Here is a 57671-nt window from a genome sequence, read left to right on the forward strand (position 1 = left end):
CATCAGATACTTTTCCTGACACACTCCGGCCTTGGGCATGTACATACTGTATGCTAAGGCATATAGTAAATACCAGCAACATTTTTTGTAGTAATTGTTTCATACAAAATTTATAAGGTTAATATAAAATTAGGCTTCCGCTAAAAATATGAAAATTTATTATTGGAATAGTTACAAAACTACAAATCAGTATAGGCTTTTACCACTAAAATTTAGTCATTTTCTAATATTTTTTTGACCTTTAATGCAAACATTTAAGCCATGGAACATCAGGTTAACAGATTTTGATACTATATTTACATGTTTTTTAAAAATTGCTATAAAAAGACTTAGAGCGTAGACTGAACCGGCATTAATAGCGACCAAATAATGAAGCCCCAATTACTGAAAATATCTAATCCTGCTGACTATTCTTTTAACCTGTATGTGCAGGAGTGTCCGTTCTTTCCAACCCCCTGGCACTATCATCCCGAATACGAAATCGTATTGATTCTTGAAAGCACCGGCAAGAAATTTATAGGCAGCAGTATCACTGACTACGGCCCCGGAGACCTGTGCATGATTGGCTCGTACCTGCCGCACTATTACAGAAATGATGATGAGTTTTATGCCAAAAACTCCGGCCTGAAGGCGAGGTCACTGGTGATTCATTTTCTGGAAGATTTTCTTGGCGAAAAGTTTCTGGAGATACCTGAAAGCCAGGCCATAAAGGCATTGCTTGAGCGCTCTAAAAGAGGGCTAACATTTGGGGCTAAAACTGTTCAGAAGGTAGAACCCAGGTTCAAGAATCTGCCGAATCTGAGTGGTATGAGCCGACTGCTGGAAATGATTGCCATACTGATTATTCTGAGCGAGAGTGAAGACAAACAGGATTTAACAACAAACCCGATATCGCTTAGAAATGAAGTAGATTCGGCCAGAATGAACAAGGTATTTGAATATGTAATGCTGAAATACCAGGAAGAGATTCAATTGAGTGACGTAGCTGAACTGGCCAACATGAGCGAGTCTGCCTTCAGCAGATATTTTAAGAAAAGAACCAGACGTACGTTCTCTCAGTTTCTTGCCGAAATACGCATTGAACATGCCTGCAAATTATTGATGGCCGACAAAATGAGTGTGGCCGAAATATCTTTTGAAAGCGGGTTTAACAACTTGTCTAACTTTAACAGGCAGTTTAAAGCTATAAAGAAGATAACACCGCTCAACTACCGCACCAAGTTTCTGGAGTAGCCTAGTGCCTGGGGCAGTCGCATTGGTTTTTGCTTTTAAACAAGCCCCACATAAAACCCTTTTTCTTTTTGTAGCGTCCACTTTTTTTTCTGCGGCCTTTGCCGAGTTCTTCTTTTACGTTCGCTGTGCTTGGGGTGGCTGCACTAGCGGCTTGCGAAAACTCAGGAGTTACGGTTAAAACCCCGGCAATAAATAGTATTATCAGTTTTTTCATTGATTGAGTCTGTTTCAATTGGAACGAACCGATTCCGGCAAAATTACACTACCATTACACTTTCAACAGAAAAAGCCAGCGGGCTATCGGCAAAAAGTGCTTTTGTATGGGCCCATACGGTTTTAAAGAGCGCCGTCTGCCTGTAATTATTCAGGGCTTCTTCACACTCCCAATGGCTGTGGGTCATAAAAATGTTAGGCTGGTTCAGGTCTTGCATCAGTTCAAGATAACTACACCCGGGCATTGCTCTAATCTGCTCTTTTGAGCCATTGAAAATATGCAGGAACTCCGGCACTTTTTCTTCCTGGAAAGTCATTCTTACGTATCTTACAAGCATTGGGTAGTTTTTCACAAAAATATAAAAATTAAACATTCCTGCTTGTTAATCAGCCTATATTCTGTAATAATAAACGCCAGTGATAGTACTTTTTTACTAAGCAGAGTAATGTTTATACCAGGTAAGTGCAGCAGGTCATTAATTTTTAAAATGTTTTGCGATTTTCTGATATTATTGGGTTAAAATTAACTGTTTTTGCAATTTGCAAGGTTCGTTAACGTATTGGTATAAAATAGCCGAAAGAATATTTTTACTCTACATACGTTTTCTGGATAGCAATACCGCAAAAACTTTAAACCTGATTTTATTAACCTATGAAAAACGCCATTCAGACCCAGCTCATTTTCTTTGTGCTTGCTTTTTTAACCTTGAACGCTTTCAGCCAGGGGCCAAAAGTATTGATAGTAACGGCACATCCGGACGACGAAACCATGTTTCCGGTTACGGTTTTCAAAATAACCCATGAAATGAAAGGCACCGCCGACCTGGCATTGATAACCGATGGCTCAGGTGGTTATAACGGGCTGGTGGCATCGAGCTATTATGGCAAAAACATGACCGACTCGGCAACCGGACGCACCTACCTGCCGCTCATCCGGAAAAAAGAACTTATGTGTTCAGGCGAGGTGATGGGCATCCGGAATTTTTATTTCTTCGACCAGATTGATGATTTTTATCAACTGAACCCCGAACCGTTTTTATCGGGCGAGCGCTGGGAGATAGCATTTATTGAAAGAAAACTGGATAAGATTCTGGAACAGGGCCAGTACGATTACATTTTTTGTCTGGTTCCTGATGCGGGCCAGCATGCGCACCACAAATCGGCCACAATTATGGCATTGCGTGCAGCCCAACGCATGAAAGGCGGAAAAAAACCGATTGTTCTGGGTGGCCTGGCAACCACGCGTGACTACACGTTTAAGTTCAGCGGCTTAGATAATTATCCTGAAACAAAGATTCTGGAATCGGCGCCGGTGTTTTATTTTGACAGGGCATACGGCTTTGGTGAAAACAACAAACACAGCTACATGATAGTGGCCGATTGGGTGAAAGCCTGCCATAAGTCGCAAAGCGGAGACATGAACTCGGCCATGCATAAGGGCGAACTGGAAACTTTCTGGTATTTTGCCATTAATAGTGAGCAGAATTTAGAGAAGACCCGCCTGTTTTTTGACCAGCTGAAGAGCAGTGGTTTCCCTACTAAATAAACCAGCTCTATGTTCAGAAAATCAGATTCCTAAATTAAGTGTGTGTTTTACATTTTTAAAAAAATTTAAAAATTAGTTTTTTTGAACAACAAAAAAATACTTTGGTAATAAGAAAAGCCTTAAATTTGCCGAATCTTACTACATGCTATTGCCTCTAATAACAAAACTACATTATAATGGAACAGCAGATTATAACGAATGAACCTATTGCTTACGAGAAGATTCCTACCAAGATTTTTAAAGACTCAAAAGATGCCTCAAAAGCAGTTGCTCAGGAAATTGCTGATTTGATTCGCGAAAAACAAAAACAAGGAAAACCATGTATACTAGGCCTGGCTACGGGTTCATCGCCCAAATCAGTTTACGCAGAGCTGGTACGCATGCACAATGAAGAAGGCCTCAGTTTTAAAAACGTGGTTTCTTTCAACCTTGATGAGTATTACCCAATGGAGCCTGACTCGCTGCAAAGTTATGTTTTGTTTATGAAGGAGCAGCTTTTTGACAGGGTAGATATGCCAAAGGAAAACTATTTTATTCCGGACGGCACCATTCCTGCCAACAGGATAAAAGAATTCTGCGAAGAGTATGAAAGAAAAATAGATGCCATGGGCGGCCTTGACTTTCAGTTGCTGGGTATTGGCGCCAATGGGCATATTGGTTTCAACGAGCCCGGCTCGCTGGTTAATTCAAGAACCCGACTGATGATGCTTGACCACTCTACACGCGTAGCGGCAGCTTCTGACTTCGGTGGCAGTCTGGTGAATGTTCCTAAAAAAGCCATTACGCTGGGTGTTTCAAAAATACTAAATGCCAAAAGAGTAGTTTTGCTGGCATGGGGCGAAAGAAAAGCTCCGGTAATAGCCGAGGCGGTAGAAGGACGCGTAACAGAGTCGGTTCCGGCTTCTTATTTACAAACGCATGCCAACACGCTTTTTGTAATTGACGAAAGAGCGGCTTCTGACCTTACCCGCATGAAAACCCCTTGGTTGGTTGAAGACGTGGAGTGGACCAGCAAAATGGTGAAAAAGGCGGTTACAACGCTTTCACTTTCTTTGAGCAAGCCTATCCTGAAGCTAACCAATAAAGACTATAACGACAACGGTTTGAGCGACCTGTTGGCGCGTCACGGGCAGGCTTATGAGATCAACATTGATGTTTTCAATCAATTACAACATACTATTTCTGGCTGGCCGGGTGGCAAACCTAATGCCGACGACACCAACCGCCCAGAAAGAGCATTGCCTGCAAAAAAACGTGTGATTATTTTCAGCCCTCACCCGGATGACGATATTATTTCAATGGGTGGTACTTTCCAACGCCTGGTTGACCAGGGACACGATGTACACGTGGGGTATCAGACATCGGGCAACATTGCGGTAGCAGATGATGAAGCCATTCGTTTCATTGATTTCGTGGTAGATTTCAACCACAAATTCGGTATTGAAAACAAAGAGACCCGGGCTCTTTTCAGTGAAGCCAAAGAGTTTTTGAAAAACAAAAAAGGCAGCGATATCGACAGCCCGGCTGTAAGATACGTAAAAGGTCTGATTCGCCGCGGAGAGGCCAAAGCTACCTGCCGATTTGTAGGTATACCTGAAGAAAACGTCCATTTTCTTGATATGCCTTTCTATGAAACCGGCCGTATAGAGAAAAAACCATTAGGGCCGGACGATGTAAAGGTGGTGGCCGATTTGATAGAAGAAATAAAACCGCATCAGATATATGCCGCCGGCGACCTGGCCGACCCACATGGCACACACAAAGTTTGTCTGGATGCTATCTTTGCTGCCATTGAAAACATCAAGCATAAAAACTTTATGAAAGACTGCTGGTTGTGGCTGTATCGTGGTGCATGGGCAGAGTGGGATATCCACGAAATTGAAATGGCCGTACCTATGTCGCCAGACCAGGTGTTGCAGAAACGTATGGGTATCTTTAAGCACCAGTCTCAGAAAGACGGCGTGGTGTTTCAGGGTAGCGATGCGCGCGAGTTCTGGCAACGTGCTGAAGAGCGTAACAGAGGTACTGCAGGTTTGTATAACAAGCTCGGCCTGGCAGAATATGAGGCAATGGAAGCTTTTGTACGTTGGAAGTTCTGATAAATTCAACCAGATCTATAAACAAAAAAGCGGTCTGATAACTCAAACCGCTTTTTTGTTGCCTTATGTTCAATAAAACCTTAAATAGTTTTTACCTCAAACTTAAATTTATCTTTGCCGGGTATGCACTTACCATCTTTGTTGGTGCAGGTCTGGCTTTCTATTTTGCCTTCAATCACCGGATTCGCCTTTGTGATTTTCACTTTCTGAATAAATTTGGCTTCATGCTCAAAGTAATGTACTTTGCCTCCCCATATATCGTCATACTTTTCTTTTGGTTTTACTGGCACCAGCTTGCCTACTAATGCGTAAGTGTCATTTTTGGTAAAATTGGCAGTGGTGGGCAGTGGGCCTTCTACTTTCAGTTCAGACGAATACATATACCAGTTGTCATCAATTTTAGCTGTAAAAACCAGATCAATGGTTTCACCTACCTTGGCCGAAGTTTTAGACGGAGTAAACGTCCACTTGGCTGGTTTAAGAATCTGGGCAGATGCTGCCAGAGAAGAAGCAAATAATACGATAAAAAGGATTTTTCTCATGTTGCTATTGATTACTACTTTAATAATACTTCTATATTGTTTTCATTAATTAACGCCCAATCATTCATTTTCATATAAAGCTGGGTTAAAAGAATAACGTCGTCGGCGCAATATCGGGCAATCTTCAATAAATTTTTTTCTTTGTAATAAAGCTCGTTTATCTGGTCGCCGCTTATTCCTGTTTCACCATCCGGAATACCAAAAATTGTGATAAGCAACTCTAATGAAACATAGTGCTTATGGTCTCCGAATTTCCAGAGGTCCAGCGTGTCAATATGCTTTATTTCCCAGGGCTTTTTGCCGGAAATCTGCAATACTGCCGGCAGCGAAATACCATTTACAAGCATCCGGCGACAGATATATGGAAAGTCGAACTCCTTTCCGTTATGCGCACAAAGCAGCAGGTTTTTACCTGCCTTATGTTTTTCAACAATACTCTTAAACTGCTTAAGTATTTCGGCTTCCGACTCCCCGCTTATCATCTTAACGCGAAGCGAAGGCTCAAGGTTCTCATCAAACACAATACCACCTACACCAATGCAGATTATTTTGCCAAATTCTGAATAAATAGATGCGCGGTTTAAATAGAAGAGATGGTCTGGCAATTCTTCCTTTTCTTTGCTTTGCAGATACCCGGCCTTTTTTAGCCAAAGGCTTTTGAGCGGTTCATTTAGCAAATCGAAGTCAGGCTCCTGAGAAACCGTTTCAATATCAATAAAAAGAATGTTCTTAAGACTCTTTACATCGTTTTCAGTCATCAGCCTTGATTAAATAGTTTATAACAAAGTTAGGCAAATCAGACGACAAAATAAACCAACAGCGCCAGTAAAAGCCAGTAAACGGGCATCAGTACGATAAAAATGCCAAGGGCGATAGAGTCAAAAAACACACTGCCCCTGGTAACTTTTCTTGACAAGGTTACGCTAAGCCAGTTGACAGGAAAATTAACCAGCGACCCGATATAATAAAACGGATTTTTAAAGAAACCGGTAGCAGGCAACCCCCTGTTCAGCAGGTCTTTCAGTTTGTCGGTTAAAGAGCGGTTAAACTCTTTCAGAAACAAGCCCTCTGAGGTATCCTGAGGCAGGTCGTTGCGGTAAGTAGGTTCGCCAATCTGTATATTCACTACTTTGCCGAATTTATCAAAATTATTATAGCTGATACCCACCGGCACTATAATTACCTCTATGCCATCGTTCCAGGCTTTTTGCGCCAGGCGACCAGTACCCTTCTTTAAAGGAAGTAGCTCTTTCTGGTGTATGCAAAGGCCCTCTGAGAAAATCAACACTATTTCTCCTTCTCTGAAAAGCTCAATACATTTTCTAAAAGTTTCATCATTTTCTCCCAGATACTCTTTACCCTCAGATAACCGGTACATGGGCATCATAAAAAGGCTGTTCAGCGCTTTTTTTGCCGCCGGTTTTTTAAAAACATCGCCTCGTGCCAATGACCATATCCGGCGATCGAAATGCGTACATAATAATACGGCATCAAGAAAAGAATTGGAATGATTTGACGCCAGCAACACAGCACCCGTTTTAGGGATGTTTTCTAGGCCACTTATATGAATGCGCTTGGTAAAAAATTTTAAAAGAAACCAGACGAAAGGTCTTAAAACGTAATATAGCAAAGTATGATAAGTTTAGGTAGTACAAAAATAACCATGCACCCGGATTCAGCTAATATTTTTTGATTGATGATTAAAAAAAAGGCTCAAAAAGACCAAAAACAATGCTAAATACCGCGGTTTAACCCTCAAAATTCAGAAGAAATACGTTTATCTGCAAATAATTGGGTCAATTAGTATTTGTTTAACATTTTGTTGTAGTTTTTTGCTCAATATATTATAAAAAACTAATTCTCTTTGGTTTTCATACAGGTGTAAGTAATTTGGCACCGTATTTACAACAAAACGCCACCGGAGCTGGTTTAAACAGCGTTTTTCTTATTGCTGTAAGATACGGCTCCATGAATCGTCCTAAGCCAAAGAAACAATTATGAGCAATCTAAAAGAGAAAATCACGGCCATTTTTCCAAGTGCCGACCAAATTCCCGAAGCTTATCAGATTCCGCCCCTGCATCAGCGTGAATACCTGGTAGGAGGAGAAATGCGCCAGTGGAGCGGCGCCACGCAGGACGTCTACTCGCCGGTTTATGTAAAAGATGAAAACGGCAAGTTTGTCAGCAAGCACATAGGCAGTTTCCCGATTACTGATGTACCCCAAGCCATGGAGGCGCTTGATGCCGCCCTGAAAGCCTTTGACAACGGCCGCGGCGAATGGCCCACCATGAGTGTAAGCGAACGCATTGCGTGCATGGAGAACTTCATTAAGAAGATGCTGGAAAAGAAAACAGAGATTGTAAATCTGCTGATGTTTGAGATTGGCAAGTCTCTGGCTGATTCAATTAAAGAATTTGACCGTACTGTAGAATACATATATGATACCATTGACTGCCTGAAAGACATTGACCGTGCGTCGTCGCGCTTTAAGATTGAGCAGGGCATTATCGGGCAAATTCGCCGTTCGCCCTTTGGTGTGGTACTTTGTATGGGGCCATTTAATTATCCCCTTAACGAAACCTATACCACGTTGATACCGGCCATTCTAATGGGTAATACTATTCTTTTCAAGCCACCTAAGCATGGCACGCTTTTGCATTACCCCATGCTTGAGGCCTTTAAAGAGTGTTTCCCGAAAGGGGTTGTCAATACCATATATGGCCGTGGCGCCAATGTGATACCGCCTATTATGCAAAGCGGCAAAATCAATATTCTCACCCTGATTGGGTCTAGTAAAGTAGCCAACGACCTGAAAAAAATGCACCCCAAGCTTAACCGCTTAAGAGCAGTTTTGGGGCTTGATGCCAAAAATGCTGGTATTGTGTTGAAAAATGCTGATGTTGAACTATCAGTGAAAGAGTGTATTCTGGGCTCGTTATCTTTTAACGGGCAACGCTGCACCGCCATCAAGATTATTTGGGTACACCGTTCTATTGCCAAGAAATTCCTGAACAGATTTACCGAAGAACTTGAAAAGCTGAAATACGGTATGCCCTGGGAGGCCGGCGTTAATCTTACTCCGCTGCCGGAGCCTAACAAACCAGCCTACCTGACCGAGTGTATTGAAGATGCCAAAGCACACGGCGCCGAGGTAATGAACGAAGGCGGTGGCACAACGGTGCATTCTTTCTTTTACCCGGCAGTGTTGTATCCGGTAAATGAAAAAATGAAAGTGTACTCAGAAGAGCAGTTCGGGCCGCTGATTCCGATTGTACCATTTGACGACGTAGAAGAGCCTATACAATATCTGCTCAACTCGTCGCACGGGCAGCAGGTAAGTATCTTTGGTACTAACCCTGATCAGATAGCCAATCTGATTGACCCGCTCGTGAACCAGGTAAGCCGCGTGAACATTAACGCCCAATGCCAGAGAGGCCCGGATACCTTCCCGTTCACAGGTAGAAAGGATTCGGCGGAAGGGACACTTTCGGTTGAAGATGCACTGAGAGCTTTTTCAATCAGAACCGTGGTAGCTACCAAAGAAACCCCCGAAAACAAGAAGATTTTCAATGAAATTGTGGAAGAACACAGTTCACATTTTCTTTCAACCAAGTATATTTTCTAAAGAAATGCCCCGTTACGGCGGGGCATTTTTCTCTTTTTATTTCCTGCCTTTGTTTGCCTTAAGCCCCCTGATAAAATATAATCTCTTGAACGCCGTTTCTTCTGTAATCCAAATAAGTTTAACCGGGTTTTAGAATATTTTTATAATTTTGACAAAAATTTCATTAGAAGAAATCCCCAGCAATAACAAAAAACCTATGAAGATTTTAACCAAAATAGTATTTTGTCTTCTTCTGACGGGAGTTTTTTATTCGTGCAAACGATCTTCCATACCTTCAAAGGGTTCGGTAATTGGTGAGTACGACGAAGATTTGTCTTCTGTGCGGCTGAAGTATGAAAAAAAGCCTGATTTTGACAGCCGCGACAATAAGACCGTGCGAGACAACCCCACTACTGCAACTAAAGATGAGATTCCGCTGAATGTTAACAATCAGGTAGATAAGGCTCTTGATGCCATGTCAGACCTGAACAAGAACATCCGTTATTCGGCAGGGTATCGGATACAGGTATATGTAGGCAACGAGCGCAGAGAAGTAGACGAGGCCAAATCATTTATATATTCGAATTTTCCTGACTTAAATACTTATCTTTCATTCAGCCAGCCTACGTATCGGCTTAAAGCAGGTGATTTTCTGAGCCGCATGGAGGCCGAAAAATACTATAACACCATTCGCCAGCGCTATTCGGCAGCCATGATTGTGCCTGAAAGAATAGATGTACGTAAAAGCATGCAGCAGAACCGATAGGCGAGCCTGATTATCTAACAACAAACCATTTTCATTATTTATGACAGCTTACGTTTTCCCCGGGCAGGGGGCTCAGTTCAGTGGCATGGGCAAAGACCTGAACGAGAATTTTCCCCAGGCCAAAACGCTTTTTGACAAAGCCAATGAAATTCTGGGTTTCGATATCACCAAAATTATGTTTGAGGGCACAGATGAAGACCTGAAACAAACAAATGTTACCCAACCTGCTGTCTTTCTTCACTCGGTAATTCTGGCTTTAAATATTCCCGATTTTAAACCTGATATGGTAGCCGGACACTCGCTGGGTGAGTTCTCGGCACTGGTTGCTGCCGGAGCCTTGTCTTTTGAAGACGGCCTGAGACTGGTGGCCCAAAGAGCCACGGCCATGCAACGTGCCTGCGAGCTGAACCCCTCAACTATGGCCGCTATTCTGAACCTGGATGATAAAAAAGTTGAAGATATTTGTGCTGATATATCGGCACGCCGCCCTGAAAACATCGTGGTGGCAGCCAATTATAACTGCCCCGGCCAGCTGGTTATTTCTGGTAGCATTGAGGGCATCAACATAGCCTGCGAAGAACTGAAAGCTGCCGGAGCCAAAAGAGCACTGGTGCTGCAGGTAGGTGGTGCGTTCCACTCGCCACTGATGGAACCCGCACGCGAAGAGCTGGCCAAGGCCATTGAAAATACTACTTTCTCAACGCCAAGCTGCCCGATTTACCAGAACGTAAATGCCCAACCATCAACCGATATTGAAACTATCAAGGCCAATCTGATTGCACAATTAACGGCACCCGTACGCTGGACACAGTCTGTACAGAATATGGTAGCCGATGGCGCCACTAAATTTATTGAATGTGGCCCGGGTAAAGTGTTGCAAGGCCTGGTGAAGAAAATATCACCCGAGGCTGAAACTGCCGGTGCCAGTTTGTAATAAAACTTAAACCCAATTAACGAAGAAGAGACGCAGGCCAAGGCCTGCGTCTCTTCTTCGTTTTATACAATTATTTTTACTTGCCTGCATTTAAAACCTGTGCTATGGCTTCTCTGGCTTGCTCGGCAATTTCGGTGGTGGTTTTGCCTTTGGGTTCTATGGCTTTCAGGGCTGTCCATGATAGCTTTGAAAAAGAGGTGAGCGGAAACATGCCATTGGTAGGGTTGAACCTTCTTGTACCCTGTATGGCTACCGGCACTACCAATGCATTGGGCGCTCTTTTAAGAAGAGCTGATATACCGCCTTCGGCAAAGGGCTTCATTTCGTCTGTTCTAGAGCGGGTGCCTTCCGGAAATATAACAGCAGAAAAATTGTTTTCGTGGATATATTTACTCAATTTCAGAATTTCAGACACCGCCTGCTTGCCATCTTTGCGGTCTATGAGCGCGGCACCGCTTTTTCTGAGGTTATATGATATGCTGGGTATGCCCTTTGCGAGTTCTATTTTTGAAACAAAAATGGGTTGGTGTTTTCTTAAAAACCAGATAATTGCCGGGATATCAAAAGTACTCTGGTGGTTGGCTATAAAAACAATGGGGCGGTCGGTTGGATATGCTTCCTGTTGTTCAAAATGCACCGTAGTGCCGGTAATATAATAACTGGTTGTAAGCATCAGATTGAAGAAATCAACCGACTTCTTGTGCGCCTTTTTGCCGAAAACATTAAAAGCCACAACCTGTACTACATGAAAAATAACTAATAATAGTCCAAAATAGAGCAAATAAATAATACTGAGTATGTAATCAAGAACTTTTTTCATGAAGTTTTTTTTTGTACAAAACTAGTCAGAAAATGGGCTTTTTCATAAATTAAGCCAATATTTTACTGTTTTCAGATAAAATAAACGTACCTTGCGGCGTTTTATAAAATAAAAGAGCTTTAAAAGACATTATCATGGAATTATCCAATTTAAGACTAGAGGTGATGAAATTTGTAGGACAAAAAATTGACTTTTTTGTTGAAGAATTTTTGAAACCCATCGAAACAAATTGGCAACCATCAGACTTTCTCCCAGACGCTACAAAAGAAGATTTTTTTCAGGAAGTAAAGCTTCTGCAAGAGAACGCCAGAGAATTGCCTTACGACTATATAGCTGTATTAATTGGTGACACCATTACAGAAGAAGCCCTGCCCACGTATGAGTCCTGGCTGATTGATGTAGTAGGTGTTGACCAGGTAAACGAACCCAACGGATGGGCCAAATGGGTACGCCACTGGACAGCCGAAGAGAACCGCCACGGAGACCTGCTCAATAAGTTTTTGTATTTGTCGGGTCGTGTAAATATGCGTGCAATGGAAACATCAACGCAATTTCTGATTGCCGATGGTTTTGATATTGGCACCGGCCGTGACCCTTACCGTAACTTTGTGTACACATCGTTTCAGGAGCTGGCCACCAATATTTCGCACCGCCGCACAGCCACCCTGGCCAAGAAATATAACAACAACACGTTGTCTAAAATGTGTGGAGTGATTGCCTCTGACGAGATGCGCCATGCCAAAGCTTACAAAACCTTTATCAGCAATATTTTTGAAGTGGACCCGTCTGAAATGATGCTGGCCTTTGAAGATATGATGAAGAAGAAAATTGTTATGCCTGCCCACTTTTTAAGGGAAACAGGTGTTAAAATCGGCCAGACTTTCTCGCATTTTTCAGATGCAGCGCAACGCTTGGGGGTATATACTACCGTAGACTACATTGAGATTATGGAATCTTTGCTTGATGAATGGAAAATTGCCGGCATAACCAATCTGAATGATGCAGGTGAACGCGCCCGCGATTACCTGATGGCATTACCTGCCAGGTTACGCCGTGTTGCCGAGCGTACGAAAGTACCGAATCTGGAATACGAATTTAGCTGGATTGCTTCTTAAAAGCCATTTTGATTGAAATAACCTGATGAATCCTGTTCTTTTACATAAAGGAGCAGGATTTATTTTTTATCCCCATTGCTATTTGTGCAGAACTTCTCCCATAGCTGCGTGCCTCTGGCTTGTTGCAGGTTTTTTAGTTGCAGCAGGTCTTCGCACATTCTTTTGGTGTCTTTTTTAATTGCATAAGCGCTGGCTCTGCCATAGTACGCATCTACGTTTAAAGGGTTTTTCTCAAGGCTCCAGGTAAAGTTTCTGATGGCCTCGTTATAATTTCGTACAGAGAGATTGTATTTTCCTTCAGACAGAAACTCGTTCGACTCCGCCAAATCTGCCTCTGCTGCATCAGGGTCTGCTGATGAATTTTTCATTGCCTCGCGTTCTGACCAGCCTATATCAAAGCCCATTTTTACTTCTACGTTTACGGGTTTGCCTTCCCAAATGGCGGGTTTCCATTTGCCCTCTGTTTTTTTAATGGCAGCAATCAGTTTATTATTAAACCTTTCGCTGGTACTTCTCAAAATTTCAATGCCTTTTACCTCGCCTTTACTGGTTATAATAAACCGCGTATAAAAATCTGCAGCCCTGTACTCCGGGAAATCAAAATTATCTGAAATATAGGCACTGGCCGACATCTCAGCGTCCATAAAGAATGGCTCCAGGTAGTTGGGTTTCAGCACATAAATGGTATCACCACCACGGGTACGGTACTTTTCGGGCAAATAGCCAATGTTATATAAATGCGCCGGGGTAAAGATAATTTTCAAAGCATTGGCAGACGAGTCGGCAGTAATTTGCTGCAACACCAGTTTGATGTCGCTCAACTGTTCAATTTTATAGAAAGTATCGCCACCGATAATCAGCGTATCATTTTTAATCTTGTAGGACCTGTCGCCGGATCTCCCCTCATAAACCGCCCTTACCGTGCCGTCTGTATTAAAAATATAACGTAACTGTAAATTATTGATAGTTTTATCCAAAATAGGGCTGCCATCTTTTAACCGGATATCTTCTTTTATCCAGTCGCCCACTACACTGCTCATTAATTGCTGAGCCAATGCCCCTGTTGAAACACAAATCAAAAACAACGTCTTAAACATATTCCTATTCAATATTTGTGTACGAAGTTAATAAAAACCCTCACATTGCCCCATGAGGCATCACATATTTTTGAGTGGTTTTGGGTCTTACCTGGCCATCAGTTTATCATAAACCGGTTTCAGTTGCGCGTCTCCAAAGCCATAAATACCTTGTTGCTCAGTAAATAGCCTGAACACGTTATGGAAATCGGTTTCTCCGTTTTCTATAATTTCAGCCAGTACGCGCTCATGTCTGGGCGTTTGTCCTTCCGCCGGAAAACGGTCTAAATGCGCCTGAATTACCTGCTTTAAATACGGAAAACAGGCCGATTGACGCTGCGATAATTGAGCAAAAGCCTGTAGGTCATGCCTGCGATATGCCTGCCAAAGGTCATTCCCCAGTTGAATATCTTCTGGCTCCAGTTTGATGCGGGTTGCAAGGCTTGCCTCCAAATCATCTACCCCGGCATGGCCGAACTCCTGCCAGATATCGGCCTCAGCCAGAAAAGTCGGGTACACCACATACGTTTTTCTGTTATTGGGTTGGTTATGAATTAACGAAATAACAAACCACATATTGACCTGACAAAACAAGTCATACCCAAACCACAGATGGAAAGTGGCATCGTGCGGGGCATTCATTATCTGGTCAAACTCAGAAACCGAATAGGCCTGATATTCATCCAGACTAATACCATGACTATCCGCGCGGGTCTGCCAGAAATCGGGCAGGTTATCTCCGGCCAGGCTGCCGTCAATCAGTGCCTCACGGGCAATCATAACATCTCCCTCTATTGTGGTCTCTTTAAAAATCAAGGCCAGGGAGTCTCCATTCAGAACGTGGTAAATCATTGCTTTTTCATTTTTTCACTTCTCCAATCAACATAAGGCCTACTACTTGCAGGCCGCCTTTCAGTAAAGTTGCCTTCGATGCTTTATTTTCTATATTACAGCGGGCAGCGGGTATTTTACCTGCCGCATGGCACACCCGTTTCAGTTCCTGTATCAGATACGCCCCCAGGCCTTGCCGGCGGTGGCTCTCTTTTACTTCCATATACAAATCTGCAAAAGGTTTGTTATAGTGCAATAAAAAATCTCCGTTGGCTACCTCTTCTCCGGCTTTCTCAAGCACATAACCGCTGTCGCTTTCTGTTTGTTTGCCGTAAAGGGCTTCAAATGATTGTCTGGTCTGAAAAGTTACCCCTGCGGGTGCAGGCAGATTGGCATGCGGGCCGTCTTCAAACAAAATAACAGGGGCATGTATATTAACGGCAAACTCATACAGCATGGTGGTAAGCAACAGCGCATTGCTTTGGGTTTCTATATATTGAACGCCTGAAGCCGACAATAAGTATGGAAACACCCTGCTTGCCAGATGCTGATACATAGGCAGCAGATAAAACTCAAAGAGGATGTCGCGGTCAGGTATCTCCTGCCCTTTTACGGCGGCATAGCCAATCATGGTATCGTCAGCATAAAGCAGGTATGCGTCTGACCAGCGGCGTTCATGTGTAGCATTGTATCTTACCTGCCGGTTTATTTCCTGCAGAAACAAATGGCGATACGGCAGAATCTCCCCCAGCGTTACCTTTTCGACTTTGAATGGCATGATATAACAGGTTTGGATATCATACTTTTAAATTTTCTTGTAGCAATTTATTGAAAATTTGTGGGATTCTGGAAATTGAATTTACTAATCAGGTGTTTTCACTGCTTTGATTTTCATTCAGGTATTTTAATAAATCCTCTCCCCATTTTTTCCAGATTTGAATAGACATCTGGCAAAAATGTAATGCTTTGGGTACTTGCTCATGGTAGGGATAGGCATTTACAAAGCCATTATATGATAAGCCTAATGATTTATCTTTTTCAGGTTCACGATATAAATAAAAAATTGCAAAGTTATTAAGCGTTTCAGCTAGAGAAATTTGGTAGGCTCCCGGATTTTGTAGTGCTAAATGATGCCTTATTTGAAGAGCTTCCAAATACTCCTCTTTGGCCTTCCCTAATTCATTTTTAGCACTATGTAAATTCCCCAGATTATTCAAAGTCATCGCCACATCAGGCTGATAGACTTGTGGATTGGTTTTAGCTAAGTTTTTATAAATCTCTAAGGCCTCCTGGTATTCCTTCTCAGCGTCTTCTAACTCATTTTTAGCACTATGTAAATTCCCCAGATTATTCAAAGTCATCGCCACATCAGGCTGATAGACTTGTGGATTGGTTTTAGCTAAGTTTCTCCTTATCTCTAAGGCCTCCTGGTATTCCTTCTCAGCGTCTTCTAACTCATTTTTAGCCCTATGTAAAACAGCCAGATTATTCAAAGTAGTAGCCACATCAGGCTGATAGACTTGTGGATTGGTTTTAGCTAAGTTTCTTCTTATCTCTAAGGCCTCCTGGTATTCATTCTCAGCGTCTTCTAACTCATTTTTAGCACTATGTAAATTCCCCAGATTATTCAAAGTCATCGCCACATCAGGCTGATAGACTTGTGGATTGGTTTTAGCTAAGTTTTTATAAATCTCTAAGGCCTCCTGGTATTCCTTCTCAGCGTCTTCTAACTCATTTTTAGCACTATGTAAATTCCCCAGATTATTCAAAGTCATCGCCACATCAGGCTGATAGACTTGTGGATTGGTTTTAGCTAAGTTTTTATAAATCTCTAAGGCCTCCTGGTATTCCTTCTCAGCGTCTTCTAACTCATTTTTAGCACTATGTAAATTCCCCAGATTATTCAAAGTCATCGCCACATCAGGCTGATAGACTTGTGGATTGGTTTTAGCTAAGTTTTTATAAATCTCTAAGGCCTCCTGGTATTCCTTCTCAGCGTCTTCTAACTCATTTTTAGCACTATGTAAATTCCCCAGATTATTCAAAGTCATCGCCACATCAGGCTGATAGACTTGTGGATTGGTTTTAGCTAAGTTTCTCCTTATCTCTAAGGCCTCCTGGTATTCCTTCTCAGCGTCTTCTAACTCATTTTTATCACTATGTAAAACAGCCAGATTATTCAAAGTAGTAGCCACATAAGGCTGATAGACTTGTGGATTGGTTTTAGCTAAGTTTCTTCTTATCTCTAAGGCCTCCTGGTATTCATTCTCAGCGTCTTCTAACTCATTTTTATCACTATGCAAAACAGCCAGATTATTCAAAGTAGTAGCCACATAAGGCTGATAGACTTGTGGATTGGGTTTAGCTAAGTTTTTATAAATCTCAAGTGCTTCTTTATAAATTTCTATTGCCTCATTAAAAGAATTATTTTCCTGCAAAAAATAGGCATAAGGAAATAAATTATCTGTATTCTTATTAGCGCTTATTGATTTTTTGAAGTATTCCTTTGTTAATGCAATTCGATTTGGTAAAGTAAAATCTATAGCGGTTAAACGTGCTAATAAGAGAAATTCATTAGCGTTATTCAATAATGCTTTTTCATTTTCCTCTACTTCTTTTTCTAATCTATCCTTTTTTTCTAATAAGGTGTTTTGCTCCTTACTCATGAACTCTTTCTCTGATTCTAAAAAAGCTCTTGCTTCATTTTGCTTTCCATCTAAAAAGTAAGCTCTTGCCTTTTCTAGCCTTTCAGTATTAATTGGTATTTTAGTTAAATCATTGGCTAAAGAAATTATTTCTTTTTCAAATAAATCTATCTCTTTTTGAATAACTTCTATCTCTTTATTAATTAAAGAAATTGATTCTGCTAAAAAGGGAATAGGTGTTTCTTTATATGCTTTTTGTGTTTTATCTAATTTTTCTAAATTATTCTGTAAGGTTTCTTTTAGCTTATTATAATCATCAAACTTGTAAATATTAACAACAATTGTGTTGTTATCACCAACAATAACATTCCCTGTAGCATCGATTGAGCCACCTACATAGTTTTTAATATTTTCTAATATTTCGCCTTGCTCCATTACTTTCCTGTAGTATTATTATCGCCTACAACAAAATCTCCTTGTATCGAATTATCTCCTATCACTACATTTTTACTATTAATGATTCTAATTGCTTCACCCTTAGATTCCTTTTCTTTAATTACCTGATACATTTCTTGCAAATACTTTTTTGATTCAGGATTATCCTCTATTTCACTTTCCAAAATAGCTTGAACCATTTTTTGCCTAGATTCACTTTCAGGATTAGCTTTTAATTTTTCTAAAGCTTCTTTTGGCTTTCCATCGTCATTTAGAAAAAAAGGTCTAATCCAGTTAATTGTAGCGCTTGTAAAATCACTTGTAAAGTCTTGAAAGGTTTTATTGTCATTTAGTTTTTTAGCTAAATAGCCAACAATAAGAGAAATTGTTACAGGTTCCATTGAGTTTCTTGATTTTTTATAAAATCAAAAATAGCACAAAAACAGAGACCAGAAAATAAAAGAAGAAGAATTATAATAGCAGAGGAAGGCTTAAAAAAAAACTCCCAAGAAACTAAGTTTCAAGGGAGTTGAAGGGAGGAATATGGGGCTCGAACCCACGACCTTCGGAACCACAATCCGACGCTCTAACCGACTGAGCTAAGACCTCCGTGCCTGTTTAAGGATTGCAAATGTAGAGAGATTTTGCAAAAAATCAAAAAAAATTTGTTCAATTTTGCCCTTACTGCTAAATTCGATACCATGAGCGAGCGAAGAACATCCTTTTTTGATACAAAAATTGAAAACCTGAGAGTAATAGGCCCTGCAAAAGTAGAGCTGCTCAACAAGGATCTCAATATCTTCACTTATGGCGATTTGATTGAATATTACCCCTTCCGGCATGAAGACCGCACACAGTTTCACCGCATCAGTGAGCTGAACGAGGCCATGAATGCAGCGCAAATTAAAGGCAGGGTGCGGTCGTGGGACAGAGTGGGCGAAGGCAACAAAGAACGGCTGGTGGCGCAGTTTACCGATGGCACCGGAATGATGGAGCTTACGTGGTTTCAGGGGCTTACTTTTTTAGAAAAAACCCTGCGCCTGCAAGGCGAATACATTGTGTACGGCAAGCCTACTGTTTTTGGCAACAAATGGCAGATTAGTCATCCTGAAATGGACCCGCTCACACCGGAGAACGAACGCGGGGGGTATTTTCAGCCGGTGTATTCCTTGACAGAAAAACTACGCAGACGGTACATAGACAGCAAGCAGATAAGCCGTTGGATGAAAGTGCTGCTGGGCTCGGCCAGACCGCATATCCGTGAAACCCTGCCCGGTTCGCTGATTCAGAAGTTCAGGCTTATCTCAAAACAGGATGCACTATATCATATTCATCTGCCATTGAATGCCGAGACGCTCAGGCAGGCAACCCGCCGTTTAAAATTTGAGGAGCTGTTTTATAACCAGTTCAGGCTTATTAAGCAGAAACTTATCCGCAAGCAGGATTTTGCCGGACAGATATTTACCAAAACGCAGTTGCTCACCGAGTTTTATCAACATCACCTGCCTTTTGACCTGACCAATGCGCAGAAGAAGGTAATCCGTGAAATTTTTGAAGATTTGCGCTCGGGCAAGCAGATGAATAGGCTATTGCAGGGGGATGTAGGCAGTGGTAAAACCATTGTGGCGTTTATTACCATGCTATTGGCCATAGACAACGGCGCGCAGGCTTGCCTGATGGCGCCAACCGAGATATTGTCTGACCAGCATTATACCAACCTGAAAAGATTTGCCGATTTGATAGGCATTAAAATAGCCGAACTAACGGGCTCAGTCAATAAAAAAGGCCGTAAAATTATTGATGATGGCATTCTTGACGGCAGCATTCAGATTCTGGTAGGTACCCACGCTTTGCTGGAAGACCACGTGCAGTTTAAAAATCTGGGCCTTTGTATTATTGATGAGCAACATCGTTTCGGAGTAGCGCAAAGAGCCAAACTTTGGGACAAAAACCGAAATTTCAGACCGCATATACTGGTAATGACCGCCACGCCGATTCCAAGAACACTGGCAATGACCTTGTATGGCGACCTGGACGTATCGGTGATAGACGAACTGCCGATGGGGCGCAAGCCTATCAAGACCATCCACCGGTATGATTCTGACCGCCTGCGGGTTTTTGAGTTTATGCGTAGCGAAATCAGGAAAGGCAGGCAGGTATATGTGGTGTATCCGCTGATTGAAGAATCGGAAACATTATCGTTCAAAAACCTGATGGACGGCTTTGAAAGCATTGCAAGGGCGTTTCCGGAATATGCGCTCAGCATTGTACACGGCAAAATGGGCTGGAAAGAAAAAGACTATGAAATGCAGCGTTTCAAAAATCAGGAAACACAGATAATGGTAGCCACTACCGTAATTGAAGTGGGTGTTGATGTACCCAATGCATCGGTAATGGTAATAGAAAGTGCCAACCGCTTTGGTTTGTCGCAGTTGCACCAGCTAAGAGGCCGTGTGGGTCGTGGAGCAGAGCAGTCATACTGTATACTGATGACCGACTTTAAGCTGGCCAAAGAAACCCGCACCCGTATTGAAACCATGGTAAGAACCAATAACGGTTTTGAGATATCAGAGGTTGACTTGTCGCTCCGTGGGCCCGGAGATATGGCCGGAACCCAGCAAAGTGGTATGCTAGACCTGAAAGTGGCCGACCTGGCCAAAGACGGCGAGATACTGAAATATGCCCGCGAAGCCGCCATTGAGATTCTGGATAATGACCCTGAGATTGAAAAGCCTGAAAATGCACCCGTAAGGCATCACCTGCTGAATCTGCGCAATAACGAAACCAACTGGAGCCGCATTAGTTAGCAGTATCAATTTCTACTTTTTTGAAATATTTGCTGCTACAATTTTGTTAGATAAAAAAATACAGTGTCTTCCATGTCTATTACAAGATTATTTAAATCAGTAAGCAAGGCTCTGCAGGAAAAACCTTTGCCGCCCTTACCGGTTTCTTACACGCCTGAAGTTGCCCAGAAAATGCTTGAAATGCTAAGCAGGCATGTGCCTGCACAGGCTGTTGATTATTGTCTGGCACTCTGGAAAGAGCAACCCTTCTCGTTTAAAATTACACGCACGCGCAGTTCATGCTTTGGTAACTATACATTTAAAGACGGGCTGCATAAAATAACCGTTAATAACGACCTGAACGCCTACGCTTTTGTAATTACGTATATACATGAAATTGCGCATCAGCGGGCCTGGCTTAACAAAACACGAAAGAAAATAGAGCCGCATGGGGCAGAATGGAAGAAAAACTTTCAGCAGTTAATGGCCCCCATTCTGAATCTGAGTGTTTTTCCGGAAACCGTTTTTGTACCCTTAAGCAAATACATGAGCAATCCTGCTGCTTCGTCGGTGAGTTATGCACCGCTGGCAAAAGCATTGCAAATGCACGAGCTGACACCCCCCAGCGGCGTTTTGTTATCAGACGTGGCCGATAACCAATGGTTTACTTTCCGCAATACGGTTTTTCAAAGGCTGGAAAAAAGACGCACCCGCGTTTTGTGTATGGAACGAAATTCAAGACGCAGATATACTATCCTGGCCACTGCCAGAGTTGATTTAATAGAAGAACAATAAATGGATGCTGCTTTCCTCTATCAATAACATATCGGCCAGGTTTCTTAACTTTTCTTACTTACAGAAAAGCCGGTTTTTTATTGTGTGTATCAGTGTTTGGTCGAGTATTGGGCTTCAGGCACAGTCTTCCGTTTTAAGTAAAGGAGACTGGTACAAAATTGCAACTACGCAAACGGGTGTTTATAAAATCAATGCTGGGATACTGAGAAAGGCCGGGATTGACATCAGCAAAGTTAATCCGCAAAACATCAGGCTTTATGGTAATGGAGGCGCTATGTTACCGCAGGCCAACAATACAACAAGACCAACAGACTTAAAAGAAAATGCCATTGAAGTAGCTGGCGAAAACGACGGCAAATTTGATGAGGCAGACTACATTCTTTTTTATGCCGAAAGCCCCCATACCATTACTTTTGATGCCGCTAAGCAGCAGTTCAGCCATCAGCAAAACTATTATTCTGACACCACTTTTTACTTCCTGACCATAGCCGATACCAAAGGCCTGCGTGTGGGCAATGCAAAAACCATAGAGGCATCAACCACCATCACTACTTTTGATGATTTCCGTTTTCATGAATCAGACCTGAAAAACCTCATCAGCTCCGGCATCAGAGAGCTGGGCGGCTCCGGTCGCGAATGGTACGGCGAGCCCCTCGGAAACTTAACCGAAGTACATTTTGATGAAACCATAGAAGGGCTGGTGCCTAACTCTACAATCAAAATCAAGTCTGCCGGGGTTAGTGCAGCCTATGTATCCACCCAACTGGGTCTGAAACTTAACGGAAACACCCTGGGGAATATCACTTTTGCACCCATTAGAGCCGGCCAGTATGATGCCAAAGGAATTTATGACCTGAAAGGCACCGAAAGTGCGGCTACATTCACCTCTACTGTTAGCAGCGGCAATTCAATAAAACTTACTTATGCTTATAATAAGGCGGGGCAATCAACCGCTAACGCTTATCTGAATTACTACGAAATCCAGTCGAAACGAAACCTGCAATTTTATGAATCGCAGACGCTTGTGCGGTCTCTGGAAAGTATGTCGAATCCCACAAGTCGTTTCAGAATAGCTCAAGCCTCGGCACAGTCAAAAATATGGGATGTTACTAATCCGCAGGCCCCTGAAAATATTCCTTACACACTCAGTGGTTCAGAGTCTAGTTTTGGTGTGGCAACAGGCGGTGTTTTAAAAACATTTGCCCTGTTTACAGACAAGAACCTACTGGAACCCAATACTATTGAAAAAACAGGCAATCAGAATCTACATAATGTGGAAGTGCCCGATTTGCTGATTATCACATTACCTGAATGGAAAAATCAGGCACAACGGCTGGCTGATTTTAGAACCGAAAATGACGGGCTTTCAGTTTTGGTTGCTACTGCCGGTGAAGTATATAATGAATTTGCATCAGGCAAACCCGATGTAAGCGCCATAAGGGATTTTGCCCGTTTTTTGTGGCTCAAAAAGCCCGGAAAATTAAAATACCTGCTCTTATTTGGCGATGCCACCTACGACTACAAAAATAATAACGGGTTTAACTATGTCAATCCCAATCTTTACATACCTACTTATGAAAGCCGGGAATCGCTGAACCCGGTTTTTAGTTTTTCTTCAGACGATTACTTTGGTTTTCTGGAAACCCATGAAGGCGACTGGGCAGAGGATAACCAGGGGAATCATACGCTAGATATAGGTGTAGGCAGGCTACCGGCTAAAACCGCTGATGAAGCCGGAAACATGATTGATAAACTGATATACTATGCCCAAAACAATAAAACCATCGGTAAATGGCGAGGAAAAATTAGTTTTGTAGCCGATGACGGCGACGGGAACATCCACCAGTCAGACGCCGACAGGATTGCTGCATTGCTTGAAACCCAGGATAAAAATGTAGTTCTCAATAAAATATATCTCGATAATTACAAACTGGTGGGCACCCCAATTGGCACCATTGCGCCAGAAGCAAACAAAGCCCTTAACAAAGCCGTAAATGAGGGTAGCCTGATTGTCAATTACAGCGGCCACGGTGGCCCGGATGGCTGGACCGAAGAAAAAATACTGACCATTGACCAGATTGATACCTGGAAGAATCTGGCCAATATGCCCTTGTTTCTGACAGCCACCTGCTCTTTCGGTCGGTTTGATGACCCTTCTGTAGTTTCGGGTGCCGAGCTTGCCTTGCTAAGCCCACGAGGTGCTGCCATAGGTTTGCTAACCACCACCAGGCCAGTTTATTCTTACACTAATTTTTTGCTGAACAACGCTTTTTACTCGGCTTTCGTCTTAAGTAAACAAAACCCTTGCACAAAGCTGGGAGATGTGTTCAGGATAACTAAAAACAATTCGCTAAGCCATGTCAATAACCGTAACTTTTCTCTACTGGGCGACCCGTCTATGAAGCTGGCCTACCCTGCAGATAAAGTTATTATAACAAAAATTAATAACCAGAACCCAGAAACCCAAACACTAAAAGCACTGGCAAAGGTGAAACTAGAGGGCGAAGTCAGAAACCCAGAAACAGACCAGTTGATATCTGACTACAACGGTTATGCCCAGATATCTGTTTTTGATAAGCCCTCAACCCTGAGCACGCTGGGGCAAAAAACTGATAAATTCAGGTATCAGGCTTATCAGAACAAAATCTATGAGGGCAGGTTTGCTGTTAAAAACGGCGTTTTTTCAGCAGACTTCATTGTTCCGAAAGACATTAATTATCAGCTCGGGCAGGGCAAAATCAATTGTTATGCCTTTCGTGCCGACAGCAGCAGCGACGCCATTGGAAGCTTTATTAATCTTTGGGTAGGCGGCAGCGCGCCGGTAAACAGCACAGATACCAAAGGCCCTGAAATTGAACTTTTTGTAGATAAAAATAATGTACTTACTGCTAGCATTTTTGATGAAAACGGTATTAATTTGTCGCAGGCCGGCATTGGGCATGAAATGTTACTTACCCTGAACGACACATTACAAACAATTGTAAATCAGTATTTTACAAACACAGCAGACTATACGAAAGGCGAACTGAAATATGCACTGGGAAAACTACCCACAGGCAAACACACCATTAAATTAAAAATATGGGATACTTATAATAATTCTACGGAGGCAACGTTAGCTTTTTTAGTAGATAATGACTCATTCAGACTACTAAGCGCCTATAATTATCCAAATCCTTTTCAGGAAACAACCAGTTTTGTAATACAACATAACGCCGACGGCGAAGACCTTAACTTTTATATTGAGGTATTTGAAAAAACAGGCAAAAAGATTTACGAAAAACAGGAACAGTGCTATGCCTGCCTGGGTAAACTTAACATAGAGATGACTCTCAGGTCGTCCGATTTAATCAGCGGAACTTATTTTTATAGAATTACTGCCGGATTTCTGAATAAAAGTGGAAAAACTTCTGCTTCGGGCAAATTACTATTTTGGAAGTAAATAAGAAAAACTGTTATATTTGATGCCTTGAAACAGTGGAATCCGATACATCATATAATTTTTTAAAGTACCCGCTTAAAGGGTGGAATGAAAAACAGCTCTCATGAAAAGCAAATTATTGGCCACGTTGGCAAGTTTAGTCCTGATAAATTCTCTTTCAGCTCAAGCACAGGTAAAGCCCCTGAATGAGAAAAGAGTGGTCTCAACTGCTGTTCCGTTTCTCACGTTCTCACCAGACTCGCGAGGTGCTGCGCTGGGCGATGCCGGTGTGGCATCAACCCCTGACGCCAACTCATTGTTTTGGAACAGCGCCAAATTACCTTTCATTGACCGTGATTTGGGCTCAACCGTTTCATACACACCCTGGTTGAGAGACATTGTAGACGACATGGGGCTTTTGCATGCTGCCATTTTTAAGAAACTCGAGAAAAACCAGGTTATTGGTTTTTCAATGACCTATTTTGACCAGGGTAGAATTGACTTCATGAATCAATATGGCGAAAACACCGGAACTTTTGATTCAAGAGACATGAATATCACGGCAGGGTACTCCAGAAAACTGAGCAGAGACTTTGCCATGGGTATTAACCTAAAGTACATTCACTCTAATCTGGTTGGGTCTCAATCTATTAATCAGGTAGCCAGCAAACCTGCTAATACCGCTGCCGGCGACATCTCGTTCTTTTATATGAACGATTCGCCAACAGTAAAAAACCGTGAAAAAGGAGCCGCTTTTTCAGGTGGAGCCATGATTCAGAATATCGGCAGTAAAATCAGCTATGGCCGCGACAGATATTTTATTCCTACAAATCTGAAGTTAGGCGGTGCCATGAACTACCGGGTAAACAGCTACAACCAGTTTAACTTTATGGTTGATGTCAACAAACTTCTGGTACCGACGCCTCCTTTAAGAGACAACAACGGAAATATAGTAAAAGGAAAAGACCCCAACGAGACCGGCCCTATACAGGCAATATTTTCCTCATTTACTGATGCGCCTGATGGCTTAAAAGAAGAATTAAGAGAGGTTACCGGCTCTTTTGGTGTTGAATACCTGTATAATAACATGTTTGCCGTTCGTGGCGGATACTTTCTGCAAAGTGCCTTAAAAGGTGGCGAAAGATATGTTACCACAGGCTTGGGTCTGAAACTTAAAAACAGTTATGGCATTGATTTCGCGTACCTCATACCGGTTTCCCAGGGTAATGCGCTTGCCAATACCTGGCGTATTTCTTTGATATTTGATATGCAGTCGAAGAAAAACAAAGACGCTTCTGACGGAATTTCAGAATAAGCTTAAATAAAGTAAGTAAAACAAAAACCTCACAGATTTCTTAAATCTGTGAGGTTTTTGTTTTTAGCTTTGTAAATTTACTGTTTCAACCTTATAACCTCTTTTAATACTTTGAAACCTAGCTTTACAAAACCTTTTTACTTTATCTTTTACCTATGCAGCTTTGTTTTTCTCTCCCATGCCTTCGCCCAAAAGAAAAACGATAAAATAGAATACCACATTCATCGTGCCACATCAGCCGTCAGGATAGACGGCATACCAGATGAAAGAGCCTGGGCAGAAGCACAACTGGCCTCTGATTTCCATCAGGTGCTGCCTATGGATACCAGCAAAGCCTTTGTACGAACAGAGGTGAAGATGACCTACGACGATAAAAACCTGTATGTGCTGTTTATAAACTACGAAAAAGTACCGGGGCCTTATATGGTTGAATCACTGAAGCGGGATTTTAATTTCGGAAAAAATGACAACGACCTGCTCTTTATAGATACTTTTGACGACCAGACCAACGGCTTTACATTTGGTGCCAACGCACATGGTGCCCAGTGGGACGGCCTCTTGTATAATGGCAGTTCGGCCAACCTGAGTTGGGAGAACAAGTGGACTTCTGAAGTAAAATATGACGACGACAAATGGATTTGGGAGGCCGCAATACCGTTTAAAACTCTGCGCTATAAAAAAGGAATTACCCGCTGGGGCGTTAATTTCAGCCGGCTAGACCTAAAAACTACTGAGAAATCTGCCTGGGCGCCTGTTCCCCGGCAGTTCCCTACTGCATCGTTGGCATACGCCGCCTCTTTGGTGTGGGACGAAGCCCCACCACAGGTGGGTTCAAACATCTCTATTATTCCGTATGCCCTTGGGGGTGTAAGGGCAAATCAGGAAGCCAACTCGCCCACGAAATTCAGAAGAGACCTAGGTTTTGATGCCAAAATAGGGCTTACTTCCTCATTAAATCTTGACCTGACTGTCAACCCCGACTTCTCGCAGGTTGAAGTTGACCAGCAGCAAACCAATCTCGACCGTTTTGAGCTATTATTCCCTGAAAGAAGACAGTTTTTTCTTGAAAACGGCGATTTATTCTCCAATTTCGGTTACCAGAACATCCGTCCGTTTTTTTCGCGGCGAATAGGCTTAAATGCTCCCATTAACTTTGGAGTCCGTTTGAGCGGCAAGCTCAATAAAGACTGGCGGATTGGCTTTATGGATATGCAAACCGGAAAAAATGACTTAGGAGTACCTGCTCAGAATTTCGGTGTCATTGCCCTGCAACGACGAATGTTTGCCCGTTCAAATATCGCCATCATGATGGTAAACAAAGAAACCCTCAACTACAGCAACACTTCAGATTCGCTTGTTAAACTTAACGGACTGACACAGTTTAACCGCAACCTGGGTATTGAATACAATCTGGCCTCAAAAAAAAATGACTGGACGGGTAAACTACTCTATTTAACATCTTTTACCCCCAATACTAAAAATAACGACGATGTTTTTGCCGGTAATATTCTTTATACCTCTAAAAAATGGGTAACGGGTATACAGGCAGAACGCGTAGGATACAGTTATTCGGCTGAGGTTGGGTATGTTCCTCGCATCAACTATGGTAAACTGAACCCCCAGATTGCCTATCTGATGTTTCCGAAGGCAGGTGGAACCATTCTAAGCCACGGGCCAACTGTTATGCTTACTCATTACTTTACAAAAGATTTTACGCAGGAAACAGAAAACGAAAAACTGATTGGCTATAAATTCAATTTCAGAAAGACCAACACCTTGTTTATCTGGGGTGCGCATAATTATGTAAAACTGTTAAGCGCTTTTGACCCCACCAATTATGCCCGGGTGTTTTTACCGGCGGGAAGTGAACACAAATGGGATTCTTTCGGTTTTGATTATACATCCAAACCCCAGGCATTACTTACCTATCTGGTTTCAACGCGTTATGGAGGCTACTATGCTAACGGAACCCGCCTGCGCTTAAACGGAGAGGTGGGTTATCGATTCCAGCCTTTTGTGGCCATTACCATGAGCGCCAATTATAACCGCCTGGCGTTTGAGCAAGACCCCGTTCTGCCTAAAGAATTAATAAATAAACAATATAATCTCTGGCTGTTGGGTCCGAAAATCGATGTTACCTTTACAAATAAATTGTTCCTGACTAACTTTGTACAGTTTAACAACCAGAATAACAATTTCAATATCAATACCCGTCTGCAGTGGCGTTACAGCCCGGCATCAGACCTGTTTCTGGTTTATACCGACAATTATTTTTCTGATACTTTTCAGGTCAGAAACCGCAGCCTGGTTGTTAAATTTACGTATTGGTGGAACGTCTGATTTTAAGTGGTCATAATGAACCGCTATCACATACCTGCCAAACCAGATTTGCTTATTACTATTCAATCATAACAACTCATGAAAGCCTTATTATTCTTATTGTTTCCGGTTTTAGCAATGGCACAAACTACACCATTTGAAATTGAAGGCCACCGTGGTGCACGGGGTCTCCTGCCCGAAAATACCATTCCTTCGTTCAAAAAAGCAATTGACCTGGGGGCCCATGTCATTGAACTGGACGTTGTCATCTCTAAAGACAAAAAAGTGGTGGTTTCGCACGACACCTATTTTAATCCTGACATCACCACCGACCCCGACGGTATATTTATAACTAAAGAAACCCAGGGGAATCTGTACCAGATGGACTACAAGCAAATAAAAAAATATGATGTGGGGGCACGTGGCAACAAAGGGTTTCCTGAGCAGGAAAAAATGAAAGCGCACAAACCCCTGCTGACAGAAATGATAAGAGAAATAGAAAAATATACCAGACAAAAAGGCTTGCCTCCGGTAAAGTATAATATAGAAATAAAAAGCAGTGAAAAAGAAATTGGCAAAACCCAGCCAGAGGTAGCTGAGTTCTCAGATCTGGTTTATAAAATAATTGTGAAAGAATTGCCTTTAGAAAGAGTAAACATGCAGAGCTTTGACTACAACGTTCTGAAACACTGGAATGCCCAGACTCTGGCCGGTAAATACAAAAAAATTGCCGTTGCTGTGCTCATTGAGCCCCGCGCCAATAACGACGTACAGGTGAATCTGGACAAGCTGGGCTTTAAGCCCGACATCTGGAGCCCCTATTTTACGCAGGTAACTACCGAAAGGGTAAAACAACTGCACGAACTGGGCATAAGGGTGATTCCGTGGACGGTTAACAAAAGAGAAGACATGGAAAAAATAAAGGCGCTGGGCTGTGATGGCGTAATAACCGACTACCCTGACAGGGCAAAAGGCTTGTAATGGTGTTTTCGCAAACAATTGCTCCGGCATTGTGTTGATTTAAAAAACAAGATTATTGAAATTGCGTACAAGCAAAGAAATTTACATAATTTACACAGTAATCCAGAATTCATAAATGTCGTGAGCATTTTAAACGATATACTTGGTTTTTTTATCAAGAGAAGAATAGAGCGTATTGAAGAGTTTTTGCAATATCCTATTGAAACCCAACAACGTATCTTTCATGAACTGATAGAAAGCGCCCGTTTTACCGAATGGGGTCTTAAATATGGCTATGGCAGTATTGAAACCATAAAAGATTTTCAGGAAAGGGTTCCTGTTTCGACCTACGAAGAGTTGTACCCCTACATTGAAAGGGTACTGAAAGGCGAGCAGAACGTGCTATGGTCGTCTGACATCAAATGGTTCTCCAAATCGTCAGGTACAACTAACAGCAGAAGCAAATTCCTTCCGGTATCAGAAGAGTCGCTGGAAGACTGCCACTACAGAGGCGGTAAAGACGTAATGACCCTGTACCTGAACAACCGCCCCGAAACAAAGCTTTTTGAGGGTAAAGGATTGTCTATCGGTGGCACACTCCATAAAAATCCGTTTAATCCTAATACGCAGGCAGGCGACATATCGGCAGTGATTATGAAAAACCTGCCTACCTGGGCCGATTTCATACGTACTCCACCTATTGATGTTGCGCTGATGGAAAACTGGGAAGAAAAAATGGAGCAGATGATAGAAATTTGCTCGCAGGAAAACGTAACCAGTATTCTTGGCGTACCCACCTGGACAGTAGTGTTGCTTGAAAACATTATGGAACGCGCCGGAAAGAAAAACATGCTTGAGGTATGGGAAAACTTTGAAGTATTTGTGCATGGCGCGGTGGCGTTTCAGCCTTACAGAGAGTTGTTCAGAAAAAAATTCTTCCCTTCTGACCAGGTGGCCTACATGGAAACCTACAATGCGTCAGAAGGCTTTTTTGCCATACAGGATGAACTAAGCCGGGTAGGCGAAATGCTTTTGATGCTTGATTACGGCGTTTTCTATGAGTTTATACCCATGGAAGAATGGGACAAAGACCACCCGAAAACAATTTTACTGGACGAGGTTGAACTGGATAAAAACTATGCGCTGGTGATATCGACCAATGCTGGCCTTTGGAGATATAAAATTGGTGATACCGTAAAGTTCACTTCAAAATATCCGTTCAGAATAAAGGTAAGCGGCCGTACGAAACACTTTATTAATGCTTTTGGCGAAGAAGTGGTAATTGAAAATGCAGACATAGCCATAACAGAAGCCTGCCAGGCCACCGGCACCACAATGGTTGATTATACCGCCGGCCCGGTTTACATGGGTGAAGGCAACAAAGGCTGCCATGAATGGGTGATAGAATTTTCTAAAAAACCGGTTGATGAACACCTGTTTGTGCAAACATTGGACGAAACCCTGCGAAAGGTAAATTCTGATTACGATGCCAAACGCTATAAAGACATGGCACTGCATGCGCCGAAGGTACATTTTGTAGAAAACGGCACTTTTTATCAGTGGATGTCGAAGCGTGGTAAGCTTGGCGGGCAAAACAAAGTGCCGCGCCTGAGTAATTCTCGCGAGTACATAGATGATATACTTGATATGGTAAAAAGTTGATGCCAGTAATTACTGTAATTCTTGCTGAAGCCACTAATTTTGTAATTGAGTGGCTTTTTTAATTCTTGTAAAAAACCACCTGTTCTTGCGCTGTAACCATAACAACCCATGAAAATCTTACATACTGCCGACTGGCACCTAGGAAAAAGGCTCGATAATTACCATCGGCTTGACGAACAACGGGAAGTGTTGCAGGAAATCTGTGAGATTGCCGAGCGTGAAGCCGTTGATGCCGTTGTGGTAGCAGGAGATTTGTTCGATAACTTCAACCCGTCGTCTGAGGCGATGGAATTACTCTATTCTACGCTTCACCGGTTGTCAGACAACGGTAGCCGTGCCGTAATAGCCATTGCCGGCAACCATGACTCGCCCGAACGAATTGAGGTGCCTGATGCCCTGGCCCGTGCCTGTGGTATTCTGTTCGCGGGCTTTCCTAACATGAAGGTAAAACCCTTTAAGACCAAAGCCGGGCTTGAGCTGACGAAGGTCGATAATGGTTTTGTAGAACTTAAAATACCCGATAATGATTTCCCTCTTCGTATTATACTAACGCCTTACGCCAATGAACAACGCCTGAAAACATTTTTGGGCTTAGCAGACACAGACGGGGTCCTTCGTGCACATCTGCAAAACCATTGGCAGACACTGGCCGACGAATATCTCGACAACAACGGCTTTAATATGCTGGCCACTCACCTTTTCTTTATGAAAAAAGACGGGGTAATGCCCGAAGAGCCGGAAGACGAAAGACCGATTCTGCATATTGGCGGCGCGTCGGTTATTTATTCAGAAAACGTACCGGCACAAGTACATTATGTGGCACTGGGGCATTTGCACCGGTATCAGGTAATAGATACAGTACCTGCGCCGGTAATTTACGCGAGCAGTCCGCTGGCCTATAGTTTTTCAGAAGCCAACCAAACCAAATATGTAGTTTTAATTGAGGCCGAGGCAGGCAGGTTAAGCAGCTATCAGCCCATTGCACTCACCAAAGGCAAACAATTGCTGAGCAAGAGATTCGAAAGCATTGATGATGCACTGGTTTGGCTGCAAGAAAACCCTCATGCGCTGGTGCAGCTCACGATCGTGTCTGACAAGTATCTGGAAGCCACAGAGAAGAAACGTTTGCTGGATGCCCACGACGGCCTGATTCAGATAATACCTGAAATCAGAAGCCTGAACGACGGCTCTTCAGAGGCTTCAAAAATTAACCTTACTATGAGCGTCGAAAAGCTGTTTGAAGAATATTTTAAGAGCAAAAAAGGACAGGAGGTTTCAGAAGAACTGATGCTGCTGCTGAAAGAAGTACTTGCCGAAGGAGAAGAACAGTAAAACCGATTGAAAGTATGATTCCGCAATATCTTAAAATTAAAGGGCTTTACTCTTACAAAAGCCTGCAGGAGATAGATTTCTACAACCTTACAGATGCCACGCTGTTTGGTATCTTCGGTTCTGTTGGCAGTGGTAAGTCGTCCATACTGGAAGCCATTGTTTTTGCACTTTATGGAGATACAGAACGCCTGAATAAATCGGGCGATGAGCGCTATTATAATATGACCAATCTCAGTTCTAACGAACTGTTCATTGAATTTACCTGCCTCGCCGGAAAAGACGACACTAAGTATCGCTTTGTTGTGCAAGGTAAACGAAGCAACAAAAACTTTAAAGAAGTAAAAGTAGAACGGAAGGTCTATCAGTGGCTTAATGAGACATGGATGCCGGTATCTCTGGAGGAAGTAACCGAAAACGCCATTGGTTTAAGCTATGAAAATTTCCGTCGGACAGTCATAATTCCACAGGGCAATTTTCAGGAGTTTATAGAATTGAAAGGCCGGGACCGCTCAGAAATGATGAAAGTGCTATTTGGCCTTGAACGTTTTGACCTGGCCGAAAAGAACAAACGCCTGACCGAACGGAATCTGCAGGAATTACAAAGAATAGAAGGCCAGCTATTAAGTTTAGGCGAAGATACTCCCGAAAGCATTGCTCAGCAAGAGCAGGAGCTACAGTTAAAAAAAGAGATGAGCAAAAGTCTGGAGGCAGAACTTTTGCTAAAACGCAATGAAGAAAAGCAGCAGAACGAACTGCTCAAGCTGTTTTCTAACCTGAATGCCACTACCCGCAGGCATGAGCTGCTGAAAGAAAAAGAGAAATGGTTTAAAATGCGGGAAGAAAAACTGAAACTTTATGAAAAATGTGTCTTGAATTTCAAATCGTTATTTGACCAGAAAACGATAAAAGAAAAAGAATATAATCGTGAAAAAAACGAGATAAACGCTAATAAGGCCACATTGGTCGACAAACAATCGCGCTTTCAGTCTATTCTTATAGAATTGGATAAAATTAAGCCTTTTTATGAAAAACGAGAGGAATATATCGAGAAAGCCAAAGAATTAAACACCATCAAAAGTCTAAAGACAATTGAAAAAGATAAAAACACCTTACAAGAAAGAATAATCAAAGGCAAAGAATTATTAAAAAACAAAGAAGAGATCATACAAGGCCTTTTGCAGGACAAACATATACTGGAGCAAACCCTGGAAAAGAGAAAAGCCGAACTGAAAGAACAAAAAACCGAGTTAAAGCTAGATGAGGAACTGCTGCATCTAAGAGTTCAGAAATCGTTACAGCAATTTGCTGACGCGCTGAAAGACAACGAGCCTTGTCCGCTTTGCGGTTCAGTGCATCACCCTGAAATTCTTAGCTCTAATGATGACTTTGATGCAAAAATCAGCCTGGTTGTCCGCCAGAAAGAAAGCCTGAAAACCGAAATAGAACAAGCAGAAGCCAGAATTAAAAATACCCTTGCGCAAATTGAAAAAGAAAATGCCGATAGAGCCTCGTATGAAAGGGCGCTATCTAAACTCACCGAACAGCTTGCCGGTTTTGAGGCACAAAAAGAAGTATTTTCAGGACAGTTAAAATTTCTGAACTGGTCTGATTATGATTCCCTTGGCATTGCAGACATAGAAACCCAACAAATACAAGCAGAAAACGAGCATAAAAGAATTATTGAAAGCTTTACCCGCCTGGATGTAGAACACCGCTCGGTAGAAGGTCTGATAAAAACAACTGAGGGGGTATTGACAACGCTGCTGGCCAATCTTGATAAACAGACAAAGGCTTTGCAAACCATACAGCATAGCATTAACCTGCAATTGAAACAGGATGGTTTTCTGACTGAGACAGATGTGCAGGAAATACTGAAACAAAACCTGATGATTGAAAAAGAACGACAGGAGATTCAGGCGTTTCAGACAGATTTACAGGCTACCGAACAAACCCTGGAACAATTGCTGAAAGATACGGAAGGCCGTAAATATGATGCAGAAACACACACCCAGATAAAAGAAACCATTAAGATAAGTGAAACCCGGTTTAATGATCTGAAGAAAGAAGAAGGCAGGCTTGAAAAAGAGATTCAGAGCGCTATTGAAAACCTGAAAACCAGGCAACTGCTTACCGCAGAAAAGAAAAGACTTGAAATAAGAAAAGACAACCTTGACACCCTGCAAAAGCTATTCAAAGCCAATGGGTTTGTTGATTTTGTGTCGAGCATTTACCTGAAAAACCTGGCCAATGCAGCTAATGAGCGTTTCCACCGTATGACACGCCACCAATTGCACCTGGAAATAAATGCCGATAATGATTTTGAGGTGAGAGACCTGCTGAACGGCGGCAAAACCCGATTGCTAAAGACCCTCTCTGGCGGGCAGAAATTTCAGGCTGCCTTATCGCTGGCCCTGGCACTTGCAGATAATATTCATAACCGGGTGCAGTCGCGCCATAATTTCTTCTTTCTGGACGAAGGGTTCGGCTCGCTTGACAAAGACTCCTTACAGATTGTTTTTGAGACGCTTAAGTCTTTGCGCAAAGAAAATCGTATTGTAGGTATTATATCGCACGTAGAAGAATTACAACAGGAGATACAGACATACCTGAAAATTGAAAATACCGAAGACGGCAGCAAGGTTTCAAAAAGCTGGTAAAAATATCAAATCAAGCGAAATTTATCACGAATATTTTAAAACGAGGGATCCGCAAAAGAATAAGCCCTCGTTTTAATTCTATATTTTCTCTTTTATCTCTCTCAGTATTTCATGTCCGCCATCTGCCAAAACGCGTTCAGCTACTTTTATACCCAGTGCTTCGGGGTCGTCAACAGTTGATTCTTCTACTACTTTAATGAGTCTCTTACCGTCAAGACTTATCAGCCCGGCTGTCATTTTCAAATGCAAGCCTCCTTGTTCGTTGGGTTCTAAAGATGCTTTACCGAAAGACGGAATAGAACAGCCCCCCTGTAATTTTTTCAGATAGGCCCTTTCTGCCAAAAGGCATTTCTGGGTTTGGGCATCGTTAATTAACATTCCAATCATCAGGCGTTTTTCTTCTGCCAGCGTCTTTGATGCCTCAATGGCTACACACCCCTGCCCTACCGGCGGCACAAATTCTGTCAATGGCAGGTGTTCAGCTATCAGGTCATCATAATGCATACGGTGTACACCTGCATAAGCCAGCAGCAAGGCATCACATTGCTTTTCTTCCAGTTTGCGCAGGCGTGTTTGTAAATTACCGCGCATATCTACCACCTGTATATGCGGATAGTAATACTTCAGCATTGCCACCCTGCGGGTTGACGACGTACCTACTACAAATGGCTCACCACTTTGTAAAGACAGATTCTTATTGAAGCTCACCAGCACATCATTTACCAACTCGCGTTCAGTAAAGGCAATAATCTCAAGGTCTGCTGCCAGCTCAGACTGCAAATCTTTGGCAGAATGAACGGCAATGTCTATTTCACCACTCCGTAACTGGTCTTCCAGTTCTTCCGTAAAAACGCCTTTGCTACCAATTTTAGACAAAGAGCGGTCTAATATTTTATCACCTTTGGTTTCTATAATTACAATCTCGGTCTCTACGCCTTTGGCTTTTAGTTTATCTTCTACGTAATACGCCTGCCATAGTGCCAGCTTGCTTCCGCGGGTGCCAATTTTTATTTTCATGTACGTTTACTTTTTATGCTTTTGCCATTAAGCGGGCTATCATTAACGAAATATCTAAAAAAAGTATTTTTGCCCGGGCATTGCGCTCTATATGGTAATGTGCTTCGCTGAATAGCTCGGTTATCTGCTCCAGGTTATTGAGGTTAATAGCGGCAGAGAATCGCTGCACAAAAACCAGCTCTTCATTTTCAAGCCTTACCAGGCTTTCACCACCATTGGTATATAAAAACATTTCTCTGAACAAGCTCAGGCCATATTCAAGCATTGCTTTTTGCTGCTCTTTGCTTTTGGTATCAAACTCATCGGCCATTGGCACCAGTTTCGACACATTAGTCGCATAGCACATCCGCATCCAGTTTGCAAACCAGGCATGATCATTATCTTCGGCCTTGTCTATCATCTCAAGCACACTATGCATATTGCCTTCCGACAGAAAAGCAATCTGCTTTGCTCGTTCATGGGGCATGTCGCGGTATTTCAACAAATAGCTGATAATTTCCTGCTCTGTAAATTTTCTGACAGCCACCCTCTGTGTGCGTGATATAATGGTTGTTAGTAATCGCTCCATGCTGTTTACTACCAGCAAAAATAAGGTTTGCTCTGGTGGTTCTTCCAGAATCTTCAATAAAGCATTGGCCGTAGTGTTGTGGAAATATTCAGCCTGCCATATAATTACAATCTTGTAGCCTCCTTCGTACGATTTCAACGAAAGCTTCTGGATAAGTTGTCGGGCTTCTTCAGCAGGTATATTTCCTTGTTTTACCCCAATTTTCTCCAGCCAGTCGGGTAAGTTACCGTAAGGCGTTTCATTAACAAATGCACGCCATTGAGACATAAAGTTTTCTGAAAGCACACTTTTACCCCCAGCCGTAGGAAAAATATAGTTGACATCCGGATGTGCCAGTTTACTCATTTTTAAACAACTGGCACAGCGGCCACAGGCATCGTCAGACTGCTTGTCTTCACAATTAATGTACGTAGCATAAGCCAGGGCCAGCGCCAGGTTGGCGGTTCCTTCATTGCCATGAAATAACTGCGCATGCGCCACATGGTTATTGGCAACAGTACCAATAAGCGACTGTTTAATATCTTCAAGACCTGTGATTTCGCGAAAAAGCATGATGCAAAGTTAAGACATTATCATCAAATAGACGATTCTGTCTCATGAATGTATTGCAGGATTTGCAGATCGGCGGCAGAAAGTTGGGTTTCACGCCTTTTCATGGTCTCGTTTATCACCTGAATGGCTTTGTTGAAACGATATGGCACATAGCCGGAGTCGGCGCCACCCCACCTGAAAGAAGGCACGTGCTTGTTCTGAAAACCTGCACCGAAAATATTAGAACATACCCCTGCTACCGTACCCGTGTTAAACATGGTGCTGATACCCGCTTTGGTGTAGTCGCCCATGAACAAGCCACAGAACAATTCTCCGCTTTTTTCCAGCTGACGGCTTACGTAACTATATAACTTTACGTCGGTGTAATCATTTTTCAGGTTTGAGTTATTCGTATTGGCTCCCAGGTTACACCACTCACCAATTACTGAATTACCCAGAAAACCATCATGCGCCTTATTACTATAGGCAGTTAATATAGAGTTACCTACCTCACCCCCTGCCCTGCAAAACGGCCCCAGCGTGGTATTGGCTCGCATCTTGCTCCCCCAGGCTACTATACTGCCCTCATCGGCAGAAAAAGGACCAATGATAATGGCACCTTCCTGTACTGTAGCATTTTTACCAATGTATACCGGACCATTTTCGGCATTAATTATGGCTGCTTTGATAATGGCGCCTTCTTCAACAAATACGTTTTCTGGCGCATAAATACGGGTAAAGGGGTCTGTAACCGGCTGTGTGTATCGGCCTTGCGTTACCAATAGATAATCAGCCTTAATCTGGTTTCCGTTATTAAGGTAGATATCGGGCAGGTTTTTCAGAATAGTCAGTTGCGTTGCGGGAAATTCTTTTAACCCATATCGCGAGTAATCTATCGGGAAATTAAGCTTTTCTTTGGTTTTTATTGCAAGCGTTGTGTCTCCTTCAACAAGTGCTTCGCCATTATTCAACTGGCTGATTTCTGATAGTAACCGGGCATCTGGGCAAACGGCTCCATTAATGTAAAGATTATTATCAGTGGCAATATCTTCAAATTTTGTTTGCAGGTAGTTTTCTGTCAGAAAAGAAACCTTTGTATGCAGCATCCTTTCCCACTTTTCAGCAATGGTGAGTATCCCGCATCTGATACCGGCTACCGGTTTGGTAAATGTAAACGGCTTTAGCTGATTTCTTATCTGAATGTCGTCAAAAACAATGTAGTTCATCTGATTTCCTTTAGTTTTTCCGGCGGTAAAGATAACTAAAATTTACCTCTGTAGAAATTTGGCCTGGGTTAACAAATGCTATACCTTTATAATCACTTAAATGAAACCACCTGATGAAAAAAATAGTTGTTTTTGGTGCTACAGGTATGCTAGGCAAGCCCGTTACCAAAGCCTTAATTGAGGCCGGATTTGAGGTAAGTGTTATGGTAAGAAATGAACCACAAGCCGCTGACTTTTTGGAGGGCGCTAAAATCATTAAAGGAAATTTAAAGAATGAAGCTGATGTTGAAAAGGCGATTCGCGGGCAAGACGGGGTTTTTCTGAGCCTTTCGGTGCTTCAAACAGAAAAGGAATCTGACTGGCATACCGAGCAACAGGGTATAGACACTATTCTTGCAGTAGCTAAGCGAGAAGGCATTAAGCGGATAGGATACCTGTCTTCTCTGGTGCATCTTTATCAGGGTATGGACGGTTTTGACTGGTGGGTGTTCAGGGTTAAACAAGAGGCAGTAAGCAAGATAAAGACCGCTGGTATCCCTTATACTATCTTTTATCCTTCTACTTTTATGGAGAGTATATTTTACCAGTCCAGACAAGGGAATATGATTGCATTGGGAGGAACATCAGCGTATCCTCTCTATTACATAGCTGCTGATGACTATGCGCTACAGGTAGCCAATTCATTCAAGATACTTGCGGATGAAAACAAAGAGTATGTAGTGCAAGGCACAGAGGCCTTTACACAAGACGAAGCCGCCAAACTCTTTGTAAAGTATTACACCAAAGAAAAACTACGCACTATTTGGGCCCCTATGTTTATGATGAAACTGATGGGGGTTATCAGCCGGAAGTTTGATTATGGCTACCATATTGTAACCGCGCTGAATAAATACCCTGAAAAATTTGAAGCGGCCAACACCTGGGAAGAGCTGGGCAAGCCAGCCATTACGCTAAAGGCTTTTGCCCGGCAATTAAGTTTAAAACCATAAGCAAAAAAATATCCCCTGCCAATGAGGGGATATCTGATTGTTTTTATAACTGTCGTAGTATTGTACTTATTTTTTAGCAATTCTGTATAATCTTCCCTGGTCGGTAACGGCATACAATGCGCCATCTTTACCCTGGGTTACATCGCGGAAACGTTGGTATTCTTCAGAAAGCAGACGTTCTTCGCCCACTACTTTATCATTTTCAATTACCAGCCGTGCAATATGCATACCGCTGAGGCAGCCAATAAACAAGTTGTTTTTCCACTCAGGAATCATATTACCGCTGTAGAAGGTCATTCCGCTTGGCGATACTGACGGGTCCCAGTAGTATACCGGTTGTTCCATGCCTTCTTTTTGCTGAATTACATCACCAATGCTTTTTCCGCTGTATTCAATACCATAGGTAATGGTTGGCCAGCCATAGTTTTTACCAGCGCGAACGTGATTCACCTCGTCACCACCTCTCGGGCCAAACTCATTAGAGTAAAGCTCGCCTGTAACCGGATGAAATGCCAGACCTTGTACGTTACGGTGACCATAAGAATACAATTCTGGTTTTGCGCCTTCCTGCCCTTCAAACGGATTACCCTTTACAGGCTTACCGTCAGTAGTTATATGAATAACTTTACCCAGGCTTGAGTTAAGTGCCTGTGCCTGCGGACGGGTAACGAGGTCTGAACGCTCGCCGGTACTTACAAAAAGATTGCCGCTTTTATCGAAAAGAATACGGCCACCATAGTGTAGCGTGCCTTTATGTGCTGGTGTAGCGCGGTAGATTACTATTGCCCCTTCAATTTTAGACTCGTCGGCCGACAATTTACCTTTCGCCACTGATGTATGTGTACCACCTTCTACGTTCTCAGAGAATGTCCAGTAAACCATGCGGTTCTTAGCAAATGCCGGGTCAATTGTAATACCCAGAAGCCCGCCTTGTCCGTTTGAGTTCACTTCAGGCAGGCCGTTAATGGGTTTGCTCAATTCGCCGCTTATTTTAGCAATGCGCAGATTCCCGCGTTTTTCAGTAATCAACAATCGGCCGTCCGGAAGGCTGGTAACACCCCAGGGAGAGGTCAGCCCTTCGGTAAGTACTTTAAACCCATAAGGTGTTTTTGTTTTTATGCCCGCTGTTCTGGTTTGGCCTTCAAAAGCAGGTTTATAGTTTGAATTAGGAGCCTTAGTTTCAACAGGCGGCAAAGTTCCCTGTGCAAAAGAGGCATAACTAACCGAAATAAACGCTAAAGAAAGTAGTGTCGTTTTTTTCATATATATTTTAAAATTAAAGTATCAATTCAGGTTGAATGTTACAGAAGTGTTTTTTATGCCTGGCAATTCGTTTGCAATATAAGCATCTTATTGCTTACATGCTGCTACATAGGCCCAAGTATCCGTTTTTTAACAATGGTCTGGCTTTAAATAATTCCTATGACCTCAAAAAAAACACCCAAATTTACTAACAGATTTTCATTCTGGTTATGCTGTCGGTATCATTTTAGACCAAGCAGTTGTTCTCACCTACCAATATTGCCGGTAGTTAGACCAAAGCCATAGCGCTGATAAGAATTTGGCTGATATATGGCCTTAAATCAATCATTAACATTGGCATAATAAATGGCCATAACCGTATTATCATGAAATTTATTCTGTAATAAGAAACTTTTTAAGCCGGATTAGCTGTTGTGTCTTTCCCCACTTACATTTTCACTGAAATTTTACTCATGAGTCAGTTTATTTACGGAATTGATTTTGGCACTACTAATTCGGCCCTGGTTGTTCTTGATACTACCACCAATAACATTGTTAAGTTATTTACTACGCCTTCTTTATTATTTTTTCCGGATACCGGCAGGGCGGAAGATGCACTGGCATTCTCGATTGGCCACGAAGCGGTAGAACGATACGTAGAAAGCCGCCGGAAAGGACGCTTCATGAAATCAATCAAGAAGGTTTTACCCAATAAGAGCTTTGTTGATACGCGTATAGGTACCAAACGTTATACGATTGAGGATCTGGTTTCGCTGATTCTGATTCACCTGAAAAAACAGGCGGATGAATTTTTAGGAGAGAATATAACAACGGCAGTTATCGGGCGACCGGTGGTATTTGACGAAAACCCTGAGAAAGACGCACTGGCTCAGGAACGTCTCTCTAAAGCAGCCAGAATTGCCGGTTTTACTGAGTTTTATTTTCAGATGGAGCCCATTGGTGCGGCTTTTACTTATGAGCGCCAGCTGGCCAAAAAAGAACTGGTTCTGGTAGCTGACTTTGGTGGTGGTACGTCAGATTTTTCATTGATGCATCTGAATCCTGATGCGGTGCATCAGGCCGACAGAAAAGCCGATATGATTGCCAAAGGCGGGGTTTATATTGGTGGCGACAGCTTTGATTCTGACATTATGTGGCACAAAGGCACGCCTCATTTTGGCCGTGGGGTAAAAGAAGAACTGACACCGGGCAAATCTCTGGATTTACCGCTGTCTTACTTTCAGAATATCTGTTCGTGGGAAAAAATGAACTTTCTGGATACCCTTCGGATGAGAACCAACATTGGTAAATCTTATGTGTTTTCGGGCAAAAATCCGCTGGTGAAAAACCTGCTGACTCTGATAGAAGACAACCTGGGTTATGTGCTTTTTAAACAGATTGAAAAAACTAAAATAGACCTTACGCATGAAGAAGAAGCTGTGTTTGAGTTCAGCCAACATGAGATTGATTTCAGGGAAAATATTTCAATGAATGAATTTGAGCACCAGATAATTAATAAAAACCTGGAAAAGATTGAGGATTATCTGCTGGAGTTTCTGAAAAAACACAAAATTGAGGCTAAAAATATTGACGCCATCTTTATGACCGGAGGTACATCAATGGTGCGCCCGTTGAAGAATATTTTTGTGGAAAGGTTCGGAGATGACAAGGTAAAATCGGGCGATAACTTTAACAGTGTGGCTATGGGATTAGCCTATAGCTTTAAGGTATTGCAACAGGAGTTTAAGTAAAACAAAACCCCGTCTATTCTGGCGGGGTTTTGTTTTGAACCTTATTTAGTAAGTTTAATGAAACCGACGGCCATACCACCGGCTGTTAAATCAAATACTTTTTTGCTGGTTCCGGTAACTGGGTCATGCTCATAAAAGCCGTTCATTTTCAGGTCTTCATTGTATGTCTGAAGATATAACTTGCCATTTACAATGCTGTTGTTTGGGTAGGCGAATCCGGCAGTTAAAGGAATATCCTGAATAATAGTAGCTGTTTGGGCATTCAAATCAAGTTTTGCCCAACGCTGGTTGGCACCATAAAAAGCCAGGCTTCTTAACTGGTTGTATTCGGTCTCGGTAATAGTACCATTGGCCATTTTGGCAATAAGCGCCAATAAAGCCGGGGGGTCCTGCTGTCCGGATATACAGGCATACGCTATACCGTTACCATAGTATATACCTCCCAGAACCAACTGGAACATCAGGTTGGTTTGTCCGATTTTATCAACAGGATTAAATGCATAATTTGGGTCGAAATCAGTTGTACCTGCCGGAATCTTCAGTATTTTAGGTCTTGACCCCTTTCTTGAGTTAGGGCCCAATTGGCCGTCAAGACCATATTGGCCCTGTGTAATTACAAATATGTTTCCCTGCTCGTCAATCAACGGATGATCAAACCCACGGGCAATGGGATAAGTGGCGTTCTGAAAGGTCAGTGTTTTTTCCCATTGATTGTTGTTCAGGTTTACTACCTCTGCATGCACATCAAGGAGGTCATAAAACTGCCCGGTGTCAAAATTATCTGCTACCAGAAAAAGAAACAATTTATTATCCTGCTTTCGGTAAACCACATGCGAATAGTTGTCTCTGCTTAACCCAGAACTCTTCGCTTTAGACATATCAACATCTGTAATTTTCTGCATGGTTGCCGGATTAAAAAGGGCAACCCCTTTTTTGTCCCAGGTAGTATAAACACCCAGTGTTTCAGAAATAATCAATACCTGATTCAGAGAGCCAAGTAAAGGCAGACTGGCAACTTCTACCAGATTACCGGTTTCTTTAGACACCGCAATTTTAGATAGTACGTTCTCGCCTTTCAGGTTGTTACTGAAAATAAAGTTTTTCCATACGGCTCTCGTATACAAAAAATTATAGCTGGTTTTGGTGGTAATATCAATATTACCTGTTGGCATTGACGAATAGTAACCGGCATAATAGCTATTGCCGGCGGTGGTTTGAGATACCGAAGATATTACGAAGCCGTCTTCATAATACTTCGATTGTTCTTCTTTAGTTTCAGGTTCTGTGGTTTCGCAGGCAAACAAGGCAGCAGCCAGGAGCCCCAAAAAAAGTAGTCTGGTTTTCATTATCTATTAAAATTTAGTGATTTCGTAAATCAGTTTTGCATTGAAACTGGTACCGGCGCGTGGCACCAGAAAGTTGTCGAACAGCGCTGCATTGAGTACATTCAGTACGTTAATTGAGGCCGTAAGATTTTGCACCGGAAACTTGTAAGAACAGCCTACATCTACCCTGTGTTGCACCGGCACAAAGGCATCTGGGGTGGTTTTGTAACTATTGTTTTTACCAATCATGATGTGGTTAAACGGCGCTACATAATTGTAAAAAGCGTAAGCTCTGAAAAACGAGTTTCTGATGCCCAGCCCATTCTTTTGCCAGGCAAGCTCGAGGTTACCGAAGAAATTAGGGTTATTAGGAAATGCCGACCCAACCAGATATTGATTTTTAGGGTCTTTTACCTGTGTGAAATTTTTGCGTAAAAAGGTGATGTTTGCACTTAAACTCCAGGTATTGTTATATTTTAGTGTAGCTTCGCCTTCTGTGCCGAGGGTTCTTGCCTGATCGGCGTTTTCATAGATTCTGGTGATGTTTGAGCCTAGAAAGATGATGTCGTTCTGCCTGCGATAAAAGCCATTGACAGCACCGGATATGGCAAGCACCTGGTCTGATTTATTCAGATAAGAAATACCGGCGTTCAGATTGTTACTGCTTTCGGGCAATAGATTGGTGTTCCGAAGAATATCAGCCCCGTTACCAACAAACTGATAAAACTGCGGAATGAGAAATCCTTTTTCGTAAGACACCCGCGCAAAAAGGCTTTCTGACAGGTCATATTTCAGCCCGGCATTCCACCCCCAGAATCCATCCTTCTTTCTAATCATCATAAACGTGCTGTTTTCGGCTCCGTTCAACACAAAATCATACCGTTTTACTGCCGCCGACAAAGTAAGATGCGACAACACAAGCCCTTCGTATTGTAGGCCAGAGATATTCTTCATCAGGGTCTGAGGAATACGCAGGTAATCTTTGGCGTGGTCTGATTCAAGATAATCAATGCCCTTTAGTCTTTGGCTGGCAAATAAATTAGAGGCCAGTAGTTTATGATTCGGCGCCAGTTGTATCACCAGGCTGCTGCGGTTTATCCAGCTACGGCTGTAGTTATCAGTTAATCTTTCGGCAACGTATTCGCCGGGTGTGTTACGCCCTACAATTTTACCGCTCCAGCTATATACATTTGCGGTGGTATCTTTATAGGTTAAAAGCTGGTCGCTCCAGTTGCCGATGGTTTTAAATAGTATTTTTTCATCCAGAAAAGACTTGTCGTACTTAATGGTAGCTGCCAGGTTTTCAGCATGATAATCTGCTTCACCAAACGGAATATGCGATATTCTGGCACCATTCTGCAACTCTTTATATCCTTTCGAGTAATTCATAGTCAGTCTCAGCTCATCTGCCCAGGGTTTACTATGAACCCCGGCAGTAAGGCCTCCGTAAAAAAACCGGAATTTGTCATGAAAACGCTTCACTTTTTCAACGCGGTTGGTTTCATACACCAGGGCTTTCATGGTGTAGTCGTTATCTGATTGATTATAAGCAGCCGAAAAATTGACAAAGTAATTCTGCTTATTGGTCAGGCTCAGATTTACATCAGCCAGATGCGTATTAAATGACCCAACATTGTATGAGGCGCGAAAGGTATTATGCGATTTCTGTTCAGTGATAATATTTATACCTCCGCCCAGTGCATCGGTGCCCACATCAACCGGTAAAACGCCCTTGTAAATATCCAAACGCTTTACATTAGCTAAAGGCAGTGTTGAAATATCGAAATTAGGATACAGCAATTCCATCGGGATACCGTCAATATATACTCTGATTGCATCACCTCTGATACCGTTAATAGATATATCAGAGCGGTCGCCCATAGAACTTGAACGCCGGATTCGCACACCAGAAACCCGGTCGATTACGTCGGTCAGCAATACATTCTGAGTAATTACATTCTTAATTTCAATACTTTTAATGGCTATAGGCTTGGTTTCCTGCAATCGGCTTTGTTTTTCCTGCTTTACTGTTACTTCCTGCAGCTGGGTATCTGAGTTTTTCAGTATTATCTCTTCAAAAACAGAGGCATTTTTGCTGACTCTTACTTTTTTCTCAAAGCCTTCATAACCAATTGAGCTGGCAAAGAGCACATACTCACCTGCTGAAACCCCCTTGATTTCAAATTTTCCGCTGCTATCAGTCAGAGTGGCTATGTTTGTATTTTTTAAAGAAACACTTGCAAAAGGCACGGCTTCGCCTGTAGTAGTTTTAATCTGGCCTTTAATAACGTTGCTTTGGGCAAGCAACAGATAAGGAGTAAATAATAGCAATAATAATTGTGCTTTCATTCGAGATTTAGTTTGAAAGCACAAAGTTATTATATTATTTGGAATTAGTCTAAATAAATATAATATTTGCAAAAATAAAATTCACCCAAGTATATGATTGGTATCTTACTGATAACAACCGGAACCTTTTTGCATTATTCAAAGTCGAAGTATTTTCCAAAAAGTATAAAACCAGCTAAAAGCAATGTTTGGTTAAACCTGCTTTCTATAATTGCCGGGGCGGGTCTGTTAATTGACAATTGGGGCTGGGCTAGTGGGTTGTTATATGCCTTATGCGCTTACATGCTTGCTACTGTGGTATTACAAATAGCCCTGATTACTATTGATGAACTCTCCAAAAAATCCTGAATTAACTAATTTAATCCATGCCAGCTAAAAAAGAGTATTTATCAAGCCCCGGCCAAAGAGCGCTAAAAATAGCTACGGCTATTCTGGGTGGTTATTTTCTTTCTATTACGTTTCATTTATGCCTTGGGGCGCTGATGCCTGCTGAGGGCCGGAACGTAGTAATGCTTACATCCACATTTACCCTCTTTTTTATTTGGGGAGTGTTGATGATTCTGCCGTTTCTGGCTAAAAACGCCTGGAAGATCCTTGGGCTTTACTTACTGCTTATTCTTTTATTTTCTGTTACCGTATTCTTTATCCGTTAATACAAATGAAATTAAGTGGCTTACCTAACAGGGCTTTTCATATACTTTTTCATACCCACACTGTTTCAGGCATTACTATCAGCTTTGTGCTGTATGTAATTTTTTTTGCAGGTGCCTTTACGCTCTTCAAAGATGAATTTTATCAATGGGAAAACCCCAAAGCACGGCATCCGATTACAAAACCTGTAGATTACGATGCCCTACTGGCAAAGATTAAGACGAAGCAGCCGGGTTTTGATGTTAATGATGATGTTTTCATTTATCTTCCTACCAGCCATAAGCCGGTTGTGGGCTTTTTTGGCCACCAGGTACCTAAAAACAAAATGGAAGAAGACCACTTTCATGCACAGTATTATCCTGAGAATAACCAATTACATATAGGAGAAGAACCCTCTACCATTGGAGAAACACTATACCGCTTACATTTTCTGGATCAGATTCCTTTTTATATTGGCCGATACATAGCTGGTTTTGTGGCGCACTTTTTTCTTTTTGCCGTTTTTACCGGAGTTCTGATTCACTGGCGGAACATTGTAACGAAGTTCTACGGGTTTTCATTAAAGGGAACATTAAAACAAATCTGGACCAGCTCGCACACTACGCTTGGTATGCTGGGTTTGCCTTTTCAGTTAATGTATGCCATTACAGGCGCTTATTATATGTTGTCTATCCTGATACTTTTGCCGGTGGTGATGGTTTTCTTTAACGGAGACCAGAAGAAAGTATTTGCCTTGATACGCCCAGCAGATGCCATAGTACTGAACGAGAAGTCGCCACTGGCCCGAAACCATGTCAGCATTAGCCGCTCGCTGGATGAAATAAGAGCAAAATACCCCGATTTTATGCTTAAAAGAGTAAACCTGAAGCACTATGGCAGGGAAGATGCCCTGATGACTGTATACGGAAAAGACCCGAATTATTTTTCAGGCGATGGTATGCTTGCCATACAATTAAAAGACGGCAAAAAAGTGGTAGACATGATGCCCGGCAACAAAACCTACGTGCAGTCGGTATTATTTGGTATAGCGCGGGTACACTTTGCCACTTTTGGAGGGGTGTTACTTAAATTCATCTATTTTTTTCTGGCACTAATAACCTGCTTTGTAATTATCAGCGGAGTTTTGTTATGGAAAGAAGCACGCAACAAAAAAAACTATACCGTCAGGCAAAAGCGCTTTCATCATCGGGTAACTATGGGTTATCTGGCTATCTGTTTCGGGCTGTTTCCGGCTATTGCCCTATTGTTTATAGCAGAAAGGGTTATTCCGGCAGGCCTCATTAATCATGTTCAACTGGTCAATACTACTTTCTTCCTTTCATGGCTGGTTTTAACCCTGGCCGGACTATTCTGGAAAACCGAAGCCGGGCTTACCCGCGGTTATCTGGTTTCTGGCGGGGTGCTGTCATTGTTTGTGCCAGTAGCCAATGGCTTCTGTACGGATGACTGGCTCTGGAAGACCCTGAGCAACAGGCAGTACAATTTAGCCGCGGTAGATTTCTTCTGGCTGGCAACAGGTATAATATGCCTCACGCTGGTTGCCCGATTCTGGAAAAAGCCCGATGCGAAACCCCAAACCCCGGTTACCCAAAACCATAAAGCCATGCTAAAAAGCTAATGCCTACGTATAAACACCGGGGTGGCTAAACTTTAAATAAAAATTGTACTTTATGAAGTATTACCTGTGATTATCAGGTAATTTGAACTAATCAGTATAATTTTTCCATTATTTTTACAGAAAAGATTCACTAACGGCAAAAGTGTTAAGTTATTGAGTCATAAGCATTTATTGTAAAGATTTATGGAAACCTTAGGATATATAGCAGGCATATTAACCACGGTTGCGTTTGTGCCTCAAGTACTTCAAATCTACAAAACCAAATCGGCCAAAGATGTATCGCTGGCCATGTTTCTTATTTTTACTACTGGTGTTGTTATGTGGCTGGTTTATGGTATAAAAGTTAATGCTTTTCCGGTTATTGCTGCCAATGGTGTAACACTCATTTTGTCTTTGGTAATTCTCTTCTTCAAGTTTAAGTATAAAAACCACTCGCTTTAGTAAGTTGAAAGGGTTTAAAGCGCTGCACTTTTAATTATCAGAATTTTCTTACAATTTTGAACAGGCATTTTCATGTCTGGTTTTTTTGTTTTTATGCCCACCTAAACCTGTTTTGCAAATACTTTGAATAAAAATCAAAAAATAATTGTAAGTTTGACACTTAATAATTTACTTGCATCAAATTTTAAAATTATTCATAGCTCAACCGACCAGCAATCATGGCAAATTTAAAAGTTACCATAGGTGAAAAAGAGTATTTTCCTTTTATTAAGGGGCCTATTTCCTATGAAGGTAAAGAATCAAATAATTATTTGGCGTTTAAATATTACGATGCCAATCGTGTAGTAGCAGGCAAAACCATGGCAGAACACCTGCGCTTTGCAACTGCCTACTGGCATACTTTCTGTGGCACAGGCGGCGACCCGTTTGGCCCCGGCACAAAAGATTTTCCTTGGGACCAGGCCGGCGACCCCATGCAGGCAGCCAAAGACAAGCTGGATGCAGCGTTTGAGTTCATGACCAAACTGGGCACCCCTTACTATTGTTTCCACGATATTGATATCGCCCCTGAAGGCAATTCACAAAGCGAATTCGAACAAAACTTAAAAACCATTGTTGCGCTTGCCAAGAAAAAACAAGAAGAAAGCGGTGTGAAATTATTGTGGGGTACCGCCAACCTGTTTTCGCACAAACGCTATATGAATGGTGCGTCTACCAATCCTGACTTTGCGGTTGTGGCACATGGTGGCTTGCAAGTAAAGAACGCCATTGATGCAACTATCGCCTTAGGCGGTGAAGGTTACGTATTCTGGGGAGGTCGCGAAGGTTATATGTCGCTTCTGAATACCAATACTAAACGTGAAATTGACCACCTGGCGCAATTCCTGACTATCGCTCGCGATTATGCACGCAGCCAGGGATTCACCGGTAAATTCTATATCGAGCCAAAACCTTGTGAGCCATCGAAACATCAGTATGATTACGATGCGCAAACGGTTATCGGCTTCTTGCGTAATTATGGTTTAGATAAAGATTTCCAGATTAATGCTGAAGTAAACCACGCTACATTGGCAGGCCATACTTTTGCTCATGAATTGCAAATGGCAGCTGACGCCGGTATGCTGGGCAGTATTGATGCCAACCGCGGCGACTACCAGAACGGTTGGGATACAGACCAGTTCCCTATCGATTTGTTTGAACTGACCGAGGCTATGCTGGTTATTTTGGAAGCAGGTGGTTTCCAGACAGGTGGTATTAACTTTGATGCCAAAACCCGCAGAAACTCAACCGACCTTGAAGATATCTTTATTGCACACATTGCAGGTATGGACGCATTTGCCAGAGCCTTGTTAATTGCCAACGATATACTTGAGAAATCGGAATACAAAAAACTACGTGCCAACCGTTATGCTTCGTTCGACAGCGGCGACGGTGCCGCATTTGAAGCAGGTAAACTAACGCTGACCGACCTGAGAGACATTGCTTTGAGAGACGGTGAGCCTAAAGTTATCAGCGGCAAGCAGGAATTGTTTGAGATGATTATCAATCAATACATCTAATCTCTAATATGTTATATAAAAGCCCTGTAAAATAGAAATTACAGGGCTTTTTATATGAATTTTCAATTAATTTTATTGCTGCTGATTGCCAATTAAAATATTTACCTTAATTTTGCTTGGCAAATAAGAAAACGTAATTTATTTGCTATGTTAGATTCTTCAAAGTTGCTTTACGAAGCACTCACCTACGACGACGTTCTCCTCGTTCCGGCTTATTCAGAAGTTCTTCCCCGCGATACGCAAACGAAAACTTACCTGACGCAAAATATACAATTGAATATTCCTCTCATTTCGGCGGCTATGGATACCGTTACCGAATATGAAATGGCTATTGCTATGGCACAGGAAGGGGGTATCGGTATTATCCACAAAAACATGACCATTGAACAACAAGCCGAGCAGGTACGCAAGGTGAAACGTTCTGAAAGCGGCATGATTATAGACCCCATTACACTGAGCGAAGGCGCCCTTATCGGCGATGCCTTACGTTTAATGGCTGAGTTCAGGGTAGGTGGTATACCGGTTATTGACGAAAACAATAAATTGAAGGGTATTGTAACCAACAGGGATTTGCGTTTCCAGACGGAAATGACAAAACCCATTGTGGATATAATGACTAAAGATAACCTGATAGTTGGATATGAAGGAGCAGGCCTGGCAGAAGCGGAAGAGATTCTGAAAAACTATAAGATTGAAAAATTACCGATAGTTGACAGAGAGTATCGCCTGATAGGTTTAATTACCTACCGTGATATTCTGAAAAAGAAAGACCGCCCCAACGCAGCTAAAGACCGCCTGGGTCGTCTGATTGCCGGAGCCGCAGTTGGCGTTACACCAGATATTGAAAAACGCGTAGAAAGCCTCATAAAAGCCGGTGTGGATGTTGTAAGTATTGACACTGCACACGGACACTCAAAGGGTGTTATTGAAACCCTTAAACGTATCAAGCTGGCGTTTCCGAAACTGGATGTAATTGTTGGAAACATTGCCACAGCCGAAGCAGCCGAAGCGCTGGCCAAAGCAGGTGCAGATGCCATTAAGGTTGGTGTAGGGCCGGGCAGTATTTGTACCACGCGTATTATAGCAGGTATAGGTATGCCGCAGTTATCGGCCATTGCCGATTCAGCTGTTGCCGCAGCTAAATACGGTGTTCCGGTTATTGCCGATGGCGGTATACGTTTCTCGGGCGATATCACCAAAGCCATTGCCGCAGGTGCAAACACGGTAATGATGGGTTCATTATTGGCCGGCACCGAAGAAGCCCCTGGAGAAATGGTTATCTACGAAGGACGTAAATTTAAAACGTACCGTGGTATGGGTTCAGTAGAAGCCATGGAAGATGGCTCGAAAGACCGTTATTTCCAGGATGCCGAAGATGATATCAAAAAGCTGGTTCCGGAAGGCATTGTAGGTCGTGTACCTTACAAAGGCCGTGCTGCCGAGATTCTGTACCAAATGGTAGGCGGCTTAAAAGCCGGTATGGGTTATTGCGGCGCTGGAGACATAGCTACCTTACAACAGGCTAAATTTGTAAAAATAACAGCAGCCGGTATTAAAGAAAGCCATCCGCACGATATCCAGATTATGCGTGAGGCGCCGAATTATTCGAGGTAAGAATAACATCTTCCAGATAAATACTCTTGAGAGGCTCCGCGTGGGCCTCTTTTGTTTTTTCTATCCTAATCAATGGTCATGGTTTTTTGCCTACTTATTTTATATTTGTAGTTTAAACTACAACCTATGAAACGCTTTCAACTATTATTCAGCCTGTTATTCATTACTTCTTTTAGCCTGGCGCAAAGCCCTCAGCTGAACATTGCCAAACCAAAACCATTTAAGCAGAAAACCTTCTGCAATCCGATGGATATTAACTACCAGTATAACTGGGAACAGACCAACGAAAAAATATCGTATCGCTCAGGTGCCGACCCTGTGATTATCACCCATAAAAATGAATACTATTTGTTCCATACTATTCAGGGTGGATACTGGAAATCGAAAGACCTGCTGAACTGGCATTATATTATACCCAGCCGCTGGCCAATGGAAGATATGTGCGCACCTGCGGCCATTTCGGTGAGAGATACACTTTACCTTTTCCAATCAACCTTTCAGCAAAGACCTATTTTTTATACTACCACGCCAGAGAACGGCAAACTGCATTTTTATAACCGCTGGTTGCCGCAATTACCTAAAGATATTGGCCCGTGGGACCCCGCCCTATTCCATGACGAGGACACCGACCGCTGGTTTATGTACTGGGGGTCTTCAAACGTGTATCCGCTTTTCGGAGCCGAACTCGACAAAAACAAAAACCTGACTTATAAAGAGAAAAACAATTATAAAGGGCTGATATACCTGCATCCGGAAAAACACGGTTGGGAGCGCTTTGGCCGCGACCACCGCGACACCATCAAGCCATTTACCGAAGGCGCATGGATGACCAAACATAACGGCAAATACTACCTGCAATATGGCGCACCGGGTACAGAATATAACGTGTACGCCAACGGTACTTATGTAGGCGATGACCCGCTGGGCCCATTTACGTATGCACCTTATAATCCGGTTTCGTACAAACCCGGTGGATTCATGACAGGTATGGGGCATGGAAATACTTTCAAAGATTTATACGGCAACTACTGGAACACCGGCACGCCCTGGATTGCCGTAAACTGGAATTTTGAACGCCGGATAGAGATGGTTCCGGCGGGGTTTGATAAAGACGGACAAATGTATGCCAATACCCGCTTTGCGGATTTCCCTCAAATATTGCCTACCAAAAAATGGACAGATAAAAACGAGCTTTTTGCAGGATGGATGCTGCTCTCTTACAAAAAACCGGTTAGGTCTTCTTCGGTGCAGGATGAGAAGTTCTCGGCCAATCTGGTAACGGACGAAAACCCCCGGACCTTCTGGGTAGCTAAAACCAACAAAAGCGGCGAAACACTAACAATTGATTTAGAAAAACCACAGGATGTGCATTCGCTGCAAATCAATTATACCGATTATAAGTCTGATATTTACGATAGCGCCTTGCCAAAGGTGTATATTCAATACAGATTGTATGCTTCAACAGACGCCAAAAACTGGACAAAGATTGTAGATAACACGAACGAGCAAAGAGACCGCCCCAATGCGTATGAAGAACTGGCAAAACCTGTAAGAGCACGCTACATTAAATTTGAAAATGTACATGTGCCAATGCCTAACCTGGCCATAAGCGATATCAGGATTTTTGGAAAAGGAACTGGCAAGGCTCCGGTAACACCAGAAGGACTGACCGCAAGCCGACAAACTGACGAACGCAATGCAGACATCAGCTGGCAGAAAGTGCCTGACGCAGTGGGCTATAATATTTTATGGGGCATCGCCCCTGATAAGCTGTATCAGACTTACCAGATATGGGGAGACGCCCCTTCTAATCTTGAACTAAGGGCCTTAACGGTTGGGCAAAAGTACTACTTTGCTATTGAGGCCTTTAATGAAAACGGCGTTTCTGCCGTAAGCCGGGTAGTTGGCCCTAAATAATTATTTTAGTTCAATGGTTTTTTTGGCTTTGGCCGATTTCACGGCCGCATCCAGAATTTCCATGGCAACCATATTGATTTTCAATGACCCTAAATCATTTTCAGATTTTACTTTGCCTCGTACCACCGCGGCAAAGTAACTGAATGGGTCGTTCAGCGGATACGCTAATGGTTTAATCTCTACCTTTTCTTCCGGTGGGGCGTTTCTATCTCCTTTTCTTACACGCATTTGCTGGGTTCTATCTGCAATGATATATCCGTTTTTGCCATAGAATTCTGCATCTTTTCTGTCAAATGGCCAATTCCATGAAGCCTGAAATATACCTTGTGCTTTAGGATAAGTTACAATAATAGTAGCCTCATCATCCACTTTTGGGTAAGTTTCGGGTTTGATAGTCTGCGTAACAGCTGTTACCGATAGAGGTCTTTCGCCTTTCATAATCCAGGCCATAATATCGGTTCCGTAACAACCAAAGTCAATAATTGCGCCGCCGCCGTTTTTTACGGGGTCAGCCAGCCAGTCGAGAAACGTTTTACTAACCCCTATTTCTTTAGGGCCAGAGTGACCGTCATGTATCACCACCTTTCTGATTTCACCAATTTCATTGCGCTCATTAATCATTTTGTAGGCTTCATGATTACTTGCATACCAGGTGGTTTCATAATTGGTCAATAACTGAATCTTATGCTTTTTGGCCAGTGCCTCCATTTGTTTGGCAGTTTCAAAATTAACCGCTAATGGTTTTTCAACCATTACATGCACTCCCTTTGGGGCACATTTCTGTACAGTTTCCAGATGCTCAATAATACTTCTGAAATCGCAGACGGCTTCCGGTTTTGCTTTCTCAATCATTTCGTCGAGACTGGCATACCACAGGCTTTCGGGCAATTTGTATTCTGCCAGGTATTTCATGGCCAATGCCTTATCCGGTTCGGCAAAGCCCACAATCTCAACACCTTCGTGCTTAATGGTATGCAGAATTTGCCGAACGTGGTCGTGTGTCATACCCACAATACCCATACGTACCGGTTTATCTTGCGCAAAAGTTACCTGAATGGTAACCAACAGGAGAAGAAAAATTTTTTTCATAGGTTTAAATAAGGTTGAATAAAAACAAATTTAATTAAAAAGCGCAGCAAAGACTTTTTTTAAGGAATCTTTTCACGATAAACCCTATTTTTGCGTTAAGAACCTATAAAACCATTACATGTATCGATTACCCAGGGGATTAATATCGGTACTGATATCATAGAACAGCCAGACCATGTCTATTAAAGTTCAGCACCTCAGCAAAGTTTACGGCACACAAAAAGCTGTTGATAATATATCTTTTGAAGTAAAAAAAGGAGAAATTCTGGGGTTTCTGGGCCCAAATGGTGCCGGAAAATCAACGACCATGAAAATCCTGACGGGGTATATTCCGGCTACCGAAGGCACTGCCGAGGTAAGTGGCTTTGATGTAAAAACGGCGCCTATTCAGGTTAAAAAGAATGTAGGATACCTGCCTGAACATAATCCGCTGTATCTGGATATGTACGTGATGGAATTTCTATCCTTTGCAGGCTCACTTTATGGCCTGAAAGGACGAGACCTGGAAATTAAAATAGATAACACGATAGAGCGCGTTGGGCTTGGGCTTGAAAAACACAAAAAAATAGGGCAGCTATCAAAAGGTTACCGACAACGTGTCGGCCTTGCCCAAGCGTTGATACATAACCCGGATGTGTTGATTTTAGACGAACCAACCACCGGCCTTGACCCTAACCAACTGGTTGAAATACGAGACCTCATTAAGCACATAGGCAAAGACAAAACCGTTATTTTCAGTACACACATCATGCAGGAGGTAGAGGCCATCTGCGACCGCGTGGTAATCATTAACCGTGGGAAAATTGTAGCCGACAGCACCCTATCTGAACTGAAAAAAGATGGCAAGGCAATGGAAGAGGTTTTTCGGGAGTTGACGGTGTGATCTTTAAAATATAAATAATGAATTAATTTTTTTTGATGAATATATCCATTATAAGTATTTTTGTGGCACTAATGCTGATTGTGACTAATTGAAATAATTACCTGTAGGCTAAAAAATTCTTCTAAACCATATGCAACCTTCTTATGATTAAACATTTACTGTGCGTTTTTGGATTTATTCTTAGTTATTTATCTTTTGCTTCAGGAAAATCAGATTTGACCATAAACGATGAGTTAGAGTTTTTCAATATTAAAGAAAAATATTGCCGCGAAGAAAAGGTAACTTTAAAATTTAATATCCCAAATTACATTCCGGCAAATACCAAGTTCAACGTATATGTTCAGAATTATATTTCTAAATTCCATTTAGGGACTACTACTCAAAATTCCATTGAGGTACAGATGCCTGACTTTAATTTAGATGTTATTTATTTTGCATTAGAAAGTGAAGATGGTAAATATAAAACTTCAAGCAAATCATTTGATATTGTTGGTGCTGCAAAACCCTATATTATTGCACAAATTACCTCTAGTAATATCTCTTCTTATGATGCTACACATTGTGAAGGCTCCTCTACAAAGCTTTTAATAAGGTCTCCAGAATCTGTCAATTTTCAATGGTTGAAGAATGGTATTGATATTCCTGGAGCAAACGATACCTATTACGATGCCAAAGACGCTGGTATCTATACTGTAAAGGCTACTTACAGTGGATGTTCTAAAGAATCTACATCTATTAAGATAAAAGTTGGTGAAATACCACAGCCAAGCATTTCCTCTTTTATAAGAAGTCAATATGCTTGTAATGGATTTTCGGTTCCGATACAAGCATTTGGAGATTTTCCATACACAATATATAGTTGGCAACATAATGGTCAAACTGTAGAGCAAAAAACACAAAATGACTTATTTGAAGCAAAAAAAAGCGGTTATTATAAAGTAACTGCGCATCAGGGGTCATGTAAAGCTTCTTCTGATTCTCTTTGGATTGAAATCGGACAAAAACTCACTAATTCTATTTCTACTTATAATTATGTTCAGGTAATTGATAGTAAGATAACTCTGTGTAATACCCTGACCGCTACCTTTACTCACCTGGATTATTACGTTTCTAATAACGATGATTCTGACGTTAATGCATTGAATAAATACGGCTTCAATTTTCAATGGAAACGTAACGATGAGAGTATCAGCGGTGCTACTAAGAGAATTTATACTGCTTCAGAACCGGGAGTTTATTATCTGCAACTGACTCAGGGCGATTGCATAGTTAATTCAAGGAAATATGAAATTGTTAGACGAGACACCTTACTCACAAAAATAGGGCATAAGCTTCCTTTCTCTGATGCCCAAAAAACCATTTCGTTATGCAAAAGCACAAATAATTATGGGATAAATGTATCCCCTATTTACTCTGAAATCTGGGCCTGGAATATAGATTTTTATAAAGATGGAAAATTACTAGAAACCAGAACAGCTAATAAAGGTATGAATACCTACAGCTATTTCGAAATAAAAGATTCCGGCAAATATTCTGCAAAAATTTATCCGCCTGACCAAAAAACATGCATTGCATTAACTGATACGGCCGTTTTCAATTTGGTTGACGACATTGTGCAATTTCCTACAAGTACCTATTATTTTTGTGAAGATCCGATTTCTATTTCCACGCCGTTTAAAAGTAAATCTTATGAATGGAAACAAAATAATGAAACAATTTCAAATGCTTCTTCGCTAAGTATCAATAAAGAAGGAACTTACACGCTAGATATTAAAGAGACAAATACCTGTGGTT

46 protein-coding genes and 1 tRNA gene (2 of these 47 only partly in view) are annotated in these 57671 nt (G+C 42.2%); 27 read left to right on the top strand and 20 right to left on the bottom strand.

The genetic code is table 11. The features are described 5' to 3' along the window. On the bottom strand, window positions 1–103 hold the start of the coding sequence (locus MB380_RS20995) for a SusC/RagA family TonB-linked outer membrane protein (RefSeq protein ID WP_409014633.1). 2957 nt of this gene lie to the left of the window's left edge; the window shows 103 of its 3060 coding nt (coding positions 1–103); it begins with the start codon at window positions 101–103; its stop codon lies off the left edge, out of view. A gap of 266 nt (window positions 104–369) precedes the next feature. Here MB380_RS20995 and MB380_RS21000 point away from each other — a divergent pair, with 266 nt between their 5' ends. Next, window positions 370–1233 (top strand): AraC family transcriptional regulator, encoded by an 864-nt coding sequence (locus MB380_RS21000; RefSeq protein WP_253531416.1) that lies wholly within the window; start codon window positions 370–372, stop codon window positions 1231–1233. 1 nt (window position 1234) lies between these two features. Here the strand turns inward: MB380_RS21000 and MB380_RS21005 are convergent, their stop codons facing one another. Both MB380_RS21005 and MB380_RS21010 read right to left on the bottom strand, forming a co-directional pair. Beyond that, a complete protein-coding gene (locus tag MB380_RS21005) occupies window positions 1235–1447 on the bottom strand; it encodes a hypothetical protein (RefSeq protein ID WP_253531419.1) in 213 nt (70 codons plus the stop codon). A gap of 43 nt (window positions 1448–1490) precedes the next feature. Beyond that, a complete protein-coding gene (locus MB380_RS21010) occupies window positions 1491–1784 on the bottom strand; it encodes a putative quinol monooxygenase (protein ID WP_253535644.1) in 294 nt (97 codons plus the stop codon). A 314-nt stretch (window positions 1785–2098) separates the two neighbouring features. Between MB380_RS21010 and MB380_RS21015 the strand changes: the two genes are divergently transcribed. Further along, on the top strand, window positions 2099–2992 hold the full coding sequence (locus tag MB380_RS21015; protein ID WP_253531422.1) for a PIG-L family deacetylase: 894 nt from the start codon (window positions 2099–2101) through the stop codon (window positions 2990–2992). Window positions 2993–3168: 176 nt separating this feature from the next. After that, window positions 3169–5091 carry a glucosamine-6-phosphate deaminase gene (gene nagB, locus MB380_RS21020; RefSeq protein WP_253531429.1) on the top strand — a complete coding sequence of 641 codons (1923 nt, stop codon included), beginning with the start codon at window positions 3169–3171 and terminating at the stop codon, window positions 5089–5091. Window positions 5092–5171: 80 nt separating this feature from the next. Here the strand turns inward: nagB and MB380_RS21025 are convergent, their stop codons facing one another. Genes MB380_RS21025 through MB380_RS21035 form a run of 3 tightly spaced genes read right to left on the bottom strand, consistent with a single transcriptional unit; the run spans window position 5172 to window position 7263 of the window. Continuing rightward, window positions 5172–5633, bottom strand: a complete 462-nt coding sequence (locus MB380_RS21025; RefSeq protein ID WP_101724757.1) for a protein-disulfide reductase DsbD domain-containing protein — start codon at window positions 5631–5633, stop codon at window positions 5172–5174. A gap of 14 nt (window positions 5634–5647) precedes the next feature. Further along, entirely contained in the window at window positions 5648–6391 is a 744-nt protein-coding gene (locus MB380_RS21030) for a 3'-5' exonuclease (RefSeq protein WP_253531433.1), read from the bottom strand. A 38-nt stretch (window positions 6392–6429) separates the two neighbouring features. Beyond that, the gene (locus MB380_RS21035) at window positions 6430–7263 is read right to left on the bottom strand and encodes a 1-acyl-sn-glycerol-3-phosphate acyltransferase (RefSeq protein ID WP_256504004.1); all 834 of its coding nucleotides are present in this window, start codon (window positions 7261–7263) and stop codon (window positions 6430–6432) included. Between the two features lie 367 nt (window positions 7264–7630). Between MB380_RS21035 and MB380_RS21040 the strand changes: the two genes are divergently transcribed. The 3 genes from MB380_RS21040 (at window position 7631) to fabD (ending at window position 10938) form a co-directional block, all read left to right on the top strand. Further along, entirely contained in the window at window positions 7631–9259 is a 1629-nt protein-coding gene (locus tag MB380_RS21040; protein ID WP_253531436.1) for an NADP-dependent glyceraldehyde-3-phosphate dehydrogenase, read from the top strand. A 196-nt stretch (window positions 9260–9455) separates the two neighbouring features. Next, window positions 9456–10004 (top strand): SPOR domain-containing protein, encoded by a 549-nt coding sequence (locus tag MB380_RS21045; protein ID WP_253531439.1) that lies wholly within the window; start codon window positions 9456–9458, stop codon window positions 10002–10004. Between the two features lie 40 nt (window positions 10005–10044). Continuing rightward, on the top strand, window positions 10045–10938 hold the full coding sequence (fabD, locus tag MB380_RS21050; protein WP_253531442.1) for an ACP S-malonyltransferase: 894 nt from the start codon (window positions 10045–10047) through the stop codon (window positions 10936–10938). Between the two features lie 76 nt (window positions 10939–11014). On the opposite strand, the gene MB380_RS21055 is transcribed toward fabD, so the two are convergent. Then, window positions 11015–11758, bottom strand: a complete 744-nt coding sequence (locus MB380_RS21055) for a 1-acyl-sn-glycerol-3-phosphate acyltransferase (protein ID WP_253531445.1) — start codon at window positions 11756–11758, stop codon at window positions 11015–11017. 134 nt (window positions 11759–11892) lie between these two features. Here MB380_RS21055 and MB380_RS21060 point away from each other — a divergent pair, with 134 nt between their 5' ends. Next, window positions 11893–12873, top strand: coding sequence for an acyl-ACP desaturase (locus tag MB380_RS21060; RefSeq protein ID WP_253531448.1), 981 nt, complete (start codon window positions 11893–11895; stop codon window positions 12871–12873). A 59-nt stretch (window positions 12874–12932) separates the two neighbouring features. Here the strand turns inward: MB380_RS21060 and MB380_RS21065 are convergent, their stop codons facing one another. The 6 genes from MB380_RS21065 to MB380_RS21090 form a co-directional block, all read right to left on the bottom strand. Continuing rightward, a complete protein-coding gene (locus MB380_RS21065; protein WP_253531451.1) occupies window positions 12933–13970 on the bottom strand; it encodes an energy transducer TonB in 1038 nt (345 codons plus the stop codon). Between the two features lie 87 nt (window positions 13971–14057). After that, window positions 14058–14801, bottom strand: coding sequence for a hypothetical protein (locus MB380_RS21070; protein WP_253531454.1), 744 nt, complete (start codon window positions 14799–14801; stop codon window positions 14058–14060). Window positions 14802–14808: 7 nt separating this feature from the next. Further along, a complete protein-coding gene (locus MB380_RS21075; RefSeq protein WP_253531457.1) occupies window positions 14809–15558 on the bottom strand; it encodes a GNAT family N-acetyltransferase in 750 nt (249 codons plus the stop codon). A gap of 88 nt (window positions 15559–15646) precedes the next feature. Further along, entirely contained in the window at window positions 15647–17860 is a 2214-nt protein-coding gene (locus MB380_RS21080) for a tetratricopeptide repeat protein (protein ID WP_253531459.1), read from the bottom strand. Continuing rightward, a complete protein-coding gene (locus tag MB380_RS21085) occupies window positions 17860–18261 on the bottom strand; it encodes a hypothetical protein (protein ID WP_253531462.1) in 402 nt (133 codons plus the stop codon). Before MB380_RS21085 ends, MB380_RS21080 begins: the two co-directional genes overlap by 1 nt. A gap of 133 nt (window positions 18262–18394) precedes the next feature. After that, window positions 18395–18470, bottom strand: a tRNA-His gene (locus MB380_RS21090). Window positions 18471–18561: 91 nt separating this feature from the next. Here MB380_RS21090 and recG point away from each other — a divergent pair. The 9 genes from recG (at window position 18562) to MB380_RS21135 (ending at window position 35107) form a co-directional block, all read left to right on the top strand. Next, entirely contained in the window at window positions 18562–20667 is a 2106-nt protein-coding gene (recG, locus tag MB380_RS21095; RefSeq protein WP_253531465.1) for an ATP-dependent DNA helicase RecG, read from the top strand. 72 nt (window positions 20668–20739) lie between these two features. Further along, window positions 20740–21441, top strand: a complete 702-nt coding sequence (locus MB380_RS21100; protein ID WP_253531468.1) for a SprT-like domain-containing protein — start codon at window positions 20740–20742, stop codon at window positions 21439–21441. Window positions 21442–21445: 4 nt separating this feature from the next. After that, complete coding sequence (gene porU, locus MB380_RS21105) at window positions 21446–24883, top strand: type IX secretion system sortase PorU (RefSeq protein WP_253531471.1); 3438 nt, start codon at window positions 21446–21448, stop codon at window positions 24881–24883. Window positions 24884–24986: 103 nt separating this feature from the next. Continuing rightward, window positions 24987–26177 (top strand): type IX secretion system outer membrane channel protein PorV, encoded by a 1191-nt coding sequence (gene porV / locus MB380_RS21110; protein WP_253531474.1) that lies wholly within the window; start codon window positions 24987–24989, stop codon window positions 26175–26177. A gap of 111 nt (window positions 26178–26288) precedes the next feature. After that, entirely contained in the window at window positions 26289–28517 is a 2229-nt protein-coding gene (locus MB380_RS21115; RefSeq protein WP_253531478.1) for a carbohydrate binding family 9 domain-containing protein, read from the top strand. A gap of 78 nt (window positions 28518–28595) precedes the next feature. Continuing rightward, window positions 28596–29477: a glycerophosphodiester phosphodiesterase family protein gene (locus MB380_RS21120; protein ID WP_253531481.1), complete on the top strand. Its 882-nt coding sequence runs from the start codon at window positions 28596–28598 to the stop codon at window positions 29475–29477. 120 nt (window positions 29478–29597) lie between these two features. Then, window positions 29598–31118, top strand: a complete 1521-nt coding sequence (locus tag MB380_RS21125) for a GH3 auxin-responsive promoter family protein (RefSeq protein WP_253531484.1) — start codon at window positions 29598–29600, stop codon at window positions 31116–31118. 108 nt (window positions 31119–31226) lie between these two features. Further along, complete coding sequence (locus MB380_RS21130; protein ID WP_253531487.1) at window positions 31227–32450, top strand: exonuclease SbcCD subunit D; 1224 nt, start codon at window positions 31227–31229, stop codon at window positions 32448–32450. Between the two features lie 14 nt (window positions 32451–32464). After that, complete coding sequence (locus tag MB380_RS21135) at window positions 32465–35107, top strand: AAA family ATPase (RefSeq protein WP_253531490.1); 2643 nt, start codon at window positions 32465–32467, stop codon at window positions 35105–35107. A gap of 78 nt (window positions 35108–35185) precedes the next feature. Here the strand turns inward: MB380_RS21135 and hemC are convergent, their stop codons facing one another. The 3 genes from hemC to MB380_RS21150 are packed head-to-tail and all read right to left on the bottom strand — an operon-like array spanning window position 35186 to window position 38449. Then, the gene (gene hemC, locus MB380_RS21140; RefSeq protein WP_253531493.1) at window positions 35186–36124 is read right to left on the bottom strand and encodes a hydroxymethylbilane synthase; all 939 of its coding nucleotides are present in this window, start codon (window positions 36122–36124) and stop codon (window positions 35186–35188) included. Window positions 36125–36137: 13 nt separating this feature from the next. Next, complete coding sequence (locus tag MB380_RS21145; RefSeq protein WP_253531496.1) at window positions 36138–37244, bottom strand: DNA polymerase III subunit delta; 1107 nt, start codon at window positions 37242–37244, stop codon at window positions 36138–36140. Between the two features lie 23 nt (window positions 37245–37267). After that, the gene (locus MB380_RS21150) at window positions 37268–38449 is read right to left on the bottom strand and encodes a putative sugar nucleotidyl transferase (RefSeq protein ID WP_253531499.1); all 1182 of its coding nucleotides are present in this window, start codon (window positions 38447–38449) and stop codon (window positions 37268–37270) included. Window positions 38450–38562: 113 nt separating this feature from the next. Between MB380_RS21150 and MB380_RS21155 the strand changes: the two genes are divergently transcribed. Further along, window positions 38563–39438, top strand: coding sequence for an SDR family oxidoreductase (locus MB380_RS21155; RefSeq protein ID WP_253531502.1), 876 nt, complete (start codon window positions 38563–38565; stop codon window positions 39436–39438). A gap of 66 nt (window positions 39439–39504) precedes the next feature. Here MB380_RS21155 and MB380_RS21160 read toward each other — a convergent pair whose 3' ends face one another. Then, entirely contained in the window at window positions 39505–40701 is a 1197-nt protein-coding gene (locus MB380_RS21160; protein WP_253531505.1) for a PQQ-dependent sugar dehydrogenase, read from the bottom strand. A gap of 452 nt (window positions 40702–41153) precedes the next feature. On the opposite strand from MB380_RS21160, the gene MB380_RS21165 reads away from it, so the two are divergent. After that, complete coding sequence (locus MB380_RS21165; protein WP_253531508.1) at window positions 41154–42431, top strand: Hsp70 family protein; 1278 nt, start codon at window positions 41154–41156, stop codon at window positions 42429–42431. A 41-nt stretch (window positions 42432–42472) separates the two neighbouring features. On the opposite strand, the gene MB380_RS21170 is transcribed toward MB380_RS21165, so the two are convergent. Both MB380_RS21170 and MB380_RS21175 read right to left on the bottom strand, forming a co-directional pair. Next, the gene (locus MB380_RS21170; RefSeq protein ID WP_253531518.1) at window positions 42473–43777 is read right to left on the bottom strand and encodes a hypothetical protein; all 1305 of its coding nucleotides are present in this window, start codon (window positions 43775–43777) and stop codon (window positions 42473–42475) included. A gap of 6 nt (window positions 43778–43783) precedes the next feature. Next, window positions 43784–46105, bottom strand: a complete 2322-nt coding sequence (locus tag MB380_RS21175) for a TonB-dependent receptor (protein WP_253531521.1) — start codon at window positions 46103–46105, stop codon at window positions 43784–43786. A 93-nt stretch (window positions 46106–46198) separates the two neighbouring features. Between MB380_RS21175 and MB380_RS21180 the strand changes: the two genes are divergently transcribed. The 7 genes from MB380_RS21180 (at window position 46199) to MB380_RS21210 (ending at window position 53905) form a co-directional block, all read left to right on the top strand. Beyond that, window positions 46199–46453, top strand: a complete 255-nt coding sequence (locus MB380_RS21180) for a hypothetical protein (protein WP_253531523.1) — start codon at window positions 46199–46201, stop codon at window positions 46451–46453. A 17-nt stretch (window positions 46454–46470) separates the two neighbouring features. Further along, window positions 46471–46758 (top strand): hypothetical protein, encoded by a 288-nt coding sequence (locus tag MB380_RS21185; protein WP_253531526.1) that lies wholly within the window; start codon window positions 46471–46473, stop codon window positions 46756–46758. Between the two features lie 5 nt (window positions 46759–46763). After that, window positions 46764–48374, top strand: a complete 1611-nt coding sequence (locus MB380_RS21190) for a PepSY domain-containing protein (RefSeq protein ID WP_253531529.1) — start codon at window positions 46764–46766, stop codon at window positions 48372–48374. A gap of 183 nt (window positions 48375–48557) precedes the next feature. Next, window positions 48558–48815 (top strand): SemiSWEET transporter, encoded by a 258-nt coding sequence (locus tag MB380_RS21195; protein ID WP_101724785.1) that lies wholly within the window; start codon window positions 48558–48560, stop codon window positions 48813–48815. A gap of 218 nt (window positions 48816–49033) precedes the next feature. Next, entirely contained in the window at window positions 49034–50374 is a 1341-nt protein-coding gene (xylA, locus tag MB380_RS21200; RefSeq protein ID WP_253531532.1) for a xylose isomerase, read from the top strand. A 147-nt stretch (window positions 50375–50521) separates the two neighbouring features. Beyond that, window positions 50522–51988, top strand: coding sequence for an IMP dehydrogenase (gene guaB, locus MB380_RS21205; protein ID WP_253531534.1), 1467 nt, complete (start codon window positions 50522–50524; stop codon window positions 51986–51988). A 126-nt stretch (window positions 51989–52114) separates the two neighbouring features. Next, a complete protein-coding gene (locus tag MB380_RS21210) occupies window positions 52115–53905 on the top strand; it encodes a family 43 glycosylhydrolase (RefSeq protein WP_253531537.1) in 1791 nt (596 codons plus the stop codon). On the opposite strand, the gene MB380_RS21215 is transcribed toward MB380_RS21210, so the two are convergent. After that, window positions 53906–54994, bottom strand: coding sequence for a Gfo/Idh/MocA family protein (locus MB380_RS21215; RefSeq protein ID WP_253531539.1), 1089 nt, complete (start codon window positions 54992–54994; stop codon window positions 53906–53908). It abuts the gene before it with no gap. A gap of 175 nt (window positions 54995–55169) precedes the next feature. Here MB380_RS21215 and gldA point away from each other — a divergent pair, with 175 nt between their 5' ends. Continuing rightward, complete coding sequence (gldA, locus tag MB380_RS21220) at window positions 55170–55877, top strand: gliding motility-associated ABC transporter ATP-binding subunit GldA (RefSeq protein ID WP_253531542.1); 708 nt, start codon at window positions 55170–55172, stop codon at window positions 55875–55877. A gap of 143 nt (window positions 55878–56020) precedes the next feature. Further along, window positions 56021–57671: the 5' portion of a T9SS type A sorting domain-containing protein gene (locus MB380_RS21225; RefSeq protein ID WP_253531545.1), read on the top strand. It continues 1061 nt past the right edge of the window; only the first 1651 of its 2712 coding nucleotides appear in the window; its start codon is at window positions 56021–56023; the stop codon falls past the right edge of the window.

The organism is Emticicia sp. 21SJ11W-3, from assembly GCF_024138715.1.
GTDB lineage: Bacteria > Bacteroidota > Bacteroidia > Cytophagales > Spirosomataceae > Emticicia > Emticicia fluvialis.

Coding starts and splice junctions, on each gene's coding strand:
- MB380_RS21030 (WP_253531433.1), bottom strand. CDS start 6,391: ATGACTGAAAACGATGTAAAGAGTCTTAAGAACATTCTTTTTATTGAT.
- nagB (WP_253531429.1), top strand. CDS start 3,169: ATGGAACAGCAGATTATAACGAATGAACCTATTGCTTACGAGAAGATT.
- MB380_RS21160 (WP_253531505.1), bottom strand. CDS start 40,701: ATGAAAAAAACGACACTACTTTCTTTAGCGTTTATTTCGGTTAGTTAT.
- recG (WP_253531465.1), top strand. CDS start 18,562: ATGAGCGAGCGAAGAACATCCTTTTTTGATACAAAAATTGAAAACCTG.
- MB380_RS21130 (WP_253531487.1), top strand. CDS start 31,227: ATGAAAATCTTACATACTGCCGACTGGCACCTAGGAAAAAGGCTCGAT.
- MB380_RS21210 (WP_253531537.1), top strand. CDS start 52,115: ATGAAACGCTTTCAACTATTATTCAGCCTGTTATTCATTACTTCTTTT.
- MB380_RS21075 (WP_253531457.1), bottom strand. CDS start 15,558: ATGCCATTCAAAGTCGAAAAGGTAACGCTGGGGGAGATTCTGCCGTAT.
- MB380_RS21195 (WP_101724785.1), top strand. CDS start 48,558: ATGGAAACCTTAGGATATATAGCAGGCATATTAACCACGGTTGCGTTT.
- MB380_RS21070 (WP_253531454.1), bottom strand. CDS start 14,801: ATGATTTACCACGTTCTGAATGGAGACTCCCTGGCCTTGATTTTTAAA.
- MB380_RS21060 (WP_253531448.1), top strand. CDS start 11,893: ATGGAATTATCCAATTTAAGACTAGAGGTGATGAAATTTGTAGGACAA.
- MB380_RS21055 (WP_253531445.1), bottom strand. CDS start 11,758: ATGAAAAAAGTTCTTGATTACATACTCAGTATTATTTATTTGCTCTAT.
- xylA (WP_253531532.1), top strand. CDS start 49,034: ATGGCAAATTTAAAAGTTACCATAGGTGAAAAAGAGTATTTTCCTTTT.
- MB380_RS21150 (WP_253531499.1), bottom strand. CDS start 38,449: ATGAACTACATTGTTTTTGACGACATTCAGATAAGAAATCAGCTAAAG.
- MB380_RS21145 (WP_253531496.1), bottom strand. CDS start 37,244: ATGCTTTTTCGCGAAATCACAGGTCTTGAAGATATTAAACAGTCGCTT.
- MB380_RS21165 (WP_253531508.1), top strand. CDS start 41,154: ATGAGTCAGTTTATTTACGGAATTGATTTTGGCACTACTAATTCGGCC.
- hemC (WP_253531493.1), bottom strand. CDS start 36,124: ATGAAAATAAAAATTGGCACCCGCGGAAGCAAGCTGGCACTATGGCAG.
- guaB (WP_253531534.1), top strand. CDS start 50,522: ATGTTAGATTCTTCAAAGTTGCTTTACGAAGCACTCACCTACGACGAC.
- MB380_RS21025 (WP_101724757.1), bottom strand. CDS start 5,633: ATGAGAAAAATCCTTTTTATCGTATTATTTGCTTCTTCTCTGGCAGCA.
- MB380_RS21190 (WP_253531529.1), top strand. CDS start 46,764: ATGAAATTAAGTGGCTTACCTAACAGGGCTTTTCATATACTTTTTCAT.
- MB380_RS21100 (WP_253531468.1), top strand. CDS start 20,740: ATGTCTATTACAAGATTATTTAAATCAGTAAGCAAGGCTCTGCAGGAA.
- porU (WP_253531471.1), top strand. CDS start 21,446: ATGCTGCTTTCCTCTATCAATAACATATCGGCCAGGTTTCTTAACTTT.
- MB380_RS21015 (WP_253531422.1), top strand. CDS start 2,099: ATGAAAAACGCCATTCAGACCCAGCTCATTTTCTTTGTGCTTGCTTTT.
- MB380_RS21080 (WP_253531459.1), bottom strand. CDS start 17,860: ATGGAGCAAGGCGAAATATTAGAAAATATTAAAAACTATGTAGGTGGC.
- MB380_RS21010 (WP_253535644.1), bottom strand. CDS start 1,784: ATGCTTGTAAGATACGTAAGAATGACTTTCCAGGAAGAAAAAGTGCCG.
- MB380_RS21040 (WP_253531436.1), top strand. CDS start 7,631: ATGAGCAATCTAAAAGAGAAAATCACGGCCATTTTTCCAAGTGCCGAC.
- MB380_RS21005 (WP_253531419.1), bottom strand. CDS start 1,447: ATGAAAAAACTGATAATACTATTTATTGCCGGGGTTTTAACCGTAACT.
- MB380_RS21000 (WP_253531416.1), top strand. CDS start 370: ATGAAGCCCCAATTACTGAAAATATCTAATCCTGCTGACTATTCTTTT.
- MB380_RS21170 (WP_253531518.1), bottom strand. CDS start 43,777: ATGAAAACCAGACTACTTTTTTTGGGGCTCCTGGCTGCTGCCTTGTTT.
- fabD (WP_253531442.1), top strand. CDS start 10,045: ATGACAGCTTACGTTTTCCCCGGGCAGGGGGCTCAGTTCAGTGGCATG.
- MB380_RS21155 (WP_253531502.1), top strand. CDS start 38,563: ATGAAAAAAATAGTTGTTTTTGGTGCTACAGGTATGCTAGGCAAGCCC.
- gldA (WP_253531542.1), top strand. CDS start 55,170: ATGTCTATTAAAGTTCAGCACCTCAGCAAAGTTTACGGCACACAAAAA.
- MB380_RS21180 (WP_253531523.1), top strand. CDS start 46,199: ATGATTGGTATCTTACTGATAACAACCGGAACCTTTTTGCATTATTCA.
- MB380_RS21045 (WP_253531439.1), top strand. CDS start 9,456: ATGAAGATTTTAACCAAAATAGTATTTTGTCTTCTTCTGACGGGAGTT.
- MB380_RS21120 (WP_253531481.1), top strand. CDS start 28,596: ATGAAAGCCTTATTATTCTTATTGTTTCCGGTTTTAGCAATGGCACAA.
- MB380_RS21175 (WP_253531521.1), bottom strand. CDS start 46,105: ATGAAAGCACAATTATTATTGCTATTATTTACTCCTTATCTGTTGCTT.
- porV (WP_253531474.1), top strand. CDS start 24,987: ATGAAAAGCAAATTATTGGCCACGTTGGCAAGTTTAGTCCTGATAAAT.
- MB380_RS21085 (WP_253531462.1), bottom strand. CDS start 18,261: ATGGAACCTGTAACAATTTCTCTTATTGTTGGCTATTTAGCTAAAAAA.
- MB380_RS21185 (WP_253531526.1), top strand. CDS start 46,471: ATGCCAGCTAAAAAAGAGTATTTATCAAGCCCCGGCCAAAGAGCGCTA.
- MB380_RS21135 (WP_253531490.1), top strand. CDS start 32,465: ATGATTCCGCAATATCTTAAAATTAAAGGGCTTTACTCTTACAAAAGC.
- MB380_RS21215 (WP_253531539.1), bottom strand. CDS start 54,994: ATGAAAAAAATTTTTCTTCTCCTGTTGGTTACCATTCAGGTAACTTTT.
- MB380_RS21065 (WP_253531451.1), bottom strand. CDS start 13,970: ATGTTTAAGACGTTGTTTTTGATTTGTGTTTCAACAGGGGCATTGGCT.